General features: G+C 45.9%; 41 protein-coding genes and 2 pseudogenes. 24 read left to right on the top strand and 19 right to left on the bottom strand.

Annotated features, from left to right (window positions below; all coding sequences use genetic code 11):
- Positions 1-247: 247 nt before the first annotated feature.
- The gene (locus RID09_RS12605; protein ID WP_446336285.1) at positions 248-1,015 is read right to left on the bottom strand and encodes a hypothetical protein; all 768 of its coding nucleotides are present in this window, start codon (positions 1,013-1,015) and stop codon (positions 248-250) included.
- A 236-nt stretch (positions 1,016-1,251) separates the two neighbouring features.
- Between RID09_RS12605 and RID09_RS12600 the strand changes: the two genes are divergently transcribed.
- The 5 genes from RID09_RS12600 (at position 1,252) to RID09_RS12580 (ending at position 6,666) form a co-directional block, all read left to right on the top strand.
- Positions 1,252-1,641: a hypothetical protein gene (locus RID09_RS12600; RefSeq protein ID WP_446336284.1), complete on the top strand. Its 390-nt coding sequence runs from the start codon at positions 1,252-1,254 to the stop codon at positions 1,639-1,641.
- A gap of 106 nt (positions 1,642-1,747) precedes the next feature.
- The gene (locus RID09_RS12595; RefSeq protein ID WP_446336283.1) at positions 1,748-2,572 is read left to right on the top strand and encodes a M90 family metallopeptidase; all 825 of its coding nucleotides are present in this window, start codon (positions 1,748-1,750) and stop codon (positions 2,570-2,572) included.
- Positions 2,573-2,978: 406 nt separating this feature from the next.
- Positions 2,979-4,559: a mechanosensitive ion channel family protein gene (locus RID09_RS12590; RefSeq protein ID WP_446336282.1), complete on the top strand. Its 1,581-nt coding sequence runs from the start codon at positions 2,979-2,981 to the stop codon at positions 4,557-4,559.
- 74 nt (positions 4,560-4,633) lie between these two features.
- Entirely contained in the window at positions 4,634-4,930 is a 297-nt protein-coding gene (locus tag RID09_RS12585; protein WP_446336287.1) for an Mpo1-like protein, read from the top strand.
- Positions 4,931-5,277: 347 nt separating this feature from the next.
- Positions 5,278-6,666, top strand: a complete 1,389-nt coding sequence (locus tag RID09_RS12580) for an amidohydrolase family protein (RefSeq protein WP_446336281.1) — start codon at positions 5,278-5,280, stop codon at positions 6,664-6,666.
- Between the two features lie 53 nt (positions 6,667-6,719).
- Here the strand turns inward: RID09_RS12580 and RID09_RS12575 are convergent, their stop codons facing one another.
- The 4 genes from RID09_RS12575 to RID09_RS12560 form a co-directional block, all read right to left on the bottom strand.
- On the bottom strand, positions 6,720-7,601 hold the full coding sequence (locus tag RID09_RS12575; protein ID WP_446336286.1) for an ABC transporter permease: 882 nt from the start codon (positions 7,599-7,601) through the stop codon (positions 6,720-6,722).
- 106 nt (positions 7,602-7,707) lie between these two features.
- Positions 7,708-8,823, bottom strand: coding sequence for an ABC transporter substrate-binding protein (locus tag RID09_RS12570; RefSeq protein WP_446336280.1), 1,116 nt, complete (start codon positions 8,821-8,823; stop codon positions 7,708-7,710).
- 2 nt (positions 8,824-8,825) lie between these two features.
- Positions 8,826-9,233 carry a hypothetical protein gene (locus RID09_RS12565; RefSeq protein ID WP_446336279.1) on the bottom strand — a complete coding sequence of 136 codons (408 nt, stop codon included), beginning with the start codon at positions 9,231-9,233 and terminating at the stop codon, positions 8,826-8,828.
- A gap of 5 nt (positions 9,234-9,238) precedes the next feature.
- The gene (locus tag RID09_RS12560; protein ID WP_446336278.1) at positions 9,239-10,372 is read right to left on the bottom strand and encodes an ABC transporter ATP-binding protein; all 1,134 of its coding nucleotides are present in this window, start codon (positions 10,370-10,372) and stop codon (positions 9,239-9,241) included.
- Positions 10,373-10,748: 376 nt separating this feature from the next.
- Here RID09_RS12560 and mrdA point away from each other — a divergent pair, with 376 nt between their 5' ends.
- Positions 10,749-12,542, top strand: a complete 1,794-nt coding sequence (mrdA, locus tag RID09_RS12555; protein WP_446336277.1) for a penicillin-binding protein 2 — start codon at positions 10,749-10,751, stop codon at positions 12,540-12,542.
- Positions 12,543-12,733: 191 nt separating this feature from the next.
- Positions 12,734-13,732 (top strand): GAF domain-containing protein, encoded by a 999-nt coding sequence (locus RID09_RS12550; protein WP_446336276.1) that lies wholly within the window; start codon positions 12,734-12,736, stop codon positions 13,730-13,732.
- A 388-nt stretch (positions 13,733-14,120) separates the two neighbouring features.
- Here the strand turns inward: RID09_RS12550 and RID09_RS12545 are convergent, their stop codons facing one another.
- Both RID09_RS12545 and RID09_RS12540 read right to left on the bottom strand, forming a co-directional pair.
- Positions 14,121-15,002, bottom strand: a complete 882-nt coding sequence (locus RID09_RS12545) for a universal stress protein (protein WP_446336275.1) — start codon at positions 15,000-15,002, stop codon at positions 14,121-14,123.
- 529 nt (positions 15,003-15,531) lie between these two features.
- Positions 15,532-15,717, bottom strand: a complete 186-nt coding sequence (locus RID09_RS12540) for an NblA/ycf18 family protein (RefSeq protein ID WP_446336274.1) — start codon at positions 15,715-15,717, stop codon at positions 15,532-15,534.
- A 957-nt stretch (positions 15,718-16,674) separates the two neighbouring features.
- Between RID09_RS12540 and RID09_RS12535 the strand changes: the two genes are divergently transcribed.
- The 8 genes from RID09_RS12535 (at position 16,675) to RID09_RS12500 (ending at position 27,943) form a co-directional block, all read left to right on the top strand.
- Positions 16,675-17,451, top strand: coding sequence for a PEP-CTERM sorting domain-containing protein (locus tag RID09_RS12535; RefSeq protein ID WP_446336273.1), 777 nt, complete (start codon positions 16,675-16,677; stop codon positions 17,449-17,451).
- A gap of 486 nt (positions 17,452-17,937) precedes the next feature.
- Positions 17,938-18,684, top strand: a complete 747-nt coding sequence (locus RID09_RS12530) for a PEP-CTERM sorting domain-containing protein (RefSeq protein WP_446336272.1) — start codon at positions 17,938-17,940, stop codon at positions 18,682-18,684.
- A 210-nt stretch (positions 18,685-18,894) separates the two neighbouring features.
- Positions 18,895-21,840, top strand: coding sequence for a DNA polymerase I (polA, locus tag RID09_RS12525; protein WP_446336271.1), 2,946 nt, complete (start codon positions 18,895-18,897; stop codon positions 21,838-21,840).
- 138 nt (positions 21,841-21,978) lie between these two features.
- Positions 21,979-22,575, top strand: coding sequence for a GDSL-type esterase/lipase family protein (locus tag RID09_RS12520; RefSeq protein ID WP_446336270.1), 597 nt, complete (start codon positions 21,979-21,981; stop codon positions 22,573-22,575).
- A gap of 298 nt (positions 22,576-22,873) precedes the next feature.
- The gene (locus tag RID09_RS12515; RefSeq protein WP_446336269.1) at positions 22,874-24,661 is read left to right on the top strand and encodes a cytochrome c biogenesis protein ResB; all 1,788 of its coding nucleotides are present in this window, start codon (positions 22,874-22,876) and stop codon (positions 24,659-24,661) included.
- 42 nt (positions 24,662-24,703) lie between these two features.
- Positions 24,704-26,452, top strand: a complete 1,749-nt coding sequence (locus RID09_RS12510; protein WP_446336268.1) for a cytochrome c biogenesis protein — start codon at positions 24,704-24,706, stop codon at positions 26,450-26,452.
- Positions 26,453-26,475: 23 nt separating this feature from the next.
- The gene (locus tag RID09_RS12505) at positions 26,476-26,940 is read left to right on the top strand and encodes a QcrA and Rieske domain-containing protein (RefSeq protein ID WP_446336267.1); all 465 of its coding nucleotides are present in this window, start codon (positions 26,476-26,478) and stop codon (positions 26,938-26,940) included.
- A 76-nt stretch (positions 26,941-27,016) separates the two neighbouring features.
- Entirely contained in the window at positions 27,017-27,943 is a 927-nt protein-coding gene (locus RID09_RS12500; protein ID WP_446336266.1) for a pentapeptide repeat-containing protein, read from the top strand.
- A gap of 52 nt (positions 27,944-27,995) precedes the next feature.
- Here RID09_RS12500 and RID09_RS12495 read toward each other — a convergent pair whose 3' ends face one another.
- From RID09_RS12495 to RID09_RS12465, 7 genes are all read right to left on the bottom strand, one after another.
- Positions 27,996-28,448, bottom strand: a complete 453-nt coding sequence (locus tag RID09_RS12495; protein ID WP_446336265.1) for a thioredoxin domain-containing protein — start codon at positions 28,446-28,448, stop codon at positions 27,996-27,998.
- 7 nt (positions 28,449-28,455) lie between these two features.
- Positions 28,456-29,076, bottom strand: coding sequence for a hypothetical protein (locus RID09_RS12490; protein ID WP_446336264.1), 621 nt, complete (start codon positions 29,074-29,076; stop codon positions 28,456-28,458).
- Between the two features lie 59 nt (positions 29,077-29,135).
- Positions 29,136-29,795 carry a Tll0287-like domain-containing protein gene (locus RID09_RS12485; protein ID WP_446336263.1) on the bottom strand — a complete coding sequence of 220 codons (660 nt, stop codon included), beginning with the start codon at positions 29,793-29,795 and terminating at the stop codon, positions 29,136-29,138.
- A gap of 49 nt (positions 29,796-29,844) precedes the next feature.
- A complete protein-coding gene (locus tag RID09_RS12480; protein WP_446336262.1) occupies positions 29,845-30,618 on the bottom strand; it encodes a hypothetical protein in 774 nt (257 codons plus the stop codon).
- Positions 30,615-31,259 carry a cytochrome c3 family protein gene (locus RID09_RS12475; protein ID WP_446336261.1) on the bottom strand — a complete coding sequence of 215 codons (645 nt, stop codon included), beginning with the start codon at positions 31,257-31,259 and terminating at the stop codon, positions 30,615-30,617. The genes RID09_RS12480 and RID09_RS12475 overlap by 4 nt, the downstream gene beginning before the upstream one ends.
- A 132-nt stretch (positions 31,260-31,391) precedes the next feature.
- Positions 31,392-31,859, bottom strand: a complete 468-nt coding sequence (locus tag RID09_RS12470; RefSeq protein ID WP_446336260.1) for a globin family protein — start codon at positions 31,857-31,859, stop codon at positions 31,392-31,394.
- 936 nt (positions 31,860-32,795) lie between these two features.
- The gene (locus RID09_RS12465; protein WP_446336259.1) at positions 32,796-33,566 is read right to left on the bottom strand and encodes a DUF4058 family protein; all 771 of its coding nucleotides are present in this window, start codon (positions 33,564-33,566) and stop codon (positions 32,796-32,798) included.
- A gap of 220 nt (positions 33,567-33,786) precedes the next feature.
- Between RID09_RS12465 and RID09_RS12460 the strand changes: the two genes are divergently transcribed.
- The 3 genes and pseudogenes from RID09_RS12460 to RID09_RS12450 form a co-directional block, all read left to right on the top strand.
- Complete coding sequence (locus RID09_RS12460; RefSeq protein ID WP_446336258.1) at positions 33,787-34,278, top strand: acyl-CoA thioesterase; 492 nt, start codon at positions 33,787-33,789, stop codon at positions 34,276-34,278.
- 25 nt (positions 34,279-34,303) lie between these two features.
- Positions 34,304-34,585: an HNH endonuclease gene (locus tag RID09_RS12455; protein ID WP_446336257.1), complete on the top strand. Its 282-nt coding sequence runs from the start codon at positions 34,304-34,306 to the stop codon at positions 34,583-34,585.
- 130 nt (positions 34,586-34,715) lie between these two features.
- A pseudogene (locus RID09_RS12450) lies at positions 34,716-34,979 on the top strand (class I SAM-dependent methyltransferase); the annotation flags it as partial.
- A 4-nt stretch (positions 34,980-34,983) separates the two neighbouring features.
- Here the strand turns inward: RID09_RS12450 and RID09_RS12445 are convergent.
- Entirely contained in the window at positions 34,984-35,676 is a 693-nt protein-coding gene (locus tag RID09_RS12445) for a Uma2 family endonuclease (RefSeq protein ID WP_446336256.1), read from the bottom strand.
- 273 nt (positions 35,677-35,949) lie between these two features.
- Positions 35,950-36,843, bottom strand: coding sequence for a tetratricopeptide repeat protein (locus RID09_RS12440; protein ID WP_446336255.1), 894 nt, complete (start codon positions 36,841-36,843; stop codon positions 35,950-35,952).
- Positions 36,844-36,929: 86 nt separating this feature from the next.
- On the opposite strand from RID09_RS12440, the gene RID09_RS12435 reads away from it, so the two are divergent.
- The 3 genes from RID09_RS12435 (at position 36,930) to RID09_RS12425 (ending at position 42,196) form a co-directional block, all read left to right on the top strand.
- Positions 36,930-37,712, top strand: a complete 783-nt coding sequence (locus RID09_RS12435) for an ABC transporter permease (protein ID WP_446336254.1) — start codon at positions 36,930-36,932, stop codon at positions 37,710-37,712.
- Positions 37,713-37,769: 57 nt separating this feature from the next.
- Complete coding sequence (locus RID09_RS12430) at positions 37,770-38,612, top strand: DUF3598 family protein (RefSeq protein ID WP_446336253.1); 843 nt, start codon at positions 37,770-37,772, stop codon at positions 38,610-38,612.
- A 239-nt stretch (positions 38,613-38,851) separates the two neighbouring features.
- The gene (locus tag RID09_RS12425; RefSeq protein ID WP_446336252.1) at positions 38,852-42,196 is read left to right on the top strand and encodes a response regulator; all 3,345 of its coding nucleotides are present in this window, start codon (positions 38,852-38,854) and stop codon (positions 42,194-42,196) included.
- 38 nt (positions 42,197-42,234) lie between these two features.
- On the opposite strand, the gene RID09_RS12420 is transcribed toward RID09_RS12425, so the two are convergent.
- Positions 42,235-42,420, bottom strand: coding sequence for a hypothetical protein (locus RID09_RS12420; RefSeq protein ID WP_446336251.1), 186 nt, complete (start codon positions 42,418-42,420; stop codon positions 42,235-42,237).
- A gap of 118 nt (positions 42,421-42,538) precedes the next feature.
- Here RID09_RS12420 and RID09_RS12415 point away from each other — a divergent pair, with 118 nt between their 5' ends.
- Positions 42,539-43,450, top strand: coding sequence for an acyl-CoA desaturase (locus RID09_RS12415; protein ID WP_446336250.1), 912 nt, complete (start codon positions 42,539-42,541; stop codon positions 43,448-43,450).
- Between the two features lie 90 nt (positions 43,451-43,540).
- Here the strand turns inward: RID09_RS12415 and dxs are convergent, their stop codons facing one another.
- Together dxs and RID09_RS12405 are read right to left on the bottom strand one after the other, a co-directional pair.
- Positions 43,541-45,448, bottom strand: a complete 1,908-nt coding sequence (dxs, locus tag RID09_RS12410) for a 1-deoxy-D-xylulose-5-phosphate synthase (protein ID WP_446336249.1) — start codon at positions 45,446-45,448, stop codon at positions 43,541-43,543.
- 233 nt (positions 45,449-45,681) lie between these two features.
- Positions 45,682-46,209, bottom strand: a complete 528-nt coding sequence (locus tag RID09_RS12405; protein ID WP_446336248.1) for a transcriptional repressor — start codon at positions 46,207-46,209, stop codon at positions 45,682-45,684.
- A 417-nt stretch (positions 46,210-46,626) separates the two neighbouring features.
- On the opposite strand from RID09_RS12405, the gene clpX reads away from it, so the two are divergent.
- Together clpX and RID09_RS12395 are read left to right on the top strand one after the other, a co-directional pair.
- A complete protein-coding gene (gene clpX / locus RID09_RS12400; RefSeq protein ID WP_446336247.1) occupies positions 46,627-47,967 on the top strand; it encodes an ATP-dependent protease ATP-binding subunit ClpX in 1,341 nt (446 codons plus the stop codon).
- Positions 47,968-48,578: 611 nt separating this feature from the next.
- Positions 48,579-49,607 (top strand): annotated as a pseudogene (locus RID09_RS12395) (IS4 family transposase).
- Positions 49,608-49,611 lie beyond the last annotated feature (4 nt).

Genomic DNA, 49,611 nt, shown 5'->3' with positions numbered 1-49,611 from the left:
CTTGTATTTACATTACCACAATAGTAGAACGTTATCCGAATTATTTGACTGGCGAATTTATTCGCTACCTAGACGGTTCGCTCGGTTTCATCTCCCAGCTAAAGAGCGTGGGAGCCTTCACCCATCGCTTTTCCGGTAATTAGAGTTAGCGGTCAAAAATCATGTACCGTTCAGAAGCTGAAGTTAGGCGACGTCTAAAAGGTACAGGAATTAAAGAGTAATGTAGATAATTCTGATTAGGAAAAGGCTAAGGATAGACAATTTTAAATCCTGTAGCGTCTAGAATTATCTCAGAACCTTGACGGACAATAAGTCTTGTTGAACTCTCGGATATTTCAGGACGATCTGGATTATCCATTGGTTGTTCAATTACATAAAAATAATTTCCATTTCTCCACCCTATTGTACATAGCCCATCGCGACAGGTCACTCGACCGCTTGTTAAATTAATACAGTTACCTTGGGAATCACATCCCCGATAGCTCAGATTTCCGGTTCCATTCACTCCTGACCAAGAATCCCAATTACCAATCGTGATCGTCCAGTCACCATTACTTAGTGTTTGTGAATTTCCGGGATTTTCAGAGTTTCCGCCTCCAATAGTCTCCATTTGGGTAATCAGAGACTCTATTCTGGTCTTGCCACAGGGTTCAGCACTTTGGCAATCATTAACAGGAATTCTTTCATAAAAAAGGCGTACTTTTTGATTAACAAATAGGTTAGAGTTGGCACAGATATCAAAAGTTGCACCGACTTCATATTCAATATTATTTTCAGCAACCAGGGTAACGTAACACATTAGGTCACCATTAACCATACTTTTAACTCTACCAACTGTTGGATTATCGCTAACTATTGAGGTTTCAGAACCAGAAGTCTGTTGGCTTGCGTTCGATGCTAATGTATCCGTACTGCTTTGGGCTGTACTGACGGAAGCTTTAGGCTTAGAGGGTAAGGGAGAATGGCAGGCGATCGCGAATGCTAACACCAGTCCCGATATAATAATAGTTTTCACGAGGGAATTGCTCCTAAAAAACAGACCGATGACCGAAGTTCTGCACCCAACGTGTCACATCTAGCTTTTTCGGGATTGGTTAAATCTCTCTTGTATTTTTACTCAAGAGGGTAATTAACAGATGCTTTTTTTTTGGTTACTTTACGAAAAATCTATTGTGACAACTGAAACGCTGTAATGTAAGTAAAATGAGAACTGTATCCCCCAATTGTACTCTATATTGAACCACAAAAACGATGAATTCTAACAAAAAAGTCCCTAGCGTTTCTATTTCCGATTCCCTCTACCAATCTCTGACAACCTACCAAAAGCAACACCAACTCGACTCCCTTGACTCGGCGGTTGTAGAAATTTTGACTCAATTTTTACAGCTAGGGAAAGAAGCAAAACGCTATGCTACTGTCGAACAATTGGATACCCTTGCCGAAAAAGTTGACCGCCTCAGCCAACAAGTCGCGAAACTGAGTCAGGTAAAAGCTAATAATACCCCAACCGCCCCATCGTCGCCCACCCAGACAACTAAGCCAACACAAAAATCCGCGATCGCGTCTGAGGTATCTAAGGATTGGAAAGACATCGATGACGAACCCGATGAAATCCTCCATGATTTCCTGGAGTATCAGTAATCACTTAACCTCGCCTCTTGCTCCCTTCTACCACCCTCCTTTATCCCCCCCTTTTAAAGGGGGGCTAGGGGGGATGGGGGTAAGGACTAAAACTTACAATAAATATATGCTTGAAGCTATTATTGTTTTATTAATTATTATTGGCATTTGCGCGTGGGTTCTATTAAGTCCACTTTTGACTAAATGGCGACGTAACCGTATCCGAAATAAACCTTTTCCTGGGCGTTGGCAAACATTTATCGAGCAAAAATTTCTATTTTATCACCGTCTTCCTCAATCCTTACAACGAAAACTCCAGGGTTACATTACTGTTTTTTTAGCCGAAAAACAGTTTATTGGCTGTGGAGGATTACAGATTACGGAAGAAATCAAACTGGCAATTGCTGCCCAAGCTTGTCTGCTTTTACTGAATGATAGCGGTGACTATTACCCCAATTTGGTTTCAATCCTTGTTTATCCTAGCGCGTATCGGGTCAAACCGACGAAGCGAATCAGTGATTATGTCGTAGAAGAAAGAGATGAAGTGAGATTGGGAGAATCTTGGACGCGAGATCAACTTGTCCTATCCTGGGAGCAAATCGAATATGATATCCAGAATTGGCAGGATGGACATAATGTGGTTCTCCATGAATTTGCCCATCAGCTCGATCAAGGCGATGGTATGATTAACGGTGTACCGAAGCTTGAATCTAAGACTGATTATCTGACGTGGGCGCAGGTATTTACACAAGAGTATCAGCAATTACAAAGTGATGCTCAACGCGGTAGAAAAACAGTGATGAATAAATACGGTGCGACTGAACCCGCCGAATTTTTTGCTGTAGCGACAGAGACGTTCTTTGAAAAACCTGATCAAATGGTGAGGAAACATGATGCACTTTATCGGCAATTGAAACATTATTATAAGTTAGACCCACTAGAGTGGACGTGAACGACAAGGGCTTTGTGATCTTGGACTATTCTCAGAATAGGAGGTATAGCGTGAGCATCCCAATTCATAGGAAAATGGCTCCGAACTAGAGGAGCTGAAAACATCGGGATCATCCCGTTTGGGAAAAAGCATTCCCCAAAGTCACGGCACTGCCTGCAATGGTTTCAGCGCCTTTAAAACAGCTAACCTGCAAAATTGGGATGCTCTCAAAACATCTCTGGATAGTAGCAGACTTTAAAAAACTATCAAACATGCCATTTTTTGCTACCATAAAAGGATAAGTAAAGAACCTTTATTTTATTCATGCCGAAAACTCGGCTAACCTTTTTGATACCAAATGTTCTGAACAAATATGCCAACATAATCATAATTAAATAGTTAAGGGTAGTGTTGCTGAGGAAAAATTATGAACGCATTAATTATTTTGGCTGAAGTCAGTCTGGTAATTGTCATTTTCTTGGTTTTGACTTGGCTTGTGAGTCAGTCATCAAAGCTGTTGATTAAATACCCACTATTTAATATCAGCGCTCCACAAGTCAAAATCATGCGTCGGAACATCACCGGATTATTACTTCTGACTGGCTCAGTGCTATGCCTGGTGATTATCGGTGTTAATGTTTTCTTGATCTATCAAGGGAAAGACTTACAAAAATATACACTCGACCTGATTAGGCTTATTCCACCCAGATTTTGGCTAGCCTTGGCAGTTGGCATGGCTCAAAGTCTTGGTGCGGTCATTTTAGCGGCGATCGCTCTAGCCTTGATCAAATACTGCCTCGAACTAGGGAACACTCGTGCCAAAAACCTAGACAGCAGCAGCACCGATGATGAAAGTATTGATGCTTTTTTTAGCGAACTTTATAAAAGAATAAAATGGGGGAGTTGGCTGTGGATAATCGGTTCCTGTAGTCTGTTTTTAAATTTACCCGCCGTAATTTCTGGCTATATTTTTGTCGCCCTACGCATTTATTTGATCATCGCGGTTGGATTACTCATCATTAAAGCGACAGCCGCGATCGTGGATATCCTAGATGCTCTCAGTATCAGATACTCTAGCCCTGATAACCTATTAAGATTTTACGATCGCCTACGCCACCTCATCCCCTTTTTGAAGCGGTGTTTGGAATTGGTTCTCTACGCCTGCATCGCTACACTGGTAACTCAGCAGATTGAAGTCATCGCCAACCTGTCCGATTTTTGGCTGCGAATTATCAAAATTATTACCCTGATATTCTTGAGTCGGGTGTTTTATGATGTGGTTTATTTACTGGCGGAAGAATTAGTCTTTAAAGAGAAACATTTGACCGAGAGGCAAAGAAGCAGACGCTTAACCCTGATTCCACTGTTTCGCAGTATATTGCAATACTTAATTTATTTCACCGTTGGGGTTTCTATCCTGTATACTCTTGATATTGATCCAACTCCTATCCTAGCGGGTGCGGGTATTATTGGTCTAGCGGTAGGATTTGGCGCTCAGGAACTGGTTAACGATATGGTTTGTGGCTTCTTTATTCTGTTTGAAAACTACTATTTAGTCGGGGATTATATTGAAGCCGGGAACGTGGAAGAGAAAGTCGTCGAGGGGACGGTGGAGGCGATTGAACTGAGAACCACTCGTCTCAGACATCCTAATGGTCAATTACAGATTATTCGCAATGGTGCGATTGGCTCAGTGATTAACTACTCCAAAGAATACATATTTGCCGTCGTAGAAGTTTGCGTACCCTATAATGCCAACTTAGCCCATGTCTATCAAGTTGTTGAAGAGGTAGGACAGGAATTAAAAGCCAATTATCCCGATGTCCTTGAAACCACACAAGTAGAGGGTGTGGAAAGTCTAGGGGAGTCTAACTTGTTGCTGCGGACATTAACAAAGGTACAGCCAGGAAAGCATATTCTAATCCAGCGCATTCTGCGGAAGATGTTTATGGATACCTTGCGATCCGAAGGTATTCTCTGTCCGGCTCTGATTAAAAATGAAGAATAATTTAATAGGTGTGCCACGGCACTAAAATGTTTTAAGCTGGCTGAGTTGAGTGTCACTGTAGGAGAGTCCCATTGTTGAACAACTTCCAACAAGCAAAAGCCCATTTCATCGCCTCTCATCGGCATCCGATCAATCAGAGGCTGCACCACCTCACCAACCTACTCGCGATCGCAGCCGTAATTTTACTATTCTATGATTGGCGCTTAACCTTGGTTTGCCTCATCCTTACCCAAGTCTTTGCTCTAGGGGGACATGCGTTCTTTGAGAAAAACGAACCCGCGTTTCGCAAGTATCCCGGTATCACCATCCTCGCCTCCCTGTCTTGGTCATTCGAGAACTGGTTTGGCTTGCGTCCCGCCAGGAAGGGGTGATTGGGCATAGTGTAGAGACGTAGCATGCTACGTCTGGGAGATGGGTAATACCAAATCCCTGGGGCATTTTTTCCTTCTACCCAGGCGAGCCATTATCCGGTTAGAATTCTAACCATAAACCGCTCTAACCAAGCGGGCTAACAATAATATTACTGTCTGCGGAAGGCGGACGGCTGCCTGTGGACGCTGAGTAAGACCAATAAAAGGTAACTTTTGGAGGCGTCGGCGGATGAAACGGGAAATCCCGAAGACGAATAAGACCGTCCTTGCTTGCTAGTTGGAAGCCCCAACTTCAGCGAAGCAAGTTGGGGTACTTCACGCCTTCATCAATACATTGAGGAGTGAGAATGTATCAAGACTTGCTAGTGATCGATGCGGATGCTCATAAGCTAGAGAATCCGATGATTATGCGAGATTATCTAGAACCAGAGTATCGCGATCGCGTCGGTTTAGTGATTGATAGTCTCGGTGATCAACGGGCAAAGATTATCGACTTTAATCCAGAAACCGGGAAAAATGACTTCCTGCGGATGTTTCCCCAACCTCAAGGGTTAGGTAAAGGCGGCTTTCGCAATCTGCATCCAGATACCACATTAGGTGCGATGTTCAACCGGGTGCGGATTCAACACATGGATCAAGAGGGGATCGATGTCCATGTTATCTTTGGCACGCTGAATCTGATCTTTTCCAGTATTCTGGATAAAGACTTTGCGATCGCACTCTGCCGCGCCTACAACAATTACATGGCAGATGATTGCCGGGGTTACGATAATCGCCTCAAACCCATTGGGGTTATTTGTCTTCAGGATGTAGATGAAGCGGTTAAGGAAATGTATCGCTGCGTCAACGAATTGGGGATGATTAGCGTCGCCGTTGCGCCAAATATGCCCATCCCCCATCCCAAAGCCCCCGATGCGTTTCCCGAAATCCGCACCTGTAAGGCAATTAGCCATCCTGACTTCCGTCCGATTTTACAAGCGGCGGTAGACTTAAATATTGGCTTAGGGATTCACGGTGGACCTGGTTCCTACATGGTGGGCGGAATTGCAGATCATCTGGAAACCTTTGTCCTCAACCATATTTTCGTCCAGCGCAACCAGCAACAATTGGCATTAGCGCGGATGGTATTTGACGGGGCGTTTGAACAATTCCCCACCTTACGGGTTGGCTTCTTAGAAGGCGGTTGTGGTTGGGTGCCAGATTTAGCCCATGCATTCCACGAACATTGGGAAAAGCGGATTCGCGACTTTGACCCGAAACATCCCTATCGTCCCTCTTTAATGGAATTCACCAAGTTGATGATTCAAGAAAAAGGCGGACGCGATAATGTCAACATTATCTCTCAGGCGAAAAACCTGTTTGATTTGTTGTGGAATGCGGCACATGATCCGACCAAAATTGATGATGCTAGCTTGTATGAACATTATGACTTGCGTCACCGTGACCCCTTAGAGTATTTTGAACGAGGTCAAATTTTTACCTCCTTTGAATCCGATGATCCAGGTCCGGCTTATTTGCCCGTGGCGATGGGTGAGATTGGTAAGCATTTAACCTGTTTCTCTGGGGATTATGGTCACTGGGATGGTGTGCTGCACGGCTGTGTCCAGGATGCTGCAACTGTTGCCGATTATGACCGAGAACATCTAGGACTACTGTTGGCGGGGAATGCGTTAGCCTTATACGGCGAGCGTTTGCGTCAATCACTACCAGAAAAACTCATGGTTGGTAGCGTTTAAGACTAGAGAGCAACCTGATTAGTAGAGACGTTCCAGCGGAACGTCTCTTATTACTAGCGCTGCGGTTCCATATCCCCATACTTAATCAAAAGCGCGATCGCAATACTCACGGCAAAAATTAACACCATACTCAGCGCTGAACCAAATCCCCAGTTCTGTGTTGCTCCCAGAAATTGGTTGTAAATTAGACGAGATACCGTCATGCTGGAAGCCCCCCCCAACAACTCCGGATCAACAAAATCCCCTAACGCGGTAATAAACACCAGAATCGAACCGGCTGCAATACCCGAAAAGGTTTGGGGTATGGTTACCTTCCAAAACGTTTGCACCGGATTAGCCCCCAAATCCGCCGCCGCTTCTAATAAACGCTGATCCAATTTCTCTAAAGACGCATAGAGAATTAACACCATGTACGGTAAATAACTATACGCCATACCAATTAATACCGCCGAACTGGTATTTAAAAGTTCCAACGCGGGTAAACCAATCGCCGTTAATATGCTATTGAGTACCCCTGTGGGTCGCAGAATCGTAATCCAGGCATAAGAGCGCAACAGAGAGGAGGTAAAATTAGGCAAAATAAACCCCAACAACAGTAAATTCTGCCAACGCTTCGGTGCCATCTGAGCAATCCAGTAGGCTACTGGAAACCCCAACATCAGACAAATCACCATCGTACCCACCGCAAAAAACAGCGATCGCGCCATCACCTGAAGATTAATCGGTTCAAAGACGCGCAGATAGTTCTCCAATCCAGAGGGGTTGACAATATCCCCAGGTTTAATATCAGGAACCAAGCTCAACTCAAAGATGACTAGGGTTGGTAAAACCAACAATAAAAACAGCCACAGTCCAGCCGGTCCTAATAACGCCAAGGGTTCTAGCCATCGGCGCCCTTGACCTGTGGGTTCTTCTATAAACGATGGTTCAGCCATACTATCCGTGGCTGCGGGATTGGGTAAGGAGGTAGGAGAAATTTTTTTGTTGGTAGACACAGTATAATGATAAATTATGAATTATTGACAAATGCCTGAATTTATACTAAGAGCTGGTTAATTTTGTCCAGTAGCGTTCATAGACGGCTTCAACTTCTTCTAAAGGTTCCAAATTTTCGCACCGTTCCAGTGCTTCTTCTGGGGGAAATAGACTGGCATTATTTTTAAGTTCGGGAGGTAAAAGATTATAGGCGGCTTTATTGGGGGTAGCAAAGCTGAGGCGTTCGACGATGCGTGCGGCGACATCCGGCTGCAACATAAAATTAATCCAAGCGTAAGCGCCATCGATATTGGGAGCGGTTTTGGGAATAGCTAGGGTATCAATCCAGAGTGAGGAACCACTTTCAGGAAGCACATAGCGTAAATCTTCATTTTCTGGCATGATTTCAGTGGCATCGGAAGAATAGCACATGGCGATTTTCAAATCTCCACTGAGAATTTGGGGACGCCAAGCATCGGACGTAAAAGACGCGATCGCAGGTTTTAAGTCCATCAGGGCTTGATACGCTGCTTGAATATGTTCCACGTTGGTGGAATTGTAAGAATACCCCAACATTTTCAACGCAGCGCCCATGACTTCTCGCACATCATTAAGCAAGGTCATCCGTCTTGCCAATTGCTGCTGATACACCCACAGATAGTCCCAATCTTCTGGAGGAGGTTGGACTTGCTGGGTGTTGTAAATCAAGCCTGTGGTTCCCCAACTGACGGGAACAGAGTGGCGATTCCCCGGATCATAATCGGCTTCCTGAAAACGGGAAAACAACCGATATATCCCCTCAATGCGGGATTGTTCGAGTTCTAGCAACATCCCCATATTGATCATCTTTTGCACCATATACTCCGAAGGGTAAATGATGCTGTAAGCGCCCCCGCCACCCGCCTGTAGTCGAGCCAGCATCGCTTCATTAGAATCATAGACATCCGCGATCGCTCTAATACCTGTTTCTGCCTCGAAGCGGTCTAACAAATCTTGGTCAGTATAGCCAGACCAGGTATAAATGTATAACAGATTGCCATCGTTTTGACTCCCCGCTGCAGGGCTCACATTTGCCAGTCTCCAGCCACACCCTGACAGCGTTAGCCAGGGTAAAGTTGAAGCCGCCGCTTGTAAAAACTGACGGCGGGTTGGTCGTTTTCGGGATGTTGGCTGGTTAATCATTTTTAGCAATAGCGGACAGATTGTTCTAGGGGCAAAGGTTCGCCGGTTTCCGCATCAGTGTTGTGACAGGCAAACATGATCTTGGGGGGAAGTTTCTCAAATTCGAGATCATTCCCATTCCCTTGCAGGACATAGCCGCGTAATTCTTTTATGGGTAATTGGGTAAATTCGTCAATATCAGGCGTAAAAGAACGCAGGATTAACGAACCATGGGGTTGACATCCCCCCAAAAGTTTGGCGACAAAGAATTCCTTGATATCCAACTGTGTTCCGTAGGTTACCTTATTTCCCTGACGATTAAGGTCAATGGCAAAGGAGTCACCATTACTATTGAGGAACGTCGCGATCGCACTTGAGTTACAGTGGGACTCCAATTCGGATAAAAACAACCGTACTCCTGATTCTGCCATAGTGATTACTCCTCCAAAGCGATACAATCGGTCGTTGTCCAACGGGCGTACACTGAGGTATGGGGTTCGGGTAGCTTATTCATGGTATTATTCGGCAGCATCACCGTCAGGCGATCGCCGGTTAGGAGTTCCACGACCAAGTGAACGTGAGTTCCCAGATACATAACATGTTTGAGACGACCTTCAAAGCAATTCACGGTTGAGGAAGGCGGTGAAAGGCTCAAGCGAATTTTCTCCGGACGCACGCTAACCACCATTTCCTTCGAGTTACTCCCCCATTCTTTGACCTCAGGGGACTGCACAACCATCTCTAAACCACTGGACGTGATAATCTGTAGCGTAGAGGAATCGGCAGCGTGCAAACGACCCTTAAACAGATTTGTATCACCAATAAAATCAGCCACAAAGGGGGTACGGGGACGTTCATAGATTTCAGTGGGATTGCCCACTTGTTCAATTTTCCCCGCCCGCATCACAGCAATCCGATCAGACAGACTCAAAGCTTCTTCTTGGTCGTGGGTCACCATAATAAACGTTAACCCCAAATCCTGATGCAAGTTGGACAGTTCCACCTGCATTTCTTTGCGAAGTTTAAAATCTAAAGCCCCCAAGGGTTCATCCAACAACAGAACCGTGGGACGATTCACCAAGGCTCGTGCTAATGCTACCCGTTGTTGTTGTCCTCCAGATAGTTGAGCGGGAAATCGATTGCTATAAGTCTCCATTTTCACCTGTTTGAGGGCTTGTTTGACTCGATCCTCAACATCTGTCCCCTTGAGCTTTTTCAGTCGCAACCCGAAGGCGACATTTTCCGCAACAGTCAGGTGATTGAATAGAGCATAACTTTGAAATACCGTATTGACAGGTCGGCGATGAGGAGGTATGTGATTCATAGATTGCCCTTGAATCAAGACCTCACCCGCCGATGGGGACTCAAATCCTGCGACTAAGCGCAGGGTGGTCGTTTTACCGCAACCCGATGGACCGAGAATGCTAAAAAATTCTCCCCGTCGGATCTTCAGGTCAATTCCCCGAACGGCGGTCTCGCCGTTGAAAACCTTGAAAACCTTACGGAGTTCAACATCAAGCTCAGCCGTAATATCCGGAGCGCGTTGGTCTTTGACGGAAGGTTGAAACATAATAATTCATTCACTAACACAAAGTCGCCCTGATTTAACCGATGAAACCCGATCTGATTTTTATACTTGGGTCTATTTTATCTGTCTACTAATTGTGTGGGGTGGCTTCAGATAACTGACCCGCTAAAATTTCCACTGCTCCCAGACATAGCCTGTTACCTGTAGGAACATTGCTCTCTGGCTCCATGATCCTGCACGCGGTTAGTCAAAAATGTCCCCTGGAATGCATTCTCGGAAAGGATGCGCTATTATTTCACCTTGTGTGACTGGGTTAACGACCTAGTTTGGGACAGATAAGCCACTTTTGTGAAAAAAGCGTCACAATCAACACTAGACTAAGTACAAATTACTGAAGAGAGTTGAGAAGCTGTTTACCATGACCGTAGTTCAGCCCTATTCCGTAGGTCGCCAAACGACACCCCGTACCGTTGGACGAAATTACCAATCGGTTATTGTCATGCTGATTATCAGCTTGTTCCTCGTTGGAGCCATGGGTTCTCGTCTGGCGTATTTACAGTTGGTTCAGGGAGAACGTAACCGACAACTGGCTGAAAATAACCGGATTCGGCTGGTGCCGAAGCAGCCGGTGCGGGGCAATATTTTTGACCGCAAGGGCAAAGTGCTAGCCAGTTCTCGCTTGTCTCATTCCGTGTTTTTGTGGCCCGTGGCGCTGAAAAAAGCCGAATGGCCCCAAACGCGCCAACGTTTGTCCCAACTGTTAACTATTCCGGAAGAGGAGATTCAAAAACGGGTCGAACGAGCTGGCTTTAATTCACCCTCACTGATCCGAATTGAACGGGGTCTCTCACCTGCCCAAATCACCGCTTTACAGGAGTATAGTCATCAACTAGATGGGATAGAGGTGGATATCGAAGCGGTAAGAGACTATCCCAATGGGGATTTAGCTGCTCACGTTTTGGGATACACCGGTGAACTGAATGATCAAGAACTAGCAGAACGCCGCGCCAACGGTTATCGCATGGGTGATGTTGCCGGCAAGATGGGGGTTGAAGAAGCCTTTGAACCAACCCTGCGGGGAGAATGGGGCGGTCAGCAAGTTGAGGTCGATGGTGCGGGTCAAGTTCTGAGAATTTTGGGTGAGAAAGAGGCAAAATCGGGTAAAGATCTGCAAATTACTCTCGATTTAAAGACTCAGAAGGCAGCCGAAGCCGCATTGGGCAATCAAAAGGGAGCGATTGTTGCCATTGATCCCAGAAATGGAGCGGTTTTAGCCATGGTTAGCCGTCCCACATTCGATCCCAACATTTTCTCCAGCCGGATTACCCCAGACATGTGGAAGCAATTGCAAGGGAAAGGAAATCCCTTTGTCAATCGGGCGATGCGTGGGTTTCCACCGGCGAGTACGTTTAAGGTGGTGACCCAAACAGCCGGTATGGAGTCCGGAAAATATGGACCGAGTACCGTGTTGCAAACCTTTGCGGCACTGAATGTTGGGGGTACATCCTTTGGCGAATGGAACCGTGCAGGTTTTGGTCCGTTGGGATACCAGCAAGCTATGGCGTGGAGTAGTAATACGTTTCATGGTCAAATTGGCAAAGGGGTAGGTGGACCTACTTTGATTGAATGGGCGAGGAACTATGGATTTGGTCAACCAACAGGAATTGAGTTGTCTGAAGAAGCTGCCGGTTTGATTGCGGATGATGCCTGGAAGCGGGAGCGCTTTAACTGGGAATGGACAGTTGGGGATACCGTGAATATGTCCATCGGTCAGGGATTTACTCAGGCAACCCCCCTGCAAGTGGCGGTCATGTTTGCCGTTCCGGCTAATGGTGGCTATCGAGTTAAACCGCATTTATTTAAGGACAATGAGCCGGTGGACAAGTGGCGAGTGTCGATGGAGATGAAACCTTCAACTACAGAAACCCTGCGTAAGGGATTACGAGCCGTGGTTGCTGGTGGTACGGGGCAAGTGTTAAATGTGCCTCATTTACCTCCGGTAGCTGGAAAGAGTGGCACGGCAGAAGCGCCACCAGGAAAACCTCACGCCTGGTTTGGTGCCTTTGCTCCCTTTGATAAACCTGAGATTGTTGTAGTGGCTTTTGCTGAGCATTCCGGTGGCGGTGGCGGTTCCGTAGCTGCACCAATGGTTAAGCAGGTATTGGAAGCTTACTTTGATGCCAAGTCCCCGGACGAGGCAAAGGCAAAGTAGGTCGGGTGTCAAGAGTGGGGGAGTGGGAGAAGCAGGGGAAGCTTGTTCCAGACGTAAGGTGTGGAACTATGGCAAGCAGGGGGAGACAAGGAGGAATTTTCCCCAATCCCCAATCCTCTATGCTGTACTAAGACAAATAACGTATTCATTTTACGCCAATTGGCTGATGCTAGTTCCGGGAAAGTTATTGTATGATTACGTTAGATTTCCGCTGCTCCTATATGTCAAAAACATTGAGTGTGCATCCTAAATATCTCCAAGCTGTCGAACAAGCTTGGAGATATAAGAGTAACGGACAAGAGCAAGAGCTAGCTGAACAGTTAGGTCGTTCCCTACCTATTGTAATTAATAATCTTTTTCTCAAAGGTCAGCCGGTTAATCAGCTCAATTTCCTGCAAATTTGTCAGCTATTAGGATTGGATTGGCGAGAAGTAGCTGGCTTGGAGGGAAAAGAATCATCGTTAACCTCTTTATGTTTAGCTCTCAATTCGGGTGAAAATAAACTTAACTCCAGTTTGTTTGCCCAAAAAGTAACGGTTGATAAAGCGTTACAGGATCTGGTACGTACTCTTTGTGAAATGTTAGGTCGTATCACCCGTAAAGCGGGAGACTTGCTGAGTGCCGATCGCACCAGTATCTTTTTAATCGATCAGCACAAGGAGGAAGTAGGTTCTTTAATTGCTGAGGATGGGAAAGGGGGTTCCCTAATCATTGATATCCCAATGAACAAGGGGATTGTTGGTCTGGCTGCTCGCTCATCAAACATGATCAATATTCCCTTTGATGTCTACGACGACCCCCGTTCAGAACAAGCGAAGAAAACGGATAGAAAAACAGGTTACCGCACTTATACGATTCTGGCTTGGCCCCTATTGAATCGGCAAAAAGACGTTGTTGCTGTTGCCCAATTCATTAACAAGCTCAAACCTAATTCAAACTCTAACGAAGACTTATCCCAGCGAATTGACAAGAAAGGGTTTACCTCGGAAGATGAATTCGTTTTTGCCAAGTTTGCCCCATCAATTATGGGTATCTTAGGGAAATGTCAGCTCTGTCATCAACTGGCTCACAAACTGCAAACGAATCAAAAAATTACCCGAGGTGGTGTTGTCCTGAGAGAAGATGAGCTGATTGCTGAACTCAGGCAGCGAGAGAAACAGCTACAGCAGAGCTTAGCTAAGCTATTATAATCCTTCTCTAGGGGCGACCCGCTGACATCAATTAACAACTCCAGTCCACTTAATCTGCAAGGGGTCGCCCTTTATTCAAGTCTTTGACTTAATTCGGGCTTGCTGCACAACGGCAAAACCCTTATCTATCAAGGCTTTGAGTAGCATGGACATTGGATCATCTTCAAGGAAATAGGGTAAAACCATTTCATACCCTTGCACCGCTATCAGGGAAAATGTATCATTGCTTCCCCTGCTTCCCCGGCTTCCCCGGCTTCCCCTGCTCCCCCGGCTTCCCCTGCTCCCCCGGCTTCCCCGGCTTCCCCTGCTTCCCCGGCTTCCCCGGCTTCCCCGGCTCCCCCGGCTCCCCCTGCTCCCTACCCCTCCACAAGACTCCCTGCAGCAGACTCTAATTCGGTGGCGGCGGAAAGAAGAGAACGGGATGCCAACTACGCCGCATCAACTCTCCCGCAAAGCTACGGATGGGTAATTCAATAATACTGCCGATTGTTTCCGAGGAAACCGCGATCGCGCTGATGTCAAAAACTGTCCCAGCCTCTAAAACTTCCAGATAAGGATTACCGACGCGGACTTCTGTCTTTACCTGCAAACCCAGCGCTTCTAAGTCAGCTTTAATCTGCTTGAGCTTCTCCTGGACTACTTGCAACTGTTGCTCCTTCGATACGGGTTTACGTCCCACTTCTTCAATCACCCATATTAACAAGCATTCAGAGAGTGAGCGATCGGGGCGATTTTGAGCATAAGCTTTCACCTTTTGCAAGAGATACTCCGACGCCTTACCGCCATTATAAGGAATTAGAAAATAGCGGAATAGATGTTGACAGCGCAGATCGAGTTCTTCACAGGTATAAGTCGAAATCAGTTGGGGACGCAGAATCAGGAGTGGAATGGTAGAACTCCTCGCTAATCCGGCTGTAGTGCTACCAAAAAGCTTTTCTTGTAAAAAATTGCGGCTTTCCATCCCCATCAGAATCACATCGGCGTCGTAGCGTTTGGCAACTTTGGGTATATTATCTAAAGGACGCCCTGAGATAACTTCGATGTGAACCTCCACGCCCTCTGGTATAGTCTTTAATCCAGCTTCTAGGCGGGAGCGAGCGCGGGCAATTCCTTCCTCATCTATCCGGGGAATTTCCCCTTCCTCCCACAACGGTACGCTATGGAGAAAGATAATCTTTTGGATACCATTAGCCGCTAAACTGGGTACAAACTCGACTAACCGATACAAACCGTCGGCAAAATCGGTGCAAATTAAGCAACGCTGAAACATAGGATAGGAGAATTGTTTTTTTATCACAGATCCCAGAGGCAAAACAAGTTTGGCGTTGGGCTGCTTACGGATTCAAGCTTACCGCTTGGAGGATGTCTATGATTAACTTTTGCTTTTTCTTTGAGACAATACCAGGCAAATCAACAATGGTGTTGTTGAACGCCGTCTGCTCTAAACTATCCAAGCTCTACATCAGTTCGCTGTCCAATCATAAATGAGGACAAGAGTATTTTCGCTCAATGTAGCTAAATTATTTTTAGGCTAATCATTTCTGCCTATTCGCTGCACTCCCTTTTCACTGATGTGGCGTTGTGTGTTTGAGAGAGTGAATACTTCAAGCTAATCTAATCCAATTTTCCTAGGTTAATAGTACACCTGAAAGCAAGCAGAAAGGACAATCTTCAACAGTCCCTAACCTACCAAAGCCAAAATATAGAGTTGACGCCCCAGCATCCCCAGCTCCTTTCCACCGCAGGAACCGAGCAAGAGACGGAGGTCGCCCACTACATAAGGGCTACTGCTCGTACTTTTAACTAGGTTCTAGACCCCATTCATGCTTGAGAAACTCCTTATACATATTCTCACGCATGATCATTTGCTCGTAGAGCTTGATGAGAAAGTCTTGAGCTTGCTCACGGCTCATTTTCTGCACCTGGGTTTCAAACGAGCGGATATTAAATTGTTGCTCTAGGGAAAGTTGAATGGGTTGGGACATGGTTATCTCCTCAAATGCTAGAAACAATGGACATTCAGATGACCCAAGCTGCCATTTGGCAAGGGCTAGGTTCTGTGAACGGGTCAAGGGTTCCCAAGCTATATTAAAAATAGTAACAATTGTTTGACAAATTGACCATACCTCCAAATGAAGATTTCTCTTAAATCCCAAGATGGAGAACCCCTGGGAAAAGTTTCCGCTCTTGGATTGAGGCAGTTGTATCAGCTTGTTCCTAGAGCAAACTGCTCAAGGTGAACAGTTGCTTGAGTATATTTACTGAACATCAGCAAACTTTGACATCATTGCCATACTGGAGTTAAACGGCTCTAATTCCTACGAATTTGATGCTTTAGCGTTTGTTATACCAGATACAAGTATCGTTTAATACATAAGTATCGTTTAATATATAGTTATCAAGTGGGCAGGTCTGTTGTCGGGTTGAAGCCACCGTGATTTCCTGTCGCTGTTGGATTGTCACTACGCTAATAGTTGCTCTGAGCGTGGTCAATCCTTCCCAAAAATCTCAAGATTGATAAAGCTTTCCAGAAGTACCGCTACATTGAAAGCCAGAAGTGTTTTACCGTAAAGCTTTCGGATGAATGTCTCATCCATCATTTTCCCTGGAGTGTATCTAACTTGACAGAAAACCACTCTAGACGTTCATGACTCGTTGTTACTTTATACTCATCAGTGTCTTTCTTTATAAAAGCTTCATATAAATGGGGAAATTGATAAAGAGTTGATAAAAATTGTCCCTTTAAGGGGGAAAGCCTCTAGACAATAGCTTATTGCATTCTAAAATGTAACCATGAGAGAAAAAAACATAGACTTCACGAGTTTCAGGTAATCAACTTAAGCCTAACTCTTCTCAAGTCAGGACAATTCCAAAAAATCTAAATTTTTCTTTCAACTATTCTATGTGCCAAAATTAAATCCTCAAGGGGAGGATCTACTGCCATGAAATTGCCAATTATTTCTACCTTAAGTCTCACTGCCGCTACAGCTACTGCCCTACTAATAAGTTTTGCCGCTCCTGCAGCCGCTATTAATCTAGGCGTTGATGTTATCGATGATAGCCCTTTTATGAAAGGTATCGGTCCAATGCCCATTCCCCATGGGACTCAAAAATTCATAGGTGATGGCAAAACCTACGAATTTAGTGTTGTTGTTCCACAAGGGCTAGGTTCCAGAGGTGCGACTTTCTCTGATTTCGGTTTTATGTCTGGGGGAGCTTTCACTTCACTGTTTACAGAAGACTTGAAGAAATATGATCCTGGCTCCAACCGGAACAATGATTGGTTAGGTACTTGCAATATCAGTATCAGTCAACCTTGTACCCTCAAATATACCTTTGATAAAGGTGTAGAATACCAGCTCGGGTTATTAGACCGTGGCTTCGGCGGTGGTGCTAGCAACTTTTCTGGCTTCGGGATCGCCCAAAAAGATAGTTATACTTTTAGCAAAGAGACAGACGAGTTTTACCCGAACCTAATGACGCCGGAATATGTGGCGAATAATCCCGATAAATTCGTGACTGTAATTGAGAAGAATGCCTACTTCCTCGGTATGGAAGATGGGATGTTCAAGAAAGATTCTACCAACTACTACTATGACTACCAGGACTGGGTAGTGAAGGTAACAGATGTGTCCGTACCTGAACCCGGTACAGTTGGAGCGTTGTTGGGCGTAAGTGCGCTAGGCTTCATCAGTCGTCGCCGCCAAACTGTAAAATAACCAGGAAGAGATGGGAGCATGTCAGGGAAAGCACGCAACATTCCAGCTACAGCGCTTTTCAAGTAAGTGAGGTACACAAACAGATCCCCGACTTCCTCAAGAAGTCGGGGATCTGGCTTAGAATACTGTACCTCATCAACCACTAAATCTGCTGTAACCAGATAAGTTGGGTTACTCTACCTCGCTTAATATTCTCAGAGCAGGGCAAAATCCGACTAAAGCCGATGTCTTTCTTCATGAAAGCTTCATATAGATGGGGAAATTGATAAAGAGTTGATGAAAACCCCCCTTTAGGTGGACGATTATCTATACGAGAGTTTATTAAGGTTTAATATGTAATCAGGGGAGAAAAACAGGGTAGCTCCGAATAGCTTCAGCTCATCGGCTTCTGCCTAAGTCTTCCCACACCGCAATAATTCTTCACAGTTTAGATTCCTATTATCTGCTCTAATCTAGAATTAAAGCCTTAACAGTTAAGGATATACTATGAAATTACCATTCACTTCTACCCTAAGTATCGCGGCTGCTACAGCTACTGCCCTAGTTTCCTTTGGTGCTCCGGCGCAAGCTGCTAGTTTCCTAGGCATTGATATCGTTGAAGATAGCCCAGTGACGGGTACAGCTCCAACAATCCCCCACAAAACCAATGTATTCGCTGGTGATGGCTTAACCTACGAATTCAGTGTATTGGCTCCAAATGGGTTAGGCTCCCGAGGCGCTGCTTTCTCAGACTTTGGCTTCATGTCCAATGGGAACTTTACGGCGCTATTTACTGAGGGAAATGGAATATCCTTTGATCAGCCCAATAGTGCCTTCATTAATGACTGGCTGGGGACTTGTGATATCACGATCAGTGTTCCGTGTACTGTTGAGTACACCTTTGAAAAGGGCGTTGAATATCAGTTTGGAGTGTGGGATCGTGGCTTTGGCGGCGGCGGCAAAAACTTTGTTGCTTTTGGGGTGGCTCAGCTAGACAGTTACACATTCCCCAGCTTGACTGATCAAGCTAATCCGAACCCACCTATAACTGTATCTGATCCAGGATACTACTTCATCGGTCTAGAAGATACTCGCTTCCCTCTTGCTAGTGGTGAATTCTACTATGACTTCCAAGATTGGGTTGTAAAAGCGCAAGCTCCAGCGTCAGTTCCTGAACCCGGTACAGTGGGAGCATTGCTCGGTTTGGGTGCGCTAGGTTTCATCAGCCGTCGCCGTCAATCTGTTAAGCGGTAATTGCTGACGGTGTGAATCAAAAACCGTTTAATCGAGATCTAGAGTAGGGGTACGACATGTCTAGAGTAGGGGCACGACATGTCGTACCCCTACTCATAGTGGTTAAACGGTAAAACCTGCGTCCTCGTTTGATGGCTTGATAGTCTGCTCCGAAAAACTCACCCAAAGAATAGTCCTGTACAGGCAGATGCAACTCGGTAAAATGGGGCTATGTCTCAATCAAAGCCTGTGCCTAACTCCTCTCCCTCTGCTGAACCCATAACGACAGAGAAACCCCTGTTTATCCTGGTTGACGGTCATTCTCTGGCTTTCCGTTCCTATTATGCCTTCATTAAAGGAGGTGGATTGCGAACAAAGACAGGGATACCTACCAGCGTGTGTTTTGGCTTTCTCAAATCCCTGTTAGAGGTGATCAGTTCTCAGCAACCTCAGGCGATGGCGGTGGCGTTTGACCTAGAATTGCCCACGTTTCGTCACGAAGCTGACGATACCTATAAAGCCGATAGACCGGAAACACCAGAAGACTTTATCCCAGATTTGCAAAATCTGAAGGAATTGCTGACGGCGTTGAATTTACCCGTCTTGGCAGTACCTGGTTACGAGGCTGATGATGTGTTAGCCACCTTGGCACATCGGGCGACTGATGAAGGGTATCAGGTGAAAATTGTAACCGGCGATCGCGACCTGTTTCAACTCATCGATCCGCAAAAGCCGATTACAGTTCTCTATCTTAGCAAGGAGGATTTGAAGCGTAGCAGTTCCACAGGAATCCAAGAGTATAGCACCCAAGAGGTAAAAAATAAACTGGGTATTACACCCGAACAGGTGGTGGATTACAAAGCTCTTTGTGGGGATAAATCCGATAATATTCCGGGAGTGAGGGGAATTGGTGAAAAAACGGCGGTTAAGTTGCTGAATGATTTTGGTTCCTTGGAAAGCATTTATGCATCCCTTGATCAGATTAAAGGCGCAGTAAAAACTAAGCTGGAAACGGGAAAACAAGATGCCGAACATTCTAAGTATTTAGCGCAATTGAAGTTTGATGCACCTGTGGATGTAGAGTTAGAGGCGGGGAAGTTAGAGGGATTTGATACCTCTGTCCTCAAACCCCTCTTGCAAACGTTGGAGTTTGAGTTTTTTCTGAGTAAAATTGACGAACTCCAGCAGCGTTTTGGTGGAAACGTCGTGGAAGAGACGGGGACAGAACCAGAACCATCCGTTGAAGACAGTAGTCCTGATCTTTCTTTCTGGACAGCCGATGAAACGGAAGACTACCAGAAGCAAACTGCACTCAGTTGTCCAATTCAACCTCAGATTATCGACACAAAAGATAAGTTGGAGCAGCTTGTCGAAATCCTGAAAAACTGCACTAACTCCGCAACTCCAGTGGCTTGGGATACGGAAACCAGCGCTTTAAAGCCACAGAACGCCGAATTGGTGGGAATTGGCTGCTGTTGGGGAATCGAACCAGCAGAAGTTGCCTATATCCCCATCGCCCATGAGCAAGGTGACAATTTAGAGCAACAGAGAGTTATAGAAGCACTCCGTCCTATTTTAGAGAGCGATCGCTATCCCAAAGTGCTACAAAATGTAAAGTTTGACCGTCTGGTGCTGCGAACTCAGGGGATTAAACTAGCTGGGGTAGTCATGGATACGATGTTAGCCAGTTATGTCCTCAATCCAGATAATAGTCATAACCTTAATAGTTTGACTGAGCGTTATTTACAAATTCGGCTAGAAAGCTACAAAGATTTAAAGATCCCCAAAGGAAAAACTATTGCTGCACTGAGTTGTCAAACAGTGGCAAATTACTGCGGGATGCAAGTTTATGCCACGTTTCAACTGGTTCCAAAACTTAGAGAAAAACTGGAGGAAATTCCAGCGCTAGAAAAGTTGTTGCTGAAAGTTGAACAACCTCTAGAACCTGTATTAGCCCAGATGGAATATCAGGGAATTCGGATTGATACGGCTTATCTCAAAGAACTCTCGGAATCCCTAGAAAAAAAACTCGCAGACATTGAACATAACGCTTATCAAGAAGCAGGAGTTGAATTTAATTTAGGCTCTCCTAAACAGTTAAGTGAGTTACTATTTGAAAAACTTAACCTTGACCGCCGCAAGTCACGCAAAATGAAAACGGGGTACTCAACAGATCATACCACATTGGAAAAACTACAAGGGGATCATCCGGTTATTGATGCTATTCTCGAACACCGCACCCTCTCTAAATTAAAATCCACCTATGTTGATGCATTGCCGAAACTGGTTGATGAAAATACCCAGCGAGTGCATACGGATTTTAATCAAACCATAACCAGTACTGGACGTTTATCTTCATCGAATCCTAATTTACAGAATATTCCAATTCGGACGGCGTTTAGTCGCCAAATTCGTAAAGCATTTTTACCTGAATCGGGTTGGTTGTTAGTATCAGCAGACTATTCCCAAATTGAGTTACGCATTTTGGCACATCTGAGTCAAGAACCTGTACTGGTGGAAACATACAGGAATAATCAGGATATTCACGCGGTAACGGCGAAGTTATTGTTTGAGAAAGAAACCGTAACACCAGACGAACGGCGATTGGGTAAAACGATTAACTTTGGCGTGATTTACGGTATGGGACCCCAGCGATTTGCTAGGGAAGCGGGAGTATCGGCGGCGGAAGGAAAGGAGTTTATTGACCGATTGAAGCAGCGTTATCCCAAAGTTTTCGGGTATTTGGAGCAAATGAAACGGGACGCGATCGCGAACGGTTATGTGGAGACTATTTTAGGTCGTCGGCGTTACTTTGAGTTCAATAGCAACAGACTGCGCGAGGCTAAAGGGAAAAATCCTAAAGAGATTAATCTTGATGAATTTAAGGGAATCGATCAATATGACGCTGGGTTACTCAGAGCCGCCGCGAATGCTCCGATTCAAGGCTCTAGTGCTGATATTATCAAAATTGCCATGGTAAAAATGCATGAGGTTTTACAGAATTACCAGGCGCGGTTACTATTGCAAGTGCATGATGAATTAGTCTTTGAAATTCCACCGGATGAATGGGAGGAGTTGGAACCAAAAATCCGAGAGACGATGGAATCAGCGGTTGAGTTGACTGTACCTTTGGTGGTAGATGTGAGTGCAGGGAAAAATTGGATGGAGGCGAAGTAGAAATGAGGCGGAGCAGCACAGAAGCACAGAAGCAGTGAGAAAGTTGGTTGCTCACCTTTTCGTGTAATCAGTGTGAATAAGCTCTCACCTCTCTACCCCAATCTGGACAATAAATCCGTGAAATCAGTGTTTTGACAAATGACAATAAAGCGAGTTTGCTTTGTCGGTGACTCTTTCGTGAATGGTACTGGTGATCCTGAATATCTAGGATGGACAGGAAGAATTTGTGCAGCTATCCGTAAGCAAGGGTATGACTTAACTTATTACAATTTAGGCATACGGCGAGAAACCAGTGCTGATATTTCAACTCGTTGGTTACCGGAAGCTTCTCGACGTTTACCAGAGGGATGTGACGGTGGAATTGTTTTTTCCTTTGGCGTGAATGATACGACTATTGAACAGGGTAAAGGTCGGATTCCTTTCAAAGATTCTGTAAAAAATGCCAATCAAATTTTAACAGTAGCGAAAGGATTATTCCCTGTGTTGATGGTCAGTCCACCACCAATTGCTGATCGGGGGCAAAATATGAGAACCGCTGAATTATCCCAACAGTTTGCTGAGGTTTGTCATCAGTTGTCTATTCCTTATTTAGATGTATTTAGTTCTCTACAAGCCTCAAAGGTTTGGATGGATGAAGTGGCTGCTTATGACGGCGCTCATCCCAGCGCATCGGGTTACTCGCAGATGGCAGAATTGGTGCAACGTTGGAAGGCTTGGCAAGCGTGGTTTCGGTAATTTTATTCATCTGCGATCGCGCTCGCCGAATGTCCGAAGCCTCCTCTCTGCCTTGTCTCCACCGATAGTGTAAGTATTCCACCGGACACGATATGACGTAGCTTACTTGGTGTTCCCTTGAGTATGACGAATGACAAATATTGAATTTGTGACGGTTACTGCGGTTCCAGATTATTCGCAAAATGCATGATTTAAATGCAGTAAATTCATAATTAAACGCTCTTTGCAAATTTGGCTACAAAATAATTGAGTTGAAGCCGATAACTTGAAGGGCATTGTCAGAGTTCATTTTCACACTATGCCCGATTTCGTTTTTCCCAAACAGATTTTGAAATTCTGTGGCTCGATTAAATTTGCGATTCCGTTACTCGCCGTTATTACAAGTATTTTAATTTGGGCAACCTTTTATGAATCTCAAGTAGGTTCGAGTTTAGTCCAACAAGACGTTTATAAAAGTCCTTGGTTTGGGGCATTAATGTTTTTACTTGCCTTAAACCTCACATTTTCTGCCTTAACGCGCTATCCGTGGCGAGGGGCGCGTAAAATTGGTTTTGCTTTGACTCACCTTGGTTTAGTCGTAATTATCATCGGTTCGGCGGCGGTGATTCACCTCGGTGTAGAAGGCATGATTTTAGTCAGAACGGATGCCGGGGCGAATAATCAAATCCGCTTAGAAGGCGACATTTTGGAAGTATTAATGCCGAATCAAGAATTCCGAAAAACTGATGTTTTTGTTCATGCTGATGGACGAATTACCCCGCCTAAACTTGCCAATTTAAGCTTAGAAAAATATAGCAAAAATACCGTCAAAACTGTTCGTTTTGTCGAAGGCGCTACGGTTGAAAATCCGGCAGTTCAGTTATTATTAAGCAGCGATCGCATGAACCAAAAACTCGAAAGATGGCTCGCGATCGCGCCCACGGCTTATAGTCAAGTTCCCATCGGTCCGGCAATCCTAGAAATTGTACAACCCCAAAATCAATCAGAATTACAACAACTCCTGCACCCCCCGCAAAACGTCAAAAATCCTTGGGGAACATTACAAATTCAAACCCAAAATCAATCCCATTCTCTCGATATTGCCACCCACCTTAACCAATCGCAAAAACTCGATGACCATGTAACTCTCACGGTTAAGAACTTTTGGTCCGACTTTCGCCTCAACCGCGACAATCAACCGAGTAGTGTTTCAGAGGAACTCAATAATCCTGCGGTACAACTCGAACTCATGTCTTCTCAAGGTCGGGAACGATGGTTTGTCTTCGGAAAACCGGAGATTCCTCCTGTTCGTACTGTAATTGAGGGAAAAGCCGCAGAAAATGTCGCCATTGCTTACAATTTCACACCCTCAGAACCCGATGATTACTTTCGCTTAATCGTCGCCCCCGATCGACAGCTATTTTACGCCGCTAAATCCTCTCGTGACTTTCACAGTGGCGCGATCGCCCCTGGGGATACTATTCGTCCCGGTTGGGCAGACTTCCAAATCACCTTTGCTGCCTATACTCCTCACGCGCAAGTCCAGCGTCAAGTCATCCCCGTCGCCGCGACGCAAGCCTCTGGGACTCCTGCATTATTGGTTCAAACCCCCGATTCTCAACCAACCTGGTTACCTTGGGGCGAACCCACCGCCATCGACACCCCTAACGGTGAAATGTTCGCTGCCTTTACCCCCAAACTCCTCGAATTAACCTTCGCCATTGCTTTAGATGATTTTATCGTCGAACGCAACGAAGGGTCAGAATCCGTGGCTATGTGGACCAGCAAAATCCGCATCCTCGACCCCGAAACCCAAACCGCCGTCAATCGCACCGTCTGGATGAATCACCCCACTTGGTATCGAGGCTGGAAAATCGCCCAAGCCTCCTGGAACCCCGGCGATTTAAGTCAATCTACCCTGCAAGTCAAACGGGAACCCCTCTGGGTCACAGCCACCACTTGGACGGGATCGACCTTAGTCATTCTCGGCATTGCCACCCTGTTCTACGGTCGCGCCTTAGCCAAAAAACTGCAACAAATTCCCGTCCTCACCGAGACAGAAAACCCCGTCGAACCTGAACCCCAACTTTCAGCCTTGAAATCCTAGTCCATTCAATCCCCCTCTTATCCCCATTAATATCAACTACCCATGAAACTGCTTAAATTCTTTGTCGGCTTTTGCTTAGGCATTACCCTCCTCATCGTTCCCCTCAACCAATTCCACAGCAACCCCCTCAACAGCGTCCAAACCCTAGCCGTCCAACTCGACGGACGCAAAAAGCCCCTTTACGCCGTCGCCAAAGAAACCGTCACCCAAATTCACGGTCGTTCCACCTATACCCCCCAATCCGGGCAGAAACTCGACACCCTCAACACCTACCTTTCCCTCTGGTTTAATGACCGGGATTGGAACGCAGAACCCTTTATCCTCGTTAACTACCGCCCCCTCAAAACAGACATCGGTCTCGACCCCGAACGCAAATACTTCACGTTTGCCGAACTGATACGGTCTGGCTTGGGGGCAAAAGTGCAACAAGCCCGCCAAAAACAAATCGCTGACCTCGACCTCACTCGCGACGACCAAGAAGCCCTCACCATCGAGGATCGCCTCGCGTTGATGCTGCAAACCGTCGGGAACAATAACTTGCCTTTGATTCCTCACCCCAACGACCCCAAAGGCACTTGGGTCAGCTTAGAAGATGCCCAACAATACTACGCGGCTGAAGCAATTGCACCCATTGTGGACGAGTACCAGTCCCTGCGCCAAACCTATCGTCTCACATCTGAAGATACTGGCGCGATCGCGAATATTGCCAATCAACTGCAACAAGATATTCGTTCCCTCAGCCCCAAAATTTACCCCACCTCCGCCCCCCTACAACGAGAAGTGAACTTTTATTCCCTCCAGCCCTTTGCTAAGGCTTGGCGGGTCTATATCGCTGCCTTCTGCGTCATGTTAGCGGTTCTCTGCTTCAAGAAATTTAACTTCTACTGGGGTGCAATAGGTATCTTTACCGTTGGTCTAGGGATTCAAGGTTACGGCTTCCTCGAACGCATGGTCATCTCCGGACGACCTCCCGTCACCAATATGTATGAATCCGTGATTTGGGTCGGCTTTGGGGTTGCCCTCCTCGCCCTCCTGTTTGAACTCATCTACAAAGCCAAATACTACCTCCTCGCCGCCGCCCCCCTCTCCGTGGTCTGTCTCCTTCTCGCTGACGGTTTACCCGCCGTCCTCGACCCCAGTATCAAGCCCCTCGTCCCCGTCCTCCGGGATAACTTCTGGTTGAGTATTCACGTTCCCACCATTACCCTCAGTTACGCTTGTTTTGCCCTCAGCATGGGGATTGGTCACATTATCTTGGGTCACTACCTCCTCGCCCCCCAAGCGACTGGTCGTATTCGCCAGCTTTCCGGGTGGAATTACTCCCTACTCCAAGTGGGTGTTCTGTTACTCACCACAGGCATTATCCTCGGTGGCATTTGGGCACACTTCTCCTGGGGTCGCTTCTGGGGTTGGGACCCGAAAGAAACCTGGGCGTTGATTGCCCTCCTTGCTTATCTCGTTCCCCTTCACGGTCGCTTGGTAGGCTGGTTAAGTCACTTTGGCATGGGAGTCGCCGCTGTGGTTTGCTTTAATGCCGTTCTCATGGCGTGGTACGGTGTGAACTTCGTCCTCGGAACTGGATTACACAGCTATGGCTTCACCACAGGCGGGTCGCAATTGATGGTTGCAAGTATCGTGGGCTTAGATTTACTGTTCGTCCTCGCCGCTACCATCCGCCATAAAAAGTGGTTTTCTAGTATCCAGTTATCAGTCATCAGTCAACAGTCATCAGTTGTTGAGAACCAACAACAAACAACCAACAACAAACAACCCATAACCAACCATCAATAACAAAAAATAACGAGGTAAAAACAATGGATCGCCGTCAATTTTTAGGTTGGACAGGAATCGGAATGCTAGCTAGTTCTTTTCCTCTGGTCTTAGCCGCTTGTAACAATGATGAAGAAGAAACAGCCACCACCGAACCCGCAGCCAATACAGAAGCAGAACCCGAAATCGACCGTTCAGTACGAGAAGATGGTTTCCAGGCGGTGGGAACAATCCAAGACCTCGAAAGCGAAGGTCGTATCCTCGATAAAATGGCAGATGTCCTGGTCATCCAATCGCCCCAAAGCCAAGAAATCGCTGCCTTTAACCCTCTTTGCACCCATCAAGGTTGTACTGTGGCTTGGAACGCCGAAGCAACCCGATTTGACTGTCCTTGTCATGGTTCTCAATTCGATGCGTCTGGAGAAGTGGTTTCTGGTCCTGCAACGAAACCCTTAGCCAGTTATGAAGTCAAAACTGAAGATGATTGGGTACTGGTGAAAGTCTCCTAATTTGAATGTCACTGACTGGTATGCTGGTGGGCATTGCCCACCCTACTTTTTTTAGGAACCAAAGGACTTTGTAGTAATGACAGTTTTAACGCCCCAAGAACTCCTACAACAGTTAAAACAAGGCAAACAGTTTAAAGAAGCAGAACTCAGTCACATTGACCTCCACGGAGAAACACTGAATCGCGCTAATTTTGAACAGGCTTATTTACGCGGCGCAAATTTGGCGAAAGCGTCTTGCCAGCAAACAGATTTTACCCAAGCGGTTTTAATTTTTGCGGATTTGTCTGAGGCGAATTTAACTGCCGCTAATTTAGAAAATGCAAATTTAACCAGTGCGAATTTAACGGGAGCAAACTTTAGAGCAGTGCAAGCTCATAAGGTGAAGTTACGTGACGCAAAATTAGACCGTTTAGAAGCACCCTATTCCCATTTTATTGAAGCCGATTTAGAAGTTGCTCGCGGTATAAACTTAAATTTTAGCGGTGCGAATTTTTCTAAAGCAAAATTGACGAGTATTCAGTTGTTTCAGGCGAATTTTAGTAATGCTTCTTTACGGGAAGTAAATCTCATGGATGCTACTTTGGGTGAAATATCAGGGCAACAAATTAACCTTGTGAAGGCTCTTTTAACTCATAGTCGTTGGTCAAATTCTGATCTCACAGAAGCAGATTTAATGGCAGCCAAAGGTAAATCTTGTCAGTGGATCGATCTGATTTTACGGGGTTCGGATTTATACAGTACTACTTTAACCCATTCTCAATTAACTCGCGTTGATTTTAATCATGCGTCTTTACTTTCGGCGAATTTAGAAGGAACTCATTTTACAGAAGTTAATTTTACTAATGCCAATTTACAAGATGCAAATTTAGAGAAAACAATTTGGCAAAATGTTGATTTTTCTAATTGTGTTGTGACGAGGGCGGTGTTTACTGATGCTCAAGGCTTGACGGCTGAACAGAAAGAATGGCTACACCATCACGGAGCTTTAAATATTCCCGATTAAACTTATATTTATAGGGGGGATAATACCCACAATTTGCGGTTAACTGTTCACTCTATAATTGCTGTAAAAGGTTGGCTAAAACAGCTTTAGGAACTTTGCCATAAAGGGTTTTTTGGGGAATGCCTTGAGGGGAAACCAGGGTAAATTGAGGAACGCTCCTGACGTTATAGTGTTGGATTTGCTCTGACCATTGGGGATCGTCAATGTTGAGCATCACAAAGTTGATTTGAGACGATTGGCTGTCATGTAACGCTTTAATAGTGGGAGCCATCGCTTGACAGGTAGTACACCAATCAGCGTAAAACTCAATGAGGGTCGGTTTAGGGTTTTTGAGGGCAGTAGAGTAAGCTACAGATTGTTTCGCCAGGTGCTTGAGTTCAACTAATCCGGTGAGGCTGGAGGGACTTCTTAAAGATAAGGCAGAAGCAGGATAAATGAAGCTAAAAAGGGTTAAAATAAAACAGGCGATCGCGCAAAAGTTGAGCAAAACATTTTTTATTTTCATGACTTTTTTACTGATAGTAATACGCCAAAAAAATGTGAATAACAAGCATAACACAAAACACGCTGACTAAAAAAATGTGAGTCGTCAGCCAAAGCGATCGTAAACTGCGAATGAGTTTGCCTTTAGGAATCCCTGGTGTTTGCTTAGAACCTTCAACCTTTCCGGCTTTTGCCAGTTGTAAACCAAAATACCGTTGTGGCGATTCGACAATTCCAGTTTCAGCGACAACGCCGACTAAAGCAGATAGCGTAACGAAAAAGAAAACCCACAGAAACACAGCGTTAAAGTTGAACCCATTTGCCCCAATGGTATGCACTAGGGTAATGCCTAATAAGCCAACTCCCGCGAAAATATGCAGGCTACGCCAAAATTGCATCGAACCGGGGAGGGGAATTTTAATCTTCCAGCCGCGACTGCGTTTGCGGAGGGTTAATACCATTTCAAGAAAGACGAAAGCTAGGGCAGTAAAGCCGGTAATTTGTTTGTATAAATTGCCCTGTAAAAGCTGGAGTAAATCGAAGGCGTCTTCCCGCAATACTTCGATATACATCGAACTTAGAGCAAAGGGAGTTAGCAGGGCAACACAAACAAAAGTTAGGATGATGAGGGTCGAAAAGTTGGGCTTCATAATCGGTTTGTCTTCCCAAAAGAGGGATAGGTTCATCCCTCTTTTTAAATTAAAGAGAATTAGATATTATCCACGGGCAAATTGATAATAATACCCCCCATTACATCCCCCATTTCAAATTGTTTGTCGGGGTAGCGTTCTAAGTGAACGGGGTGCGTGTTGTGACAACTAATACAAGCTTCAGCAACCGCTTTATCGGGATACACGGCAGAAAAATACTGTTGTCCGCCAATTTCTTGATAATCTTTGTAAGGTTCGCCTGTATCCACCACGGCTTGCATCGCGGTTTTTTCAAATTCGGTTTTGGGGGCTTGGCTATCGTTGATATTCCAAGGAGAAATCAAGCCGTAGGTAAAAAGCCCTTCTTCGGCGGCAATTTCTGACCCTAAACGGAACATTTGAGCGGGTAAGGGAATACCGTCAGTTTGTTGCCAAGTTTCGGTGGCTTCAGCCGGAACAACACCGTCGTCTTTTTCTTTGCCTTCGAGGGTTTTTAAGCGGTTAACAACGTGTTTGGTATAGGCGGTTCTATCTGCGAGTAAAACCGTGTGAATATAGTCGGCTACCACTTCAGGAGAAACGCCTGCTGCGGCTTGGGGGGCTCCACTACCACCATTGCCGCCACAGGAAATAATGGTTAAGCAAATGGTGAGGGATAAAGCAATTAAAGCAACGGTTTTGGTTTTGAGGTGTTGCCACCAATAAGATGCAGTCATCATCGTTGAATTTCCTTGTAAAAAGATGAGCAAATGTGAGAAAAGCTTGGGTTTACTGACTTGTTCTGCGTTTTTCGAGATCGCGGACTAATTCAAAGGTTTTTAACTCTAAATGTGGGGGCTTATCGAAGTTCGCTTCGACTAAATCATCGTCAAAGATGCTGTTGTAAGAATACTCGACCCCATGACAATTGAGACAGACTTCTTTGACCATGCGATCGCGCGGTAAAAGAGTATAAGTGTTGTTGTGATTGACTAATACCGTTTTACCTCGTTCTTGACGCGGTAAGTGGCAAGTAGCACAAGTTACAGATTCCGTACTGGGTCGAATTAAGTCTTTTTGCTTGGCAAAAATTTTAGCGTGTCGCGAGTTTTCGTAGTTCAAGGAATGGGAGTCATTGTGGCAAGATAAACAGGAATCCACTGATGCTTTTACCGTATTTACCGAGTGAACGTTGTGACAAGCATTACAATTCATAAATTTATCTTGTGCCGATTTTTTCATCGGCAACTTTGCCATAGCCGGGGTGAGGGGCGATAAGCCTTCATGGATTCTAATCCCATGCTTTCCCCAACCAAAAGTTTCCACGGCAAATTCATGACAGCTTTGACAACTTTCGAGGGTGGGTTGAGCAATAAATTGTTTGGTTTTTTCGTCTTGATGACAACTCGAACAATTGACTTGTGCCAAGGCGTGAGCGCTATTTTGCCACTGTTGGTCTATTTTTTGCAGTTGTGCTTCTGTGACAGAATTGGCACTCGCGATCGCGCCCCCAGGATATAACCAAATTAGCACCGCTAACCCCAAGGCTAGAATTGGTTTCACGATCGTCCCTCCAAAAACTCGTCGCTTAAATCCGGTTTGGGTGCGGTTTCCACGGTGGCTGTCACGGTGCGTTGGGGTAAACCGGGTTCGGGTAGCATGGGTGGTTCATCGAGGTGTTGGCGGATAAAACCCGTTGAAATCGAGCGATGATCGTGGAAGTTGTGACAACCCGCCGTCCAACAACCATCAGGAGAAAAGCCCGTATGACTGGCTAATTCGCCTTCAATTAAACCTTGATGACAAGCCATACATAAATCGGGTTTGAGATGAACGCCACGCCCAAACATATAAACGTGTTCTTCGTGACAAGCCGTGCAAGTTAGCACATCAACACGAGTTAATAATTCCGCCCAACGCGGATCGCGAAACTTCTTAGCACCGTGGGCATCTTCGGCTAATTCGGCTTCGTGACAACGATTACAAGTTTCGTTAGAAACAGGTTTAAATCCTTCGTGGCACGAATTACAAGAAACCTCAAACAGATAATGACCATCTGAGGTTTCTCCGGGCAAGAAGATGCTGCGTTGGTCGAGGGAAAAAGCCGCACCGAACCAAATACAAAGCAGAATGACAACGCCAATGATGGCAGTGCGTAGCGAAAGAATTTTGAATGCAGAGAATTGACCAGATTGGCGCGTCATAGTTTACCCAAAAATCCGTTGAGTAAAATAAGGTAGTGCTGATGCTTTACGGAAAAATACAATCAAGTGCTGACTCCTGAATGAGCATAAAAAATTTATTTCTTGCTTCAGCCTTAAGAATAAGCTAAGAGGTTAAGAATCGGGCTTCATTTTGTCCGCCATTGCTTGAGCATCGAGATTCAGATCTTCGGCGGAATAGTCAGCACCATCAAGCATTATCTCGGTAATTGCACCGTAAGCATCAACCCAAGCTTGTTTAGTTTCCGGAGTCCAATCAGCCTTTAAAAATTGCTCAAAGGTCATTAATAAAGCATTCCCAACTAAGGGATAATGTTCGGGAAGTGCGCCGTATTTAACGTGCCGCGCTCCTAAGCCTTTGAGGGAATCACTCAAGACTGCGGGTTTGCGAAGGTTTTCGACAACTAAGACCAAAGAAACTAACAGCTTTTTGCTTTGTTCTTCCATGTTAGTGTTAGCAAACAAAGGCTTGGCTTCGGGATAATTCGTGAATAAGTTAGTATAAAAGCTAGAGGCAAATTCATTGGCGTGAGGTTTGACTTTGCCAAAGCTTGTTTCCAGCAGTTCAACGTTTAGTGACATCGCTTTGTTGGGGTGAATTTTACGGTAGGTCAAAAAGTTATGGCAAAAAATTGGGCAGTTTATTTAACCCGAAATTCAGGAGATTTTGAGATTTATGGATTGGGGTTAATTTTTTAGCGACTGTTTTAATTTGCCACCTTAGTGTTGTACGCAAAAAAAAATTTTATTAATGTAAAAAGGAATACAAAAAACCTTGAATGTTTCCTTAATTGCATTGTAAAAATGCAAATTCTGCATTTGAGCAGCCCAGTTGAGTTGTCTCGATGCCACAACAATCCCCTAGGGCGATCGCGCTCAAGGGGTGACAAGATAGCTAAAAGGATACAGGGTGTAGGGTATGGGGTGTGGGGTGTAGGGTGTTTGAGAGGCGATGTGTCGCACTAAGGCGGTAAACAATCCTTCTTTTGACGCTCCTCTCCCTAAAGGTGAGAGGATTCTTGGTTCACGGACACACCTTGCAATTATCTATCCTTTCGGTAATACTTAAACCAAATACCCGTAGAGTACTACTAAGTATCGAGCTTAATTTAGATAACCCCAGAGGGAGCCTGCTCCCCAAGCGTTTAGGTACTTACTAAGAGTGTCTAACACATCCGTTTCTCTCTTTCCCTACGTTCCTGTCCGCCCGACAGTACGCTTGTCTTTAGTCTAATGATTGACTAATTTTTTTACTTTTCTGGTATCGGCACTCGTTTAAGCCCATGCGTTTTTCAAGAGGTCTTTCGCTCCTCACGTACTAGCATCACTTTACGTGATAGGTATCAATTGCTTGATTGGCGATATTCACGAATTTTCGCCTGTGCTAGACTACTTTTATAGTATACACTCATGAGATAGAATATTCGGAAACCTTGAAAATCCCGATGGCAGGGGGAGGCTTGTAACCCTATTATCCGGTCAGAAAAATGCTTGGCAATCGTGGTTTACATAACTTCATTAATCAGCGATCGCGCTTGCCAAAATTTCGCTAACCCAGATTGCGTCTTCAGGTGCAAGGGCGGGTTTGACAGGTTGTGAGTAATCAATGGCTAGGTCAAATCTAGCACGCTCATACATCTGATTAAGTAACTGTTGTAGGTCTACTATGGGTTCAGGATCATCTGGACGTAAGGGGACAGGAAACGCTGGAATCGGTTCTTTTAAACCAAAGGTATATAAATCGGCATCCGGTCGGTAATATCCCCGACTAACCAAGATACGATAACCTGTCTGAGTATAGCCAATAATTGGCATTGGTTTGCCAACTCTGAGCAGATCAATTTCAACGAAACTGGTTGTTGATGCCAAAATTTTCTGGCGTTTATTTTGATACGCCTCTCGACCATCCTTGGCAGATTTATTTTTGGGAGAGAGGATTTCTATTACAGAGACAACAGCGCCCGTTTGGGTTGATCTAACCTCTAAAAATCGTTCAGTAACCTGTTCCGGTACAGGGACTTTAACCGGAGTGGGTTCAGCTAACTGGGTAGCCGTGACTGTTGCACCAGTACGAGTGGAGTCTCGACGAGAAACCGCCACATCTGCAATTCCTACGAGTAACGAGTCATTGATGCTGGTATAGATGCGTTCCTCAATCGCCACCCGATATTTAGGAACGATTTGAGGGGTAATGGCATCTGCTACCGCCACAATAAGTCGATTATGGACTTGATGCCATAGGTCTGGCAACTCCAAGTAGGGGTTCATTCCTGGGAATGGATTGTGCATTATTTTTTGCCTAAATCATGCCCCAATACTCTTATAGCTTACTGCGATAGTACTATTGGTTGCTTGACAAAACCCAATGGAGCCAGTTTTTTGTTTCCCCCAAAGTTAGTTCAAGTTCTAAATCCAATCTAAATGTATCGGTTATTCCTGCTTGCAGTTTACGGTTGTTCCTGTGCTATCTAGGTAGTAACACAGTAACGTTCTCCCTTAGTTTAGTAATATGTCTGACAATTTCCAATCTTCGGCTCAACTTCCACCAACCAGCGCCATCCAAAGCCATTCGTTAACCGCCACAACCGAACACTGGTTTGAATATCCGGTGCGGGCACATCCTCACCACAGTGATTATGCAGGTGTGGTTTGGCATGGTAATTACTTAACCTGGATGGAAGAAGCACGGGTAGAATGCTTACGGTCTATTGGCATCGAGTATGCTGACTTAGTGGCGATGGGATGTGAATTACCCGTGGTTGAACTCTCTGTGCGCTATCACCGTCAGCTTCGCATGGGTCAGACGGCGATTGTCAAAACCCGGATGACAGATATGGACGGAGTCCGCATCTATTGGGATTACCAGATTCAATCGCCCGATACCAAAGAACTCTATGTAACCGGTCGGGTGACGTTAGTGGCGGTTGACCGGGAGAAAGGCAAGATTTTGCGAAAATTACCGTCAGCCGTCAAAGATGCACTCGTGAAGCTTTCCCTTTAGTGTCTGTGATAGTTTACGACTCACTATGATTTGTCAATTATGTGAACGAGAGGTTGAGCGTTTAACTATTCATCACCTAATTCCTCGACAGAAGGCAAAGAAGAAAAAAGTCGAGACAATTCCCACTGCGATGATTTGTTCTGCCTGTCATCGGCAGATCCATTCTCTGTTTGATAATACTCACTTATCCCAAGAACTCAATTCTTTGGAAAAGCTAAAAAATGAACCTCAAATGCAGAAGTTTTTAATCTGGGTGCAGAAGCAAGACCCTTCTAAACGGGTACGAGTGCATCGTCAACATTTCTAGAGCTAGAGTGTTGATTGCCAGGAATCAGGAATCTATAAAACAGCAGTTGATTCTCCAAGGCGCAACGCGATCGCGAAAAACCCAATATCTTCGGTACAATCTCAAGGGTAATGGTTTATCCTCAACGCTTGTGAGTTCTCATCCCACCAACCCAATCCAGACTCATCCAGACTCAGCCGCCCCCAACTCCATATTCCCCGGAGAAGTCTTTGCCAAGACAGCTGAGTTTGATCTTTATATCCGGCAACTCTTACCGCGATATGATGAAATGCTAGAGGCGATCGCACGCTGTATTCCGCCTCAGGCGAAACGTATACTGGATTTGGGTTGTGGGACTGGCGAATTGAGTTTCAAGGTACTCCAGCGCTATCCCCATGTACAAGTCGTCGGCGTTTAACTCATAGGTCAGGTTCAAGTCCTGCGGCTCGCAATTGTGCGGCTAATCGCTCTGCTTTTTGACGTTCTTGTTGGAGTTGTTCTTCCGCAACAATTGCCCGATTTTGGGCAGCTTGTAACTGTTGCTGCACCTCTAGATAATCAGCAAACGGTTGACCGTCAGGGCGGTAAATCACTAATGTTTCTTCAGTGAGTTCAAAGCGAATTCCCAACCGCGAGGAAACCCAACCATTCATCTGATCAATGACATCGAGCCACGATTCTGAGCGCATCCATCCCATTAAGCGATTTTTATAGGGATCGTAGAGATAGTATTCTTCGACTCCATAGCGATCGTAAAATAACAACTTCCGGTTCATTTCCTTGCGCGTGTTTCCTGGAGAAAGAATCTCAAACACAACCTGGGGAGCGATATCATTTTCTTGCCACTGCTGATAAGAACCTCTGTCTACTTTAGGCACTCCAAACACGATCATCACATCTGGGGCTTGACGCAATTTGTTATTCCCTTCCTCCGGATACCAAAGTAAGTCTCCCGCCACGAAAACATTATTGTCTGAGGCAAATAACCAAGCTAAATTATAATAAATGGCGTTAATCCAGCGAAATTGAATCGTATTATCTGCCATCGGTTGTCCGTCACTATCAGGATAAATGATTTCGCTAGCGGTTTGGGACAGCAGTTGTGTTGTCATAGTTGCTTTTCAATTAGCTGTACTACTGTGTATTTTATGGCTGTTTTTATATTATAATTAGCAAAAGTTTAGTTATAGCAGTAGACACATCGATTAGGACAAGTAGAGACGTTCCGCCGGAACGTCTCTACCATAAGATGTGTCCTAACTTGTGTCCTTACCGAAAAAGGGGTAGTTAACCCGAATTTAGTATTAGTTGGATTTTTGGGATCTACCCAAATCGATAATAGGCTCGCATCCCTTACTAGGAACTACGAATGCCTGGAATATGATTTATGGACTTTCTTCCCCTTCCGGAAGTGGTTCGGGAAAATCGGGTGTCTCGTTATTACCAGGGGATGCAGTTGGTGCAGGTGTAGGCTGTTCACTTAATGTGGCAAGTTGCTTGACTTGATCTTTGTACTCCTGCGGTGCGAGAGAAACCGCCGTGGTAAATAAAGGCTTAGCTTCTTCCGTTTTCCCTTGTTGGCGGAGAATTAGTGCTTTAGCCAATACCGGGCGAAAATCTTGGGGGTTGTCTTCGATCAGTTGATCATAAATGGTGAGGGCTTCTGTAAAACGTTGTTGACTCAGGTAGACTTCACCTAACAAAAGTTGGACGGAACTCACATCCACTCTACCGGGTTGAGTCTGATTCTGTTGTCCGGCATTTTTGATCGTATCTTGCAATAAACCAATTGCCGCTTCTGGACGGTTTTGCTGAATATACAGGGCGGCTAATCCTTTCAAGGCATTGATATCTCCGGGCTGTGAGGCTAAAATTTGACGGTAGGCTTGGGCTGCACCTTCGCGATCGCCTGTTTGTTCTTTCGCTTGAGCTAGCAACACCCCAAATTCCGGTTGGTCAGGATTCAGTTCAGCTAAGGCTTCTAGGGGTGCGATCGCGCCTTGAACATCCCCTAGCCGCAGTTTTGCCTCTAATAATCCCCGCAACGCGGTTTGATTTTGCGGTTCTCGCTGTAAAACCAGTTGATACCCTTTGGCTTGGTCTTCGAGTTGAGTTTGCTGTTCTGTTGATAGGCTGGGTTGGGTATTCGGTGTGGCGACAGCAGAAGGCTGATTGCTCTCTAGGACAGTTCCCAACAGAGGAATAATTGATACACCTACTAATGCTAAAACTGCCAGCCCTAACACGACTTTGATCCAAACCCTGCGTTTTTGAGACACAAAAATTCCTTGAACTCTACTGACATTATGAACGCCTTGCCGTCTTTTGTGCCTCCTCAGTAGAGATTTCTGCTATCTTAATTAAGATGAAACGATATCTGAACGTACTACAGTTGTTCTGGAGTACTGCCCTCGCCGCTGAGCTAGAGTATCGCCTCAACTTTCTGATTGCTGCCTTAAGCAGTCTAGGAAACTTAGTGGGCAGTGTATTTGGGTTATTTTTGTTTTACCGCACGGGCTATACCTTTCAGGGCTGGAGTTGGGAAGAAGCCTTAGTGATTCTGGGGATTTTTACCTTTCTGCAAGGGTTTGCGGCGACGCTGCTGAGTCCTAATCTCAATCGCATTGTCAACCATGTCCAACAGGGTACCCTGGACTTTATCCTGCTTAAGCCGATTAGTTCTCAATTTTGGCTGTCATCGCGCACCCTGTCTCCTTGGGGATTGCCCGATTTAATTTTTGCTGGAATACTTCTAGGATATGCAGGTGAACGCCTTGAGGTCAGTTGGTTTAATTACCTCTTGGGCGCAGTTCCCCTGTTTTTTGGTCTGATCAGTCTTTACAGCCTCTGGTTTATACTCGGAGCCACGAGTATTTGGTTTGTCAAAATTTACAATGTGACTGAAGTGCTGCGCGGGTTTTTGGAAGCTGGGCGTTTTCCGATGGTGGCTTATCCCGCCGTTTATCGATTTTTCTTTACCTTTGTCGTCCCTGTGGCGTTCTTAACTACGATACCCGCAGAGGTGATGCTTGGTCGCGGTGAGTTGGTCTGGGTGGTTGGTGCTGCTATTCTGGCATTAGGATTACTGCTAGCGTCAGGTATCTTTTGGCGGTTTGCCCTACGGTTTTATACCAGTGCGTCGAGTTAATTAGGGGAATGTCATTCGTCCTTTATCAAGGAATAGGGAACTTTTAAAGGAAAAACAATGCGATCGCAATGGGACTGTTTACTACAAAATTTAGGCGAATGGCAAGGTTCATTTACCCGCTTTTCGCCACAAGGAGAACCGTTGACGGATACGCCAACGGTTGTCAGCTTAGAGGGACTCAATCAGAATCAAACGGTGCGCCAGGTAATTCGTCGCTATCCCCCTGATCGCGCCGTAGAGGAAACAGTCTTAGAATACAGTTCCTTAGCCAGAAGTGTGCTAGTCTTCGAGACGGGCGCTTTTTCTCAAGGCTCAATGCAGTGGGGTCCTTTTTCCGAATTTGGTGCTGAATTAGGCTTAATTGCCGGAAATCGTCGCCTGCGGTTAGTGCAACTCTACAATAAAGAAGCTCAACTGTCTCAGTTAACCTTAATTCGGGAAAAACGCGCCGGAACCGATACCCCAGAACGTCCCCCCCTAACTGTTGATCAATTACTGGGAGAATGGCTTGGCGAAGCCATCACCCTCTATCCCGACTGGCGTTCGCCAGATACCTATTCCACCCAACTCACGATTGAACGTCAAGACAGCAACCACCTCATCCAACGGCTAACCTTTGGCGTCGGTGAATCCGTTCAGACCCTAACCTCCAGTGCTAGAATTGACGGAGCAATACTTCATTTCCAGGACGGCGCATTACCCGTTCAAGTGTTACTGCTTCCCGATGGCGCGTCTTCTAACTGTCCATTAACCATTAAATCTGGTCACAGTTTCGTCCTAGAAGTCGGTTGGTTAGTCGAACCCAACCTACGCCAGCGACTGATTCGTCGCTATAGCGATCGCACCTCATGGGTAAGTTTGACGTTAGTCAGGGAGCAACGAGTAAAAAATCTGGCGTAAGCAGTTATCAATGATCATTATCAGTGGTTGCTGCTAAACCTATCGCTCACCACCCTAAAAAATAATCAATCATGACATCATTAATCTAGGCAACTTTCACGTTTATCGAACTTGGCGAGAAGACCCCAACTAACCCTCGACAGGTATAGTTGGGGAAAATGTTAAAGTAATCGGTAGACCCTTACTATCTAATAGTAAGTAGTTACCCAGCGTCACAGTACCCAGGAGGGAGGGTGAATATGTGGACAGTCTTGGCGAACCAATTTTTAGGGTCATATATTCCTCATGGACATTGTTATCTTTGGCAGCCAAGACTGGTATGGCTTCATCTATTGTCTGATTCGTTAACCGCACTGGCTTACTATTCGATTCCGGTAACCTTAGTGTACTTCGTCCACAAGCGACAGGATTTGCCCTTTGACTGGATGTTTTGGTTGTTTAGTGCCTTTATCTTGGCGTGTGGTACTAGCCATATTATGGACGTGTGGACGCTATGGCATCCCGACTATTGGGTCAGTGGAGTCATCAAAGCAATCACCGCGATCGTTTCCCTGTCTACAGCCGTACTGCTGGTGCAATTAATTCCCAAAGCCCTAGCATTACCCAGTCCGGCTCAACTCGAAGCCGTTAATCGCCAACTTGAACAAGAAATCAGAGAACGCAAAACGGCAGAAACACAATTACAGCATACCCTAAAACGCCTCACCTTTCATGTGGAAAATTCTCCCTTGGCGGTAATTGAGTGGGATAGTGACTATCGAATCCAGCGCTGGTCTCCACAGGCAGAACAAATGTTTGGCTGGACAGTTGAGGAAGCCGTAGGTCGGCAGATTAATGAGTTGCAACTTATTTTTGACGACGATAGGGACGCGGTAAACGTGGTCATGAAGAATTTATTTGACGCGAGGACTCCCCGTTGTATTTGTTGCAATCGCAACTACACTAAAGAGGGTTCGGTCATTGATTGTGAATGGTATAATTCAGCGCTTTGCGATGATGACGATAATTTAGTCTCAATTTTGTCCTTGGTTCTGGATATTACCAGTCGCAAGCAAGCGGAAACTGCGCTTGTGCAAGTCAACGCGGAATTAGAACATCGAGTTGAAGAACGAACCACTCAATTACAGCAACTTAATCAGGATTTAGAACAGGAACGCCAGCAACTCCGACAAATTATTACCGTTGCACCCGTGGCGATGGCTATGTTTGATCGTCAAATGCGCTATTTGGCTCACTCTCAACAGTGGCTCACCGCTTATGGTTTAAACGAAAAATCCCTGATCAATCGGTGCCACTATGATATATTTCCCGATCTACCAGAACCTTGGCGAGAAGACCATCAACGGGCGTTACAAGGAGAAATTATTACCAAGAGTGAAGATGTCTGGCAACGGGCTGATGGTAAGACAATTTATGAACATTGGGCAATTCATCCCTGGTATACCCCAACTGGGGAAGTAGGCGGAATTGTACTTGCCTGTTTTCCAATTAATGAGTTAGTAGAAGCGCGAGAAGCGGCTTTAGCAACGGCACGGCTCAAGTCTAAATTTCTGGCAAATATGAGTCACGAAATCCGCACTCCGATCAACGGTGTCTTAGGGATGATGCGGTTACTCTTGCAAACGCCTCTAAACCCGCAACAAGTTAATTACACTCGAACGATCGAAAGCTGTGCTAAACATCTGCTCACGGTGATTAATGATATTCTTGATGTTTCTAAACTAGAAGCCGGTAAAATGCTTTTGGAGCAGATCGACTTTAGCTTAGACAGTTGCCTGGATTCTGTGATTGATGTCTTAGCGGTACAGGCAGAGGCAAAGGGTTTAGAATTAGCAATCCTGGTTGAACCTAATGTTCCTCGGCAGTTACAGGGTGATCCAGGACGTTTACGTCAGATTCTGTTGAATCTGGTGGGTAATGCAATTAAGTTTACGGATGCAGGGGAAGTTGTGGTGCGGGTAGCGGTCAGTGGGCATCAACCCACAGATACCTTATGTCAATCTTCGATTACACTGCGATTTGCTGTTACTGATACCGGAATTGGCATTAGCGCGGCTGATCAATCCAAGTTGTTTCAAGCATTTTCCCAAGTCGAGGCTTCAACAACGCGACGCTATGGGGGAACGGGTTTGGGACTGATGATTTGTCAGCAACTGGTTGAGTTGCTGGGGGGTAAAATTGGGGTTAAGAGTGAGATAGGTCAAGGCTCAACGTTTTGGTTTACCGTACCCGTTAAGACACAACCGCTACCGCCCGCCCAAGCTGTTCCCTGGGCACTACGCCAGCTCAAAATCTTGGTAACAGCAGAAAATGCGACAACTCGCCAAACCGTGCGATCGCTTGTGGAAGCCTGGGGGATGCAGATTGATGAAGCCACGGATAGTACCAGTACTATGGATACCTTACGGAATGCGGTGACGCGATGCCATCCCTATGATGTAGCTATTCTGGATTTGCAACTCCCTGGGAGTCAGGGTGAATGGATTGTGCCGATGATTCGCTGTAATCCCAGTTTGGCTTCCACTAAATTGATTGTGATGACAACGATGCATCAACTCGATGCGGTGCAAGAGTTGGAATCGATGGATATTTTGGGCTACCTGATTAAACCCGTGAAAGCGTCACAGCTATGGGAGAGTCTATTGGGTACGGTGACGCCTGAGAAAGATCTGGAGAATTGGCAAGCCATTATCCATCAACCCACTCGTCTTAATCACCCGTCCAACTTGAAAATTTTACTGGTTGAAGATCATCCAGTGAATCAAACTGTGATTCTCAACCAGATGCAAATGCTGGGTTATGAACCTGAGTGCGCCAGTAACGGCTCAGAGGCTCTGGCTAAATTACAAGCCCAATCTTACGATATTGTGTTTATGGACTGTCAGATGCCTGTCTTGGATGGTTATGATGCCACTCGTGAGTTACGACGCCAAGAAGGGTCAAATCGTCATACGATTGTGATTGCTTTAACGGCTAGTGTCATAGAGAGCGATCGCGAAAAATGTTTGGCGGTGGGGATGGATGACTTTCTCACTAAACCCTTTGAGCAAGCTACCTTACAGGCAACGATCGAACGTTGGGCAAAGTCAGGGGAAGCAGAGGGAGCAGAGGGAGCTGGGGAAGCTGGGGAAGCTGGGGAAGCTGGGGAAGCTGGGGAAGCTGGGGAAGCTGGGGAAGCTGGGGAAGCTGGGGAAGAGGAAATTAATTTGAGTCGTTTGGCGTCTACAGACTTCTACCTTGATGACACATTGTTCGATACAGAACGTCTAGAGGTGATCTCCAGAGGTCAAATCATCCTGCAAAAGCAACTCATACAAGCCTTTATGAAACATACTCAACCAGGACTCGAACAAATGTATTATGCTCTCCAGATTCAAGATTTCGAGATGATTGAGCAACAAGCGCATCGGCTCAAGGGTGCGAGTGCGAATATTGGCGTGCGACTCATTCCCAAAATCGCCGCCCAATTAGAGCAACAGGCGCGGGACAAAAGCTTAATCGGTGCAAATGAGCGACTGGATTCCTTAAAACGACAATTAGAGAAAGTGCAAACGTTTCTGCTTAGCACAGTAAATTTGAGGTAGGATGGGCAAGATGAAGCAACGTCTATGTAGGGACGGGTTTAGGGATCAATCTTGATTATTTCCCTTGATTGGGATATCAAACCAGCCCTCTTGCCACAATCTGTCCAAACAATCTTCATTCGATAATCTGTAGCTCGCACATTTTGATCCGCTTGCCAGACACCCAGTCTGCCAAGTTGCGATCGCGTCTGAAGCAGGTTCTTGAACTGGATTAGGATAGCCATTCATCAATGTCTTTTGAGCGTGTTGCTTCAACAAGTTGACGCCAAATAGACAAGCCAGACTTGCCCGAACTATCTAGAAGCAATGGGCAAGAAAATCTTTTAGGACAGTCGAAAAAAAATGAGGCAGTATTCCTCACTCACAATTGTTTCTTATCTCATCGGTCCGACGCTAATTATCTTCAGCCATATCGGCTCGTTGCTAGTTCTAGTGACTGGCTTATCCTGGGGCGCTCTGGTATGGATCATATTGTTATATGTAATCCGTATGCTGGCAACGACGAGCATCTACCATCGACTGCTCACCCACAAAAGCTATCAGGCTCCTGCTCCAGTTCTATGGGTGGGATGTATTGTGGGGGCGGCGGCGGGGCAGATGGGTCCTAGTTGGTGGAAAGCGCACCATGTAGCCCATCATCAACATGTTGAGCAAGATCTCGATCCCCATTCCCCTTATACACCGATTCAGGGGATTGGAGGATTCTATTGGTCTCAAGGGGGTTGGCTCTTATCCCCCCGGTTCTTTCCTGACAAGCTGCCGATGGATGTTGAGAATGATGCCATTTTAAGGTTAATTGACCGTTTGCACTTTATCCCTTTAGTGGCACTTGGGGCGATTTCCTATTTCATCGGTGGTGTCGAATATCTCGGTGCATTTTTTCTCAGCACAACTCTGCTTTTCCATGGCGTGCAAACCGTCAACTCCCTTTGCCATATTGTGGGTAAACAACCGTTTATCACCGACGATCTCAGTCGAAATAATCAGTTGGTTGCATTTCTAACTTTGGGTGAAGGCTGGCATAATCTCCATCATGCTTTTCAGTCCTCCAGTCGCCATGGTATCACTATTCGTTCGGGAAAGATTGTCTATCTTCCAGACCCCACATTTAGCTTCATTAAAATGCTTGAGTTCCTCAAGTTAGCGTCAAAGCTGAGACTGCCGACTGAAACCAATCTTCTGGCGCGTTCTAAGGAGCGAAGTTTTCCGCATTTAGAGTTGCTAGCTGCTGTAAAAACCTCGGTAGATTCTTAACGGTTGAATATTAACTAGACACGGCATTTGCGGTTGCTATAAATAGCAGAGACTTAGCCGGCTAAGTCTCTACACTATTGTCGCTGAAAGTTAACTCACCACCGACGGTTGTTTATTAAAGAAAGCCTCTCGCACTTGTTCCGCCATTTGGGAAGGCGTTAACCCTAAAGCGGCTTTCGATTCATCGGGTTTAGCATGGTCTACTAACTTATCAGGTACACCAAACCGCTTCACTGACACTAAAACATTATTGTCCGATAACGCTTCAGCCACGGCTGACCCAAAGCCCCCCATTAAGCACCCTTCTTCTAAGGTAGCTACCTTACCGATTCGCTGCGCTAGGGGCAAAATCAACTCCGTATCCAAAGGCTTGACAAAACGAGCATTAACCACGGTTGCTTCAATTCCGTGTTCGCTCAAAATCTCCGCCGTTTGCAATGCCGGATAGACCATGGAACCATAGCCAATCAGCAGTATATCATCGCCATTGCGGAGAATTTCCCCTTTGCCAATGGGTAGCGCTTCCCATCCTTCCTCCATTAAGGCAACTCCATAACCATTACCCCGTGGATAACGCATAGCAATGGGTCCATCGGTGTAATTCACACCCGTCACTATCATCCGTTGCAGTTCAGCTTCATCTTTGGGTGCCATGATCACCATATTGGGAATGCAGCGGAGATAGGCAATATCATACATGCCTTGGTGTGTAGGACCATCGGCACCGACAATACCGGCGCGATCTAAGCAGAAGAACACGGGTAGGTTTTGGATGCATACATCGTGAATGATCTGGTCATAAGCCCGTTGTAGGAAGGTGGAGTAAATTGCCGCCACGGGTCGCATTCCTTCGCAAGCCAGCCCTGCGGCTAGGGTAACGGCGTGCTGTTCGGCAATTCCGACATCAATATATTGTTTGGGCAGTTTTTCCTGGAGTTTGGTCAACCCTGTCCCCGTCGCCATAGCGGCGGTAATGCCGATAATTTTGGGATTGTTTTCGGCTAATTTGACCAAAGTGTGGGCAAAGACTTTAGCATAGCTAGGGGGTTTAGGCTTGCTGGATGGAATTGCTTTGCCGGTGGCTAAATCAAAAGGGCTTTGGGCATGATAGCCGACTTGGTCTTGTTCTGCGATCGCGTAACCCTTTCCTTTGGTTGTCACCACATGCACCAAGACAGGACCTGAATAGGTGTGTGCTGCTTTGAACGTCGAAATCAAGTCTTCTAAGTTATGACCATCCACAGGTCCCATGTAGGTAAAACCTAGTTCTTCCAAAACCGCCCCTACCTTGGGTACAGCTAACCGCTTCATCCCCTCTTTTACCCGCTGCAATTCTGGGGTCAAGGATTCCCCAAACAAGGGAAAATGCTTGAACTGTTCCTCTAAATTATCCGCTAAGAACTGCATCGGCTTACTCAGGCGCACTTTGTTCAGAGAACGGGAAATCGCGCCCACGTTGGGAGAAATGGACATTTCATTATCATTGAGTACCACCAACAGTCGGGTGTTAGGTAAATGTCCAGCATGGTTAATCGCTTCTAATGCCATACCCCCCGTCAAGGCACCATCCCCAATCACCGCTACTGTCTTGAAGTTTTCCCCTTTTAGATCTCGCGCCAGCGCCATCCCCAAGGCGGCGGAAATACTGGTAGACGCATGACCCGCACCAAAGTGATCAAACTGACTCTCACAGCGCTTGAGGTAACCAGCAACCCCATCCTTTTGCCGTAGGGTGTAAAAGCGATCATAGCGTCCCGTAATCATCTTATGGGGATAGGCTTGGTGACCGACATCCCAAATCACCTTATCCCGATCCAAGTCGAGTGTCTGATATAATCCCAGGGTCAGTTCGACAACCCCTAACCCAGGACCTAAATGACCACCGCTTTTGGCTACAGTTTGCAGATGCCGTTCCCGAATTTGACGGGCAATTTCCTCAAGTTGACGAATCGACAAACCGTGTAGCTGGTTCGGATGGGTAATTTCACTGATATGCATATCGTCGTAATCTTCTTTAAATCTCTACTGGATATTATTTGTCTATTTGATAGTCTAAAGTATGTGATGTACCCAGCGCAGCCTGTTTCTTTGGTCTGTGTTGGAGGACGGCGTGGGCTTAGAGATGTCTTGAATAAGACACTCCGAGTTTTCCGGCAAGATGGAATTTGTCTAAACTCCAGTACCAAAAAGAGGGGGAGTAACTGTAGTTAACCCCCATGTAGTGTGACAGGTTAGCAGGGACTGTCTACCTCTTGGGGATCTTCTGCTGCTATGGATCGGGTGCAGCGCCAATTACTCGGAAGTGCGGAGGGCCATCCCATCCGCAGGGCTTCTGGACAGACGCTGTGTATGGTAAGCTGACAGTCAATAAGCTGGAACCCCTCCTTTTCCACCTGCTTCATTGCCTGTTTTAATATCGAATCATTCTTAAATTCAATGGTCTGGTTACACTGAATGCACACCAGATGATGGTGATGATTAGGGAACGGCTGATTCAGTTCGTAGTGTTTATGTCCTTCGGCTAACTCCAATTCCCGCAGGATACCCATGCGAGCCATCAACTTGACGCTGCGATAAATTGTGGATAAACTAATTGGCTCTCCCCGCTTCTCCAGCAAATGGAAGAGTTCCTCGGCGCTGAGATGGTTTCCTCGGGGAAGGTTCTGAAAAACGTGGAGAATCGTTTCTCGCTGCGGCGTTAACCGCCAACCCCGGGAATTGAGTTCAGCTTTAAGTGAAGCGGCTGTATACGGAGGCATAATCACCCTCTCAAAAAAACCCGATTATTGACAATGATAGTGACTGACGCTACCTATTTGCAAGAAAATCGGTTAATTGAGAATAAATTGCACGAACGGATTGGTCATAAGTCATTCATCATTCGTCCTGGGTTAGGGAACAGGGAACGGTAAGGTAGAATTTTGAGTTAACGCCCCCACCTCCCCTGCTTCCCTTTTGCGATCGCTGGAAACTACAATTGAAGTAGAGGGGCTTGCATGGTTCCCGTCATGGCAGGTATCAATTAAACAAAGAATATTGCTTTCCATGGGAAAAATCCTACCGATTAACTTTTGTCATGACCCTACCCTAGCTTAAGCAACGATTTTCTTGCTCCAGCCATTCTCTTCCCTCAAGCCAGATTGCTGTCACTGACCCCCAACAGCTCAGACAAGATAATGTCCAAATTCGATTCCTATTTAAGATGTTCTTTTTGTGGTAAGTTCTCGGAACAGGTTAATAAGTTGATTGCCGGTCCTAGCGTTTTCATTTGTGATGAATGTGTAGAACTGTGCAACCAAATTTTAGAGGAAGAACTGCTTCAATCTCATGGAGAAAGCCTCAACTACCCATCCTTAACCGCAGAGCCCCCTTATCCACAACCCGACTATTCCCCTCGTCAAACCCGGTATCACTTGCTCAAGCCGATTGAAATTAAACAAGCGCTAGACCAGTATGTCATTGGTCAAGACCAAGCGAAAAAAGTTCTCGGTGTCGCAGTTTATAATCATTACAAACGCCTTAACCTGGTTCAAAATAATTATGACTCCAGTGGATTGGATGACAACATCACCCTGCAAAAGTCCAACATCCTATTAATTGGTCCGACGGGTTGCGGTAAAACCCTTTTAGCTCAAACTCTCGCCAACCTGCTTAATGTTCCATTTGCCATGGCTGACGCCACAACGCTTACAGCAGCAGGTTATGTAGGGGATGATGTGGAAAATATCCTGCTGCGGCTTTTACAGGTGGCTGACTTCGATATAGAAGCTGCTGAGCAAGGTATTGTTTATATTGATGAAATTGATAAGATTACGCGCAAGAGTGAAAATTCCTCAATGACGCGGGATGTTTCGGGTGAGGGCGTTCAGCAAGCCTTGCTGAAAATATTAGAAGGAACTGTGGTTAATGTACCGCCCCAAGGAGGGCGCAAGCATCCCTATCAAGAGTTTATTCAACTGGATACGAGTAATATTCTATTTATCTGTGGGGGGGCTTTTGTCGGGTTAGAGCAAATCATCGAGCAACGCATTATGAAACCTTCGATGGGCTTTGTTCAACCAAGTCAGACACCTTCGCCCCAACTGTCTTCATCGGAATTGTCCAAACACTTAGAACCGGACGATTTAATCAAATTTGGGGTGATTCCAGAAATCATTGGGCGCTTACCGGTAATTACCGCTGTGGAATCCCTGAATGAAGACTCCTTAGTGGAAATCTTAACCCAACCCCGCAACGCCTTGGTCAAGCAGTACCAAAAACTCCTGAAAATGGATAACGTGCGCCTGGAGTTTCACCCAGAAGCCCTCCGCGCGATCGCACAAGAAGCCTTTCGCCGCAAAACTGGGGCTAGGGCGTTGCGGGGAATTTTAGAGGAGGTGATGTTAGAAGTTATGTACGAGGTGCCATCGCGCAAAGATATTACCCGTTGCGCCATTACCCGCGAGATGGTTGAGAAGCGCTCCGCCGCCGAATTGTTAATCCATCCCTCTTGGTTACTTAATCCTGAATCAGCTTGAAGATAGGGAACGGTTGTATGTATGTAGGGCTTGCTGCACCACTCCCTCTGCTCCCCCATCCCCCCTAACCCCCCTTTGAAAGCTATGCATTAGTCACATCTTTCTTAACAATCCACAAGTCTTATGGTGTCTGGGTTGGGGAGCAATGCTTAATATAGCTTAAAAAATAAATAGGGCTGTATCCAACCATCGGGCTTGGGTCGTTGTTTTTTGTGCAAAGGGTTCAGAGTGATCGGGAGCATCCCGTTTTGGACAAAGCATGACCTAAAGTAACGCTTTTTGCTTGGGTTTCAGCCCCATTCAAGGAGCCAACCTGCCAAATTGGGATGCTCCCGAGTGATCGGGAGATTCTGGTAGAAGCTTGTCACTCACCACACTCAATCTTGGTATCGTAGAGCTGCTTGCTGCTTTGATCATACTTTTTTTCCAGTCAGAGTGCGATCGCGTGCCAGAGTGTGATCGCACCCAAACAGTTCCCACTCACGTACTAGAGCGCTAGTCCATTAATAGTCAAGAGCCTGATGGGGATGTGTAAAAGTAGAGGCAACCTTGGCAGCAGGGGGTGCAAGTTTAATCAGCAAGTGTTTGATTGTTGACAGGGAGGTACTTCAATGAAAGCTTGGGCAGTGGAGGAATTACAATATGCACAATTGGGGGACGTGCGCCGTAAAAAACGACTAATTCGCATAGTCAGTGATTTAGCAACACAACCGAATGCCAGCGTACCGCAAGCTTCGGGAGATTTAGCCGCCACCCAACTGTGGCAGATCGAGAAGCCGACATCTACGAGTTGTTTATGCAGCCACGCCGCCCCAATAGTGAGTTTCTCATTCGTGCTCAGCATAACCGCTCAGTCAAAGCAACTCAAGAACACCAACATATTGAGCGTCTTCAGCAAGCCATTCGTCAAGTTCACCCTTGTGGTCAGCTCACCCTAGAACTCAGACGCCATCCAGAACGCCTTGCCCGTCAAGCTCACCTGACCCTGCGTGCTACCACCCTCGAGTTACAAACTCCAGTTACTCATCCACAGCGACAGCACCTTCAACCAATTCGCGTTCAGGTAATTTTGGCAGAAGAAGAAAACCCTCCCTCTGGTGTGTCATCGATCAGTTGGTTACTCTTAACCACTCTGGCGATTACTTGTTTTGAGGATGTGGTGCAATGTTTACGTTGGTACAGCTATCGCTGGTTAATTGAGCGCTATCATTACGTCCTCAAAAGTGGTTGTCGTTTAGAACAACTGCAATTGGAGAGTGCTGACCGCATCCACGCCCGCTTTAGCCACCTACACGATTGTCGCTTGGCGCTTATTGTGGATGACTTACTTAGCTCGTTACCATCCTGATACTCCTGCAGATACCGTGCTAGAAACCCATGAGTGGCAAGCCCTTTACTGCACCATTCATCAGACAACTGTTCTACCTGATGTAACCCCTAATTTAAGGACTTGTGTGCGGTGGATTGCTCAATTGGGTGGGTTTTTGGCACGCAAGCATGATGGAGAACCGGGCGTGAAAACCCTTTGGCAGGGTCTACGACGACTTCATGATATTGCACAGACTTGGCTTTTACTTTCTCACTCTACTGCTACTTGTGTCAAGTCAGATTTTGTTAAGAAAGATGTGACTAATGCATAGCTTT

The sequence above is a fragment of the Coleofasciculus sp. G1-WW12-02 genome (genome assembly GCF_040219735.1).
Taxonomy (GTDB): Bacteria; Cyanobacteriota; Cyanobacteriia; order Cyanobacteriales; family Coleofasciculaceae; genus Coleofasciculus.
This window is presented reverse-complemented; position numbering and strand designations above follow the sequence as displayed.

Coding starts and splice junctions, on each gene's coding strand:
- RID09_RS12590 (WP_446336282.1), top strand. CDS start 2,979: ATGAACGCATTAATTATTTTGGCTGAAGTCAGTCTGGTAATTGTCATT.
- RID09_RS12430 (WP_446336253.1), top strand. CDS start 37,770: ATGCGATCGCAATGGGACTGTTTACTACAAAATTTAGGCGAATGGCAA.
- RID09_RS12420 (WP_446336251.1), bottom strand. CDS start 42,420: ATGGCTATCCTAATCCAGTTCAAGAACCTGCTTCAGACGCGATCGCAA.
- RID09_RS12435 (WP_446336254.1), top strand. CDS start 36,930: ATGAAACGATATCTGAACGTACTACAGTTGTTCTGGAGTACTGCCCTC.
- RID09_RS12565 (WP_446336279.1), bottom strand. CDS start 9,233: ATGGCAGAATCAGGAGTACGGTTGTTTTTATCCGAATTGGAGTCCCAC.
- RID09_RS12445 (WP_446336256.1), bottom strand. CDS start 35,676: ATGACAACACAACTGCTGTCCCAAACCGCTAGCGAAATCATTTATCCT.
- RID09_RS12570 (WP_446336280.1), bottom strand. CDS start 8,823: ATGATTAACCAGCCAACATCCCGAAAACGACCAACCCGCCGTCAGTTT.
- dxs (WP_446336249.1), bottom strand. CDS start 45,448: ATGCATATCAGTGAAATTACCCATCCGAACCAGCTACACGGTTTGTCG.
- RID09_RS12580 (WP_446336281.1), top strand. CDS start 5,278: ATGTATCAAGACTTGCTAGTGATCGATGCGGATGCTCATAAGCTAGAG.
- RID09_RS12550 (WP_446336276.1), top strand. CDS start 12,734: ATGATTACGTTAGATTTCCGCTGCTCCTATATGTCAAAAACATTGAGT.
- RID09_RS12405 (WP_446336248.1), bottom strand. CDS start 46,209: ATGCCTCCGTATACAGCCGCTTCACTTAAAGCTGAACTCAATTCCCGG.
- RID09_RS12505 (WP_446336267.1), top strand. CDS start 26,476: ATGGATCGCCGTCAATTTTTAGGTTGGACAGGAATCGGAATGCTAGCT.
- RID09_RS12600 (WP_446336284.1), top strand. CDS start 1,252: ATGAATTCTAACAAAAAAGTCCCTAGCGTTTCTATTTCCGATTCCCTC.
- RID09_RS12475 (WP_446336261.1), bottom strand. CDS start 31,259: ATGACGCGCCAATCTGGTCAATTCTCTGCATTCAAAATTCTTTCGCTA.
- RID09_RS12470 (WP_446336260.1), bottom strand. CDS start 31,859: ATGTCACTAAACGTTGAACTGCTGGAAACAAGCTTTGGCAAAGTCAAA.
- RID09_RS12530 (WP_446336272.1), top strand. CDS start 17,938: ATGAAATTACCATTCACTTCTACCCTAAGTATCGCGGCTGCTACAGCT.
- RID09_RS12520 (WP_446336270.1), top strand. CDS start 21,979: ATGACAATAAAGCGAGTTTGCTTTGTCGGTGACTCTTTCGTGAATGGT.
- RID09_RS12425 (WP_446336252.1), top strand. CDS start 38,852: ATGTGGACAGTCTTGGCGAACCAATTTTTAGGGTCATATATTCCTCAT.
- polA (WP_446336271.1), top strand. CDS start 18,895: ATGTCTCAATCAAAGCCTGTGCCTAACTCCTCTCCCTCTGCTGAACCC.
- RID09_RS12510 (WP_446336268.1), top strand. CDS start 24,704: ATGAAACTGCTTAAATTCTTTGTCGGCTTTTGCTTAGGCATTACCCTC.
- RID09_RS12540 (WP_446336274.1), bottom strand. CDS start 15,717: ATGTCCCAACCCATTCAACTTTCCCTAGAGCAACAATTTAATATCCGC.
- RID09_RS12535 (WP_446336273.1), top strand. CDS start 16,675: ATGAAATTGCCAATTATTTCTACCTTAAGTCTCACTGCCGCTACAGCT.
- RID09_RS12455 (WP_446336257.1), top strand. CDS start 34,304: ATGATTTGTCAATTATGTGAACGAGAGGTTGAGCGTTTAACTATTCAT.
- RID09_RS12495 (WP_446336265.1), bottom strand. CDS start 28,448: ATGAAAATAAAAAATGTTTTGCTCAACTTTTGCGCGATCGCCTGTTTT.
- RID09_RS12490 (WP_446336264.1), bottom strand. CDS start 29,076: ATGAAGCCCAACTTTTCGACCCTCATCATCCTAACTTTTGTTTGTGTT.
- RID09_RS12500 (WP_446336266.1), top strand. CDS start 27,017: ATGACAGTTTTAACGCCCCAAGAACTCCTACAACAGTTAAAACAAGGC.
- mrdA (WP_446336277.1), top strand. CDS start 10,749: ATGACCGTAGTTCAGCCCTATTCCGTAGGTCGCCAAACGACACCCCGT.
- RID09_RS12460 (WP_446336258.1), top strand. CDS start 33,787: ATGTCTGACAATTTCCAATCTTCGGCTCAACTTCCACCAACCAGCGCC.
- RID09_RS12485 (WP_446336263.1), bottom strand. CDS start 29,795: ATGATGACTGCATCTTATTGGTGGCAACACCTCAAAACCAAAACCGTT.
- clpX (WP_446336247.1), top strand. CDS start 46,627: ATGTCCAAATTCGATTCCTATTTAAGATGTTCTTTTTGTGGTAAGTTC.
- RID09_RS12595 (WP_446336283.1), top strand. CDS start 1,748: ATGCTTGAAGCTATTATTGTTTTATTAATTATTATTGGCATTTGCGCG.
- RID09_RS12465 (WP_446336259.1), bottom strand. CDS start 33,566: ATGCACAATCCATTCCCAGGAATGAACCCCTACTTGGAGTTGCCAGAC.
- RID09_RS12560 (WP_446336278.1), bottom strand. CDS start 10,372: ATGTTTCAACCTTCCGTCAAAGACCAACGCGCTCCGGATATTACGGCT.
- RID09_RS12515 (WP_446336269.1), top strand. CDS start 22,874: ATGCCCGATTTCGTTTTTCCCAAACAGATTTTGAAATTCTGTGGCTCG.
- RID09_RS12415 (WP_446336250.1), top strand. CDS start 42,539: ATGAGGCAGTATTCCTCACTCACAATTGTTTCTTATCTCATCGGTCCG.
- RID09_RS12575 (WP_446336286.1), bottom strand. CDS start 7,601: ATGGCTGAACCATCGTTTATAGAAGAACCCACAGGTCAAGGGCGCCGA.
- RID09_RS12545 (WP_446336275.1), bottom strand. CDS start 15,002: ATGTTTCAGCGTTGCTTAATTTGCACCGATTTTGCCGACGGTTTGTAT.